Source organism: Streptomyces sp. NPDC005648 (assembly GCF_040605395.1).
Classification (GTDB): domain Bacteria; phylum Actinomycetota; class Actinomycetes; order Streptomycetales; family Streptomycetaceae; genus Streptomyces.
In genome coordinates this window covers 56110-97861 of sequence record NZ_JBEXCS010000025.1, presented here as the reverse complement: position 1 = coordinate 97861, position 41752 = coordinate 56110, and the positions used below count along the sequence as shown (strand labels likewise).

The 41752-nt window shown below is 71.6% G+C and carries 36 protein-coding genes (1 of these 36 cut by a window edge); 16 read left to right on the top strand and 20 right to left on the bottom strand.

Translation table 11 applies throughout. From position 1 onward, the window contains the following. The first annotated feature begins 223 nt into the window (after positions 1–223). Positions 224–706 carry a VOC family protein gene (locus tag ABZT17_RS17285; protein ID WP_356349487.1) on the top strand — a complete coding sequence of 161 codons (483 nt, stop codon included), beginning with the start codon at positions 224–226 and terminating at the stop codon, positions 704–706. Between the two features lie 27 nt (positions 707–733). Here the strand turns inward: ABZT17_RS17285 and ABZT17_RS17280 are convergent, their stop codons facing one another. The 7 genes from ABZT17_RS17280 to ABZT17_RS17250 form a co-directional block, all read right to left on the bottom strand. Beyond that, positions 734–1642 carry an SGNH/GDSL hydrolase family protein gene (locus ABZT17_RS17280; RefSeq protein ID WP_356349485.1) on the bottom strand — a complete coding sequence of 303 codons (909 nt, stop codon included), beginning with the start codon at positions 1640–1642 and terminating at the stop codon, positions 734–736. A 100-nt stretch (positions 1643–1742) separates the two neighbouring features. After that, on the bottom strand, positions 1743–3455 hold the full coding sequence (locus tag ABZT17_RS17275; RefSeq protein WP_356349482.1) for an ATP-binding protein: 1713 nt from the start codon (positions 3453–3455) through the stop codon (positions 1743–1745). A gap of 85 nt (positions 3456–3540) precedes the next feature. Continuing rightward, entirely contained in the window at positions 3541–4215 is a 675-nt protein-coding gene (locus ABZT17_RS17270) for a response regulator transcription factor (RefSeq protein WP_356349480.1), read from the bottom strand. Positions 4216–4408: 193 nt separating this feature from the next. Then, the gene (locus ABZT17_RS17265) at positions 4409–5257 is read right to left on the bottom strand and encodes a geranyl diphosphate 2-C-methyltransferase (RefSeq protein ID WP_356349478.1); all 849 of its coding nucleotides are present in this window, start codon (positions 5255–5257) and stop codon (positions 4409–4411) included. A 47-nt stretch (positions 5258–5304) separates the two neighbouring features. After that, a complete protein-coding gene (locus ABZT17_RS17260; RefSeq protein ID WP_356349474.1) occupies positions 5305–6354 on the bottom strand; it encodes a family 2 encapsulin nanocompartment cargo protein terpene cyclase in 1050 nt (349 codons plus the stop codon). Positions 6355–6367: 13 nt separating this feature from the next. Further along, positions 6368–7810, bottom strand: coding sequence for a family 2B encapsulin nanocompartment shell protein (locus ABZT17_RS17255; protein ID WP_356349472.1), 1443 nt, complete (start codon positions 7808–7810; stop codon positions 6368–6370). A 298-nt stretch (positions 7811–8108) separates the two neighbouring features. Beyond that, on the bottom strand, positions 8109–9116 hold the full coding sequence (locus tag ABZT17_RS17250) for a zinc-binding alcohol dehydrogenase family protein (RefSeq protein ID WP_356349501.1): 1008 nt from the start codon (positions 9114–9116) through the stop codon (positions 8109–8111). A gap of 150 nt (positions 9117–9266) precedes the next feature. On the opposite strand from ABZT17_RS17250, the gene ABZT17_RS17245 reads away from it, so the two are divergent. Together ABZT17_RS17245 and ABZT17_RS17240 are read left to right on the top strand one after the other, a co-directional pair. Further along, the gene (locus ABZT17_RS17245; RefSeq protein WP_356349469.1) at positions 9267–10064 is read left to right on the top strand and encodes a VOC family protein; all 798 of its coding nucleotides are present in this window, start codon (positions 9267–9269) and stop codon (positions 10062–10064) included. Positions 10065–10104: 40 nt separating this feature from the next. Next, entirely contained in the window at positions 10105–10803 is a 699-nt protein-coding gene (locus ABZT17_RS17240) for a ribonuclease H (protein ID WP_356349467.1), read from the top strand. 10 nt (positions 10804–10813) lie between these two features. Here ABZT17_RS17240 and ABZT17_RS17235 read toward each other — a convergent pair whose 3' ends face one another. Beyond that, entirely contained in the window at positions 10814–11266 is a 453-nt protein-coding gene (locus tag ABZT17_RS17235; protein ID WP_356349464.1) for an SRPBCC family protein, read from the bottom strand. Between the two features lie 157 nt (positions 11267–11423). Here ABZT17_RS17235 and ABZT17_RS17230 point away from each other — a divergent pair, with 157 nt between their 5' ends. The 3 genes from ABZT17_RS17230 (at position 11424) to ABZT17_RS17220 (ending at position 14818) form a co-directional block, all read left to right on the top strand. Beyond that, a complete protein-coding gene (locus ABZT17_RS17230; RefSeq protein WP_356349462.1) occupies positions 11424–12641 on the top strand; it encodes an FAD-dependent monooxygenase in 1218 nt (405 codons plus the stop codon). Between the two features lie 99 nt (positions 12642–12740). Further along, complete coding sequence (locus ABZT17_RS17225) at positions 12741–14222, top strand: MFS transporter (protein WP_356349459.1); 1482 nt, start codon at positions 12741–12743, stop codon at positions 14220–14222. Next, positions 14219–14818 carry a TetR family transcriptional regulator gene (locus ABZT17_RS17220; protein ID WP_356349456.1) on the top strand — a complete coding sequence of 200 codons (600 nt, stop codon included), beginning with the start codon at positions 14219–14221 and terminating at the stop codon, positions 14816–14818. The genes ABZT17_RS17225 and ABZT17_RS17220 overlap by 4 nt, the downstream gene beginning before the upstream one ends. Before the next feature lie 30 nt (positions 14819–14848). Here ABZT17_RS17220 and ABZT17_RS17215 read toward each other — a convergent pair whose 3' ends face one another. After that, complete coding sequence (locus tag ABZT17_RS17215; protein WP_356349453.1) at positions 14849–16582, bottom strand: cholesterol oxidase substrate-binding domain-containing protein; 1734 nt, start codon at positions 16580–16582, stop codon at positions 14849–14851. Between the two features lie 137 nt (positions 16583–16719). Here ABZT17_RS17215 and ABZT17_RS17210 point away from each other — a divergent pair, with 137 nt between their 5' ends. Then, positions 16720–17703, top strand: coding sequence for an aldo/keto reductase (locus ABZT17_RS17210; RefSeq protein ID WP_356349451.1), 984 nt, complete (start codon positions 16720–16722; stop codon positions 17701–17703). Positions 17704–17729: 26 nt separating this feature from the next. Here ABZT17_RS17210 and ABZT17_RS17205 read toward each other — a convergent pair whose 3' ends face one another. Continuing rightward, a complete protein-coding gene (locus ABZT17_RS17205) occupies positions 17730–18080 on the bottom strand; it encodes a hypothetical protein (RefSeq protein WP_356349448.1) in 351 nt (116 codons plus the stop codon). A 160-nt stretch (positions 18081–18240) separates the two neighbouring features. Here ABZT17_RS17205 and ABZT17_RS17200 point away from each other — a divergent pair, with 160 nt between their 5' ends. Then, complete coding sequence (locus ABZT17_RS17200; protein WP_356349446.1) at positions 18241–18741, top strand: DUF6328 family protein; 501 nt, start codon at positions 18241–18243, stop codon at positions 18739–18741. Here ABZT17_RS17200 and ABZT17_RS17195 read toward each other — a convergent pair. The 3 genes from ABZT17_RS17195 to ABZT17_RS17185 all read right to left on the bottom strand — a co-directional run bounded on the left by ABZT17_RS17195 (position 18701) and on the right by ABZT17_RS17185 (position 21599). Next, positions 18701–19372, bottom strand: a complete 672-nt coding sequence (locus tag ABZT17_RS17195) for a DUF2238 domain-containing protein (RefSeq protein ID WP_356349443.1) — start codon at positions 19370–19372, stop codon at positions 18701–18703. The genes ABZT17_RS17200 and ABZT17_RS17195 overlap by 41 nt on opposite strands. A 91-nt stretch (positions 19373–19463) precedes the next feature. Next, entirely contained in the window at positions 19464–20519 is a 1056-nt protein-coding gene (locus tag ABZT17_RS17190) for a hypothetical protein (protein ID WP_356349441.1), read from the bottom strand. Positions 20520–20627: 108 nt separating this feature from the next. Continuing rightward, positions 20628–21599, bottom strand: coding sequence for an LLM class F420-dependent oxidoreductase (locus ABZT17_RS17185; RefSeq protein WP_356349439.1), 972 nt, complete (start codon positions 21597–21599; stop codon positions 20628–20630). Between the two features lie 87 nt (positions 21600–21686). Here ABZT17_RS17185 and ABZT17_RS17180 point away from each other — a divergent pair, with 87 nt between their 5' ends. Beyond that, positions 21687–23132: a serine hydrolase gene (locus tag ABZT17_RS17180; RefSeq protein ID WP_356349437.1), complete on the top strand. Its 1446-nt coding sequence runs from the start codon at positions 21687–21689 to the stop codon at positions 23130–23132. On the opposite strand, the gene ABZT17_RS17175 is transcribed toward ABZT17_RS17180, so the two are convergent. From ABZT17_RS17175 to ABZT17_RS17160, 4 genes are all read right to left on the bottom strand, one after another. Then, entirely contained in the window at positions 23124–24773 is a 1650-nt protein-coding gene (locus tag ABZT17_RS17175) for a protein kinase (protein WP_356349499.1), read from the bottom strand. The genes ABZT17_RS17180 and ABZT17_RS17175 overlap by 9 nt on opposite strands. A 169-nt stretch (positions 24774–24942) precedes the next feature. After that, positions 24943–25929 carry a threonine/serine dehydratase gene (locus tag ABZT17_RS17170; protein WP_356349434.1) on the bottom strand — a complete coding sequence of 329 codons (987 nt, stop codon included), beginning with the start codon at positions 25927–25929 and terminating at the stop codon, positions 24943–24945. Positions 25930–26066: 137 nt separating this feature from the next. Then, positions 26067–26744, bottom strand: a complete 678-nt coding sequence (locus ABZT17_RS17165) for an AIM24 family protein (protein WP_356349431.1) — start codon at positions 26742–26744, stop codon at positions 26067–26069. Between the two features lie 101 nt (positions 26745–26845). After that, positions 26846–28216 (bottom strand): CAP domain-containing protein, encoded by a 1371-nt coding sequence (locus tag ABZT17_RS17160; protein ID WP_356349429.1) that lies wholly within the window; start codon positions 28214–28216, stop codon positions 26846–26848. Between the two features lie 197 nt (positions 28217–28413). On the opposite strand from ABZT17_RS17160, the gene ABZT17_RS17155 reads away from it, so the two are divergent. Continuing rightward, positions 28414–29340, top strand: coding sequence for a squalene/phytoene synthase family protein (locus tag ABZT17_RS17155; protein WP_356349427.1), 927 nt, complete (start codon positions 28414–28416; stop codon positions 29338–29340). On the opposite strand, the gene ABZT17_RS17150 is transcribed toward ABZT17_RS17155, so the two are convergent. Next, positions 29321–29989 carry a polysaccharide lyase family 7 protein gene (locus tag ABZT17_RS17150; RefSeq protein WP_356349425.1) on the bottom strand — a complete coding sequence of 223 codons (669 nt, stop codon included), beginning with the start codon at positions 29987–29989 and terminating at the stop codon, positions 29321–29323. The genes ABZT17_RS17155 and ABZT17_RS17150 overlap by 20 nt on opposite strands. Positions 29990–30212: 223 nt before the next feature. Here ABZT17_RS17150 and ABZT17_RS17145 point away from each other — a divergent pair, with 223 nt between their 5' ends. The 3 genes from ABZT17_RS17145 to ABZT17_RS17135 all read left to right on the top strand — a co-directional run bounded on the left by ABZT17_RS17145 (position 30213) and on the right by ABZT17_RS17135 (position 35264). Beyond that, the gene (locus ABZT17_RS17145) at positions 30213–32102 is read left to right on the top strand and encodes a glycoside hydrolase family 97 catalytic domain-containing protein (protein ID WP_356349423.1); all 1890 of its coding nucleotides are present in this window, start codon (positions 30213–30215) and stop codon (positions 32100–32102) included. 226 nt (positions 32103–32328) lie between these two features. Further along, positions 32329–32505, top strand: coding sequence for a hypothetical protein (locus ABZT17_RS17140; protein ID WP_356349421.1), 177 nt, complete (start codon positions 32329–32331; stop codon positions 32503–32505). Between the two features lie 35 nt (positions 32506–32540). Beyond that, positions 32541–35264, top strand: coding sequence for a carbohydrate-binding protein (locus tag ABZT17_RS17135; RefSeq protein WP_356349419.1), 2724 nt, complete (start codon positions 32541–32543; stop codon positions 35262–35264). Positions 35265–35288: 24 nt separating this feature from the next. On the opposite strand, the gene ABZT17_RS17130 is transcribed toward ABZT17_RS17135, so the two are convergent. Then, positions 35289–36455 carry a serine hydrolase domain-containing protein gene (locus ABZT17_RS17130; protein ID WP_356349417.1) on the bottom strand — a complete coding sequence of 389 codons (1167 nt, stop codon included), beginning with the start codon at positions 36453–36455 and terminating at the stop codon, positions 35289–35291. 292 nt (positions 36456–36747) lie between these two features. On the opposite strand from ABZT17_RS17130, the gene ABZT17_RS17125 reads away from it, so the two are divergent. After that, positions 36748–38556 carry a M4 family metallopeptidase gene (locus tag ABZT17_RS17125; protein ID WP_356349415.1) on the top strand — a complete coding sequence of 603 codons (1809 nt, stop codon included), beginning with the start codon at positions 36748–36750 and terminating at the stop codon, positions 38554–38556. Positions 38557–38571: 15 nt separating this feature from the next. Here the strand turns inward: ABZT17_RS17125 and ABZT17_RS17120 are convergent, their stop codons facing one another. Then, positions 38572–39303, bottom strand: a complete 732-nt coding sequence (locus ABZT17_RS17120; RefSeq protein ID WP_356349413.1) for a hypothetical protein — start codon at positions 39301–39303, stop codon at positions 38572–38574. 95 nt (positions 39304–39398) lie between these two features. Here ABZT17_RS17120 and ABZT17_RS17115 point away from each other — a divergent pair, with 95 nt between their 5' ends. Beyond that, positions 39399–40574: an ROK family transcriptional regulator gene (locus ABZT17_RS17115; protein WP_356349411.1), complete on the top strand. Its 1176-nt coding sequence runs from the start codon at positions 39399–39401 to the stop codon at positions 40572–40574. A 38-nt stretch (positions 40575–40612) separates the two neighbouring features. Continuing rightward, positions 40613–41752 carry the 5' portion of a carbohydrate-binding protein gene (locus ABZT17_RS17110; protein WP_356349408.1) on the top strand. Its footprint extends 663 nt past the window's final position, so the window shows 1140 of its 1803 coding nt (coding positions 1–1140); the start codon lies at positions 40613–40615; the stop codon falls past the right edge of the window.

Below are 41752 nucleotides of genomic sequence, written 5' to 3'. Positions count from 1 at the left end.
GGCGTGTTGCGAAAGTCCCGCCTGCCGCTCGACGCCTGGCACGCACTCTCGCCGCCGACGCCGCCCGGCCCGCCCTCCGGGCGGACGACGGGACTTTCGCAACACGCCCTGGTGCGGGGGGTGCGACACGGCCGGATGGATTAATTCGCCGCCCTGCCGATGAGTTTCGCGGCGAGGATCGGTCAACAGGGGTGAAAGGTCCCGCGACGCCCAGGAGGTACCCATGACCACCGACGGATTCACCACGTGTCTCTGGTTCGACGGCCAGGCCGAGGAGGCCGCCCACCACTACGTGTCGATCTTCAAGAACTCCAGCATCGGCCGCGTCGGCCGCAATGTCGAGGGCGGGGCGGGCCCTGCCGGGTCCGTGCTGGCCGTGGAGTTCACGGCCAACGGCCAGAAGTTCGTCGCGCTGAACGGCGGCCCCCAGTTCAAGTTCAACGAGTCGATCTCCTTCCAGATCTTCTGCGCGGACCAGGAGGAGATCGACTACTACTGGACCAAGCTCACCGAGAACGGCGGCGAGCCCGGCCCCTGCGGCTGGCTGAAGGACAAGTACGGCGTGTCCTGGCAGGTCGTCCCCGAGCACCTCATCGACATGATCAGCGACCCCGACCAGGAGAAGGCGTCCCGGACGACCAAGGCCTTCATGGCGATGGGCAAGTTCGACATCGCCGCCCTGGAGAGGGCGTACGCCGGGGAGTGACGGCAGGGGCCGCCGGCGGGCCGCCGCTCACCGGACGTCGCCGGCGATCGCGCGCGTGATCGCCTGGGCGATGCGCAGGATGCCGGGCGAGCGCACCGGGCACGGCCTCGGCGTGGAGGTGGTGGGCACCAGACAGAAGTGCAGGTAGTCCGTGTCGATGTGGAGGGCGGTGCGGTCCTGGCCCGGCTGGGTGCAGTAGTCGGGGTGCTCGTGCTCGTAGGCGGTGCACGGCAGGTACTGGGACCAGGAGTAGCGGGCGCCGGCCGGGCTGACCGCGGCGCCCGCGTCGGCGACCATGTCGCCGGAGGCCGCCGCCTGCCGCTCGTACATCTGGTTCACCCGCCGCACCCGGTCCGGCGTGAGCGGGTCCGGGCCCTGCAGCACCCATACGATCCTGGGCCGCTTGGTCCCGCCCGCCGCCGCGATCTGGTCGGTGAGACGGCGCAGGTCGGCCTCGTAGCGGGTGAAGTACCTCTGCCGGGACCGGTCGTAGCTGATGCCGTCCATGCACCAGGTGAAGGCCCACGCGTTGCCCCAGAACTGCAGCACCACATAGTCGGGGTGGCGCGAACGGACCAGTGCGGCGGCCTTGTCGGCGTCCGGCACGAGCGACTTCGCGCCCGTGCCCTCCAGGTAGTCGCAGAGGGTGGTGCCCGAGTAGGGGGCGGCAGTGTACGTCGCGCCGAGGTCCTGGCGGAGCTGCTTGCCGAGGACGTTCTGGGCCTCCATCGCCAGCGAGTCACCGAGATACAGCACGCGCGGCCGCACGGCCGGCACACCGGCGGACGCCGGCGCCTGCTGGTGGGTCGTCGAGGCGGACGCCCCCGGTACGGAGGGGGAGGGCGGCGGCCCCTCGGGCGCGGACGCCGGATCGCCACACGCGCCCAGCACCAGCGCGGCGGCCAGCAGCACCCCCACGATCCACGGCTTCCGCATGCAGCAACTCCCGCCCCGGCAACCGAAAACGGCTCCCCAGGCAAGCACAGCCGAGCCCAAGGCGGAAGGCCCGGCGCACAGTTCGGGCCCCGCCCCCGCCCTACCCTCGCGGCGCGCCGGGATCCACCTGGACGACGTCCTCTCGCCACTCGCCCTGGCCCTGCGATCGCTCCAGGAGGGCCAGCAGATCGGTGAGTGGGAGTGGTTTGGTGAGGTGGGTGTCGAAACCGGCCGCGCGGGACAGGGCGCGGTCGGTGCCCTGGCTGAAACCGGAGACCGCGATCAGCCGGAGCCGGTCACCGTGGGGGCGCGCGCGGAGCGCGCGGGCGACCGTGTAGCCGTCGATGTCCGGCAGCCCCAGGTCGCACAGGACGACGTCGAAGGAGCCCGCCTCGGCGGCGGCGATCGCGTCCGCGCCCGTGTGCACGTCCCTGACCCGGTGGCCCTGGCGTTCGAGCAGGGTGCGATAGGTCGCGGCCAGGTCCGCGTTGTCCTCGACGATCAGGATCGACAGACGGCTCGGCGTCCGGCGCACGGGTGCGGGCCGCGGCCGCGAGGGGTTCGTGGAGTGCGTCGTCGGCAGCAGCACCGTGAACGTCGCACCCTTGCCGGGGCCCTCGCTGTACGCGCTGATCCGGCCGCCGTGCAGCTCCACCACGGTCCGGGCCACCGCGAGCCCCAGACCGAGGCCCTCCGGCGTGTCGGGACCGGCCGGCGCCGCCCGCATGAACACCCCGAACAGCTCCTCGGCCTGGGCCGGCTCGAAGCCGATGCCGTCGTCCCGCACGGTCAGCCGCGCCCGGCCGTCCGCCGCGCCGAGCCCCACCTCGGTGTGCCCGCCGGGCCGTGTGTACTTGAGCGCGTTTGACAGCAGGTTCGTCAGCACCTGCGCCAGCCGCAGCCGGTCACCGGCCACGACCACCGGCTCGGACGGCAGTACGACTCCCAGCGTGCGGCCGTCGTGCCCGAACAGCCCGTGGATGTCGGCGCACGCCCCGTCCACGACCGAGCGCAGGTCCACCGGCTCGCAGACCAGCTCCAGGCGCCCGGTCACGGCCCGGGTGCCGTCGAGGAGGTCGTTGCTCATCCGTGTCAGCGTGCCCAGCTGCCGCTCCAGCACCGCGAGCGCCGGATGGCCCTCCGGCATGTCCAGGGCCAGCAACTCGGTGGCCGCGCTCGCGGCCGCGAGGGGGTTGCGCAGCTCGTGCGAGAGCGTGGCGATGAACCGGTCCTTGGCACGCTGCTCCTCCCGCAACCTGCGCCCCGCGGCGTCCAGTTCGGCGTTGGCCCGGCTCAGCTGCTCGTTCACCTCGCGGATCTCCCGCGCGCGCACGAACAGGTCGATCTCCATCCCCTCGGCCCGCGTCGCGGCCTCGGCCACGGCCCGCCGCTGCTCCCGCCCGAGCCGGCGCAGCCGCACGAACTCCGTGACGTCCTCGACCCGGTGGATGATGTGGGTGACCCGCCCCTCGTCGTCCAGCACCGGTGTGTTGACCGGACTCCAGTACCGCTCGGCGAAGGTGCCCTCCTCGCTGGTGGGGATGTCGTAGCGCTGCAGTGCCATCGTGTCCGTACGGCCGCTCGCCACCACCGTCTCCAGCGAGCGGCGCAGGTTGGCGACGCCGTCGGCGGACGGGTCGGCCGGGTTGTCGGGGAACACCGAGAACACGGGCCGTCCGACGATGTCCCGTTCGGTGCGGGTGGCGCTGAGGTAGGCGCGGTTGACCTCGACGATGGTGAAGTCGGGGGCGAGCACCAGCAGCGGGGAGAGGCTCGCGTCGAACAGGCGCCGGAAGTCCGGGGTGTCGGTCATCGGTCGGACCTCCGGGGCCGGGACGGGACTCCGGGTCGGGGCAGGAGTCGGGGGGTGGGACAGGGGCCGGGGCTCGCGGCAGGAGTCAGGGGTCGAGGCGATATCCGTAGCCGCGGACCGTGGTGATGCGCGGGGTCGGCGCGGGCATGGCCGCGAGCTTGCCGCGCAGCCGGTACACATGCTCGACCACGGTCGCGGGCTGCTGCCAGGACGAGCCCCAGATCCGCTCCAGCAGCTGCTCCGTGGAGAAGACCCGGCCGGGAGCGGCGGCCAGCATCTCCAGCAGGGCGTACTCCTTGGGCCGCAGCGGCAGCGCGGTGCCGTCGACGGAGGCCTGGCGGGCGGCGGAGTCGATGCGCAGAGCGCCCACCTGGTGCAGGGTCGGGGCCTGAGGCGGCTGTGAGCGGCGCAGCACCGCGTGGATGCGGGCCACCAGCTCCCGTTGCGAGAACGGCTTGACCAGGTAGTCGTCCGCGCCGATCTCCAGGCCCGCCACCCGGTCGGTCTCCGCGCCGCGGCCCGAGACGACGATGACCGGGAGCCTGCTCGTGGAGCGCAGCGCCCGCAGCAGCTCCAGGCCGCTGCCGTCCGGCAGCCCGAGGTCGAGTACGGCGAGGTCGATGCCGCCGTCGTGGAGGACGGTCTTCCCGGCACGTGCGTCCATGGCCCAGGTGACGACGAAACCGGCCCGTTCCAGATAGGAACGGCACATCAGTGCGAAATCGGGTTCGTCCTCGATCAGAGCGAGGTGCGGACGCATTCCGCATCACCCGGCTCATCTGCCGTCCGCTCGTTGTGCGGCTCATGAGCGGTCGTTGATGCCCCGACCATGTGGCGAAGGTAGAACAGTGAAGGCCCACGGTTCAAGGGGGGAGCCGCCCGGGGGAGTTCCGGCACGGGCTCGCGCGATGCGGGGATGTCACACTCATCGCACGAGCCCGCGCCGGAACGGGTCAGATCCGGTCGGCGGCGATCAGCAGATACTGGAAACTGCCGTTCTTGTACGCGGTCAGGAACGTGTCCTCGATGCCCGTGACCAGGTGCTCGGCCTCCCGGCGCAGCTCCCAGTACGGGAGTGCGTCGGCGGTGAGGTCCCGCACGTGGACGGGGACCAGCCGGTGGCGAGCCATCGCCCGGAAGTACTCCGAGCGCGGGTGGATGTCGCAGATGTAGTGGGCGTTGATCAGGGAGACCTCGCGCGAGGCCCGCCCATAGGTGTCGTCGTAGCAGCCGGTGACGACCACATACCGCCCGCCGCGGCGCAGCAGCCGGGCGTGCTCGGCGAACAGCAGCTCCAACTCGACGTACATGGTCGACTCGTTGTTCCACGACGCGGCGTAGGCGCCGGTCGGGAAACCGGTGTCGAGCATGTTGCGGTGGTGGTAGCGCACCCGGTCGTCGATGCCGCGTTTGCGTGCCTGCTCGCCCGCGAACTCCGCCTGCTTGGCGGAGATCGTCACACCGTCCGCGTGGCAGCCGTAGCGCAGATGGGCCACCACACTGCCGCCGCCGCGTCCGCAGCCGGCGTCGAAGACACGGTCGTCGGGGGAGAGGGGGCCGAGGTGGGCGGCGAGGAGTTCCGCCTGGGCGTGTTCGAGGCGGTGCAGTTCGGCGGTGATCCGCTCACGGCGCAGCACCGGGTCCGGTTCGTCGAGCACGGAGCGGTCGGCCGGTCCGACGCCGTAGTGGTGGTGGTAGAGGTCGTCGAGCTTTCCGAGTTCGAGGTTGACCGGGTTCTCCTCGGCGTTCCAGTAGTCCGCGACGCGGCTCTGGTAGGTCGACTGGGTGGGCACGATGGCCAACTGTCACTCCTCGTGGGACTGATGACGGGACGTCAGGACGGCGGGAGTTACCAGTAGTGGGGCAGGTGATAGCGGTGGGTGTTGGTGGCGTGCCACTCGTGGTTGCCGGCCACCCAGTCGGACAGGCCCCGGGCGTAGCGCTCGACCAGCGGTGAGGTGGCGGCCAGCAGCGCGGACTCGTCCTCGAACGCGGCCATGATCTCGTTGTGGATCTCCACGGCCTTGAGATAGGCGGCCTTGAGACCGCAGCGCTCGTTGGCCGCGATCACCACCGGCAGATTGAGGTGCGTGGGGTCGCTCGCCAGCTCCTTGGTGAAGGAGTACAGGTCGTTGACGAGAGTGGTGGCATTGCACGCGAGCGCGGTGATCCGCTGGATCTCGGGGCGGGCGTACACCGCCTCGGGCAGTTCGTAGCCGTCCACGGCGTCGACGATCGACAGACAGGGCCGGAAGCTGTTGAACTGCCGCATCACCAGGTACTCCCACACCCGGGGCATATGACGGAGCTCGGACCAGGCGGCCTCGGCGAGATATCCGAGGTGCAGCCGGGCGATGTCGTGGACGAACCGGTCCGTCTGGCTGGGTGTGGCGAGGACGGCGTAGTCCTTGAGCGCGAAGTGGTACGAGCGCAACGGGCCGTCGGCGTGCACGCCGCGCAGCCACTGCTCCCGCAGCCCGGGCGGGCCGTGGAAGGGGTCGAGCGCCGACTGGGCGAGGATCAGCCGGCCGCCCAGTCCCCGGCGTGCGCCGCCCCGCCCCTCGTCCTCCTCGCAGTAGCAGCTGTCCACGAGGTTCTCCGCCAGCAGCAGTTTGCCGGCGACGGTGAGGCGCTCCAGGTCCGCCGCCCCGGGATGCTGGAGTACGACGGCCCGGCCGAACTGGAAGCCGCCGAAGTCCCCCGACCAGCTCGTGGGGAACAGATCGAGGCCGCGGGCCCAGGCCTCCACTCTGCGGTCGACCTCCGCCGCCTTCCGCGGGTCGGCGGGGGTGACCTGCCGGTGGTGGAGCCCGGGGATCGCGCCGCCGCGGCGGGCCCGCAGAGCGCCGGCCAGGTCCGGCGGGCCCGGCAGCGACGGCGAGGACGAGGCGGGGGTCATCGTGTGCTCCACCTCAGTCGGCCGTCCGGCCGATCTGGACGTTCTCCAGGATGCCCGCCGCGTCCGGCACCAGGATGGCCATCGAGTAGTAGGCGGTCACCAGATAGCTGATGATCGCGGCCCGGTCGATGCCCATGAACCGTACGTTCAGGCCCGGTTGGTACTCCTCGGGGATACCGGTCTGGTACAGGCCGATCACGCCCTGGTCGCCTTCCCCGGTGCGCAGCGCGATGATGCTGCTGGTGTGCCGGTCGCTGACCGGGATCTTGTTGCACGGGAAGATCGGGACGCCCCGCCAGGCGGGGATCTCGTGCCCCTCGACGCTCGCCGTGCCCGGCACCAGGCCCCGCCGGTTGCACTGCCGGAAGAAGGCCGCGATCGCCTTCGGATGGGCGAGGAAGACCTTGGTCCTGCGGCGCATGGACAGCAGCTCGTCCATGTCGTCCGGAGTGGGCGGGCCGGTGAAGGTGCTGATGCGCTGGCCGTAGTCGACGTTGTGCAGCAGCCCGAACTCGCGGTTGTTGACCAGCTCCCACTCCTGCCGTTCGCGGATCTCCTCGACGGTCAGGCGCAGTTGCTGCTCGGTCTGGTTCATCGGGTCGTTGTAGAGGTCGGCCACGCGGGTGTGCACCCGCAGCACGGTCTGGGTGAGTGACAACTCGTACTCGCGCGGCGCGAGATCGTAGTTGACGAAGCCGCCGGTGATCGTCGGCTCGCCGACATGGCCGGCCTGCATGGGCACGTCGGCCTCGCCCTTGCGGTTCACCGGCAGTTTCTGTCGCTCGGCGAACGCCTCCAGATGCGCGGCCAGGGAGGGCGCCCGGTCGATGAACTCCCTGACGACGTCCCAGGGCAGGACCAGCAGCACACCGGAGGTCTCCGCCCGCACCGAGCTCAGCCACAGCGGATCGGACTGGCCGATGGCCTCGTCGCCCATCTGGTCGCCGTCGAACACGACCCCGACGATCTCCTCCTCGCCGTACTTGCCCTCCGTGTACCGGGTGAAGCGGCCATGGACCACCAGGTAGGTCTCGGTCACCGGCTGCCCGGCCTCGAACAGCACCTGCCCGGCGCGCACTTCCCGGACCCGGAACCGGGTCGCGACCTGCTTGAGCACCTCGGTGTCGGAGTAGCCGCGCAGCACCGGCAGTTCGGTGAGCGTCTCCGGGATGACCCTGATGTCGTCGGCGCCGTTCTGCTCGAACTGCACCCGCCCGCGCCCGATCCGCAGCTGCAGACGCCGGTTGACCCGGTAAGTGCCGCCCTTGACGTCCACCCAGGGCAGCGAGCGCAGCAGCCAGCGCGAGCTGATCGCCTGCATCTGCGGTTCGGACTTGGTCGTCGTGGTGAGCTGGCGTGCTGCCCGGGTGCTGAGACTGGTCAGTTGCTCGTCGGCGGAGGATTCGGGGACGGGTTCGTCGGTGGCGGGGCCGGGGGCGCTTTCGGGGGCGGACACATTCCCTCCCTGAGGGTGGACAGGGGTGAGCGGAGTGGTCGGTGAGGAAGGCGGGCCGTGGCGGCTGACAGGTGCGCACCGCATGTACAAGGCAACAGCCCTTGATCGGGCGCCGGTACGGCGTGAGGGGGGCGGTTTCCGGTGGCCGCGGTGCACATCCCGCGACCTGGCCCGGCCGGCGGGGGCCGTCACGCCCGCACGCTCGGCGCACAGGGCGTACGGCCGCCTCGGATGGGGTGCGGCGCACGCCCGTCGGTCCGTGACCGCCGCAGGGCGTGGGACCCCCTCGGACCGGTCCTCAGGAGAGGTCGTTCACCAGCACCGCGGCCCCGTCGAAGCGCCCCGCCTTCAGATCCCGCAGCGCCCGGTCGGCCTCCGACAGGGGATAGGTGTGGGTGGTGGCGCGCACCCTGTGCCGGGCGGCGAGGGCGAGGAACTCCCGCCCGTCCGCACGGGTGTTGCAGGTGACGCTGCGCACCTGCTTCTCGTAGAACAACTCGGTCTCGTAGTGCAGCGGCGGTGTGTCGCTGAGGTGGATGCCGGCGATCGCGAGGACGCCCCCGCGGTCGAGGGCGCGCAGCGCGACCGGCACGAGGTCGCCGACGGGTGCGAAGAGGATCGCGCTGTCCAGCGGTTCGGGCGGCGTCGCGCAGGCGTCCCGCGCCGAGGTGGCGCCCAGGTCCAGCGCCAGCCGTCGGGCCGCCGCCCCGCGCGTGAGGACATGCACCCTGGCGCCCTCGGCCAGCGCCACCTGCGCACACAGATGGGCGCTGCCGCCGAACCCGTACAGGCCGAGCCGTCCGCCCGGCGGCAGCGCGGCCCGCCGCAGTGCCCGGTGGCCGATGATCCCGGCGCAGAGCAGAGGAGCCGCGGCCACGTCGTCGAGGGCGTCCGGCAGCCGGTAGGTGAAGGCGGCGGGTACGGTCGTGTACTGCGCGTAACCGCCGTCGGCGTCCCAGCCGGTGTACCGCGAGGCCGGGCAGAGGTTCTCGGCGCCGCGCGCGCAGTACGCGCAGGTGCCGTCGGTCCGCCGCAGCCAGGCCACCCCGACCCGGTCACCGACCGCGAACCCGTCAACCTCCGCCCCGGTCCCGGCCACCACGCCCACCACCTCGTGCCCGGGCGTCACTCCCGCCCGGCGCACCGGCAGATCACCCTCCGTGACATGCAGATCGGTGCGGCACACCCCGCACGCCCGCACCCGCACCAGCAACTCGTCGTCACCGGGCTCCGGGACCGGCTTCTCCAGCAACCTGAGACCGCCCTGCTCGACCGGCCCGGGTGCCACCACCGACCACGCGCGCATCGTCCTGTCCGTCATTCCGCACCCCGTCCGCAGCGCCGAAACCCCGCCAGGACCAGTCTGGAACGGGCCCGCCCGTTCGGCGCGCGCTTCGGCGGACGGATGACTAGCGTGAGGAAACGGACCAAGCGCCGATTCGGGAGGGCCGTAGTCATGGCCGTACCACCTGAAGGAACCCCCTGTTGGGCCGATGCGATGTTCGGCGATGTCGAGGGGGCCAAGAGCTTCTACGGCGACGTGCTCGGCTGGACCTTCGGCGAGGCGTCGTCGGAGTACGGCAACTACACACAGGCGTACGCCGACGGCAAGGCGGTCGCCGCCGTCGTACCGCCGATGCCCGGCCAGGAGGGCCAGTCGCAGTGGTGCCTCTACTTCGCCTCGCCGGACGCCGCCGCGACCGCCGCGAAGATCCGGGAGCACGGGGGAGAGGTGCTGATGGAGCCGATGCGGGTCGGCGAGTTCGGCACCATGTGCCTGGGCCGTGAGCCCAGCGGCGCCGTCTTCGGGGTGTGGCAGGCCGGAACCCACGAGGGCTTCGAGGCGACCGCAGTACCGGGCGCCTACGGATGGGCCGAGATCTTCACCCGCGACCCCGAGACGACCGACGCGTTCCTGCGCGCCGTCTTCCCGTACACGGCGCAGCAGGTCGTCGACGACGCGGTCGACTTCCGGCTGTTCGACCTCGGCGACACCACGGTCCTCGGCCGGATGCGGATGGGCGACGAGTTCCCACCCGAGATCCCGTCCTACGTCAACCTGTACTTCGTGGTCGACGACTGCGACGACGCGGTCTCCAAGGCGACCAAACTCGGCGCCACCCTGCGCTTCGGCCCGATGGACAGCCCCTACGGCCGTTTCGCGGCGCTCAGCGATCCGCAGGGCGCGAGCTTCTCGGTGATCGACATCACCACGACCGAGGGCGAGCTCCCCAAGACCCGGGACGTGTCCTAGACCGTCCTAGGCCCGTCGGGAGGCCCCGTCCGTCCGTGGCATGATCGAGCCCATGCGTGAACGTGTGGTGGCCGCCTGCGACGGGGCCTCGAAGGGAAATCCGGGACCGGCGGCCTGGGCGTGGGTGGTCTCCGACGACTCCCTCACCCCGGCGCGCTGGGAGGCCGGACCGCTCGGCCGGGCCACCAACAACGTCGCCGAACTCACCGCGCTGGAGCGCCTGCTGGCGGCGACCGACCCCGGCGTTCCGCTCGAGGTCCGGATGGACTCGCAGTACGCGATGAAGGCCGTCACCACCTGGCTGCCCGGCTGGAAGCGCAACGGCTGGAAGACCTCCGGCGGCAAGCCGGTCGCCAACCAGGAACTGGTCGTGCGCATCGACGAGTTGCTCGACGGCCGCTCGGTCGAGTTCCGGTACGTCCCCGCCCACCAGGTCGACGGCGACCCGCTCAACGACTTCGCCGACCGTGCCGCCAGCCAGGCGGCCGTCGTCCAGGAGCCCGCGGGCAGCGAACTGGGCTCACCGGTGCCGCCGCCCTCCCCGGACACCCCCAAGGCGTCCGCGCCGCGCCAGAAGCCCGGCGCGGCGCGGAAGAACGGCGGCTCGTCCGCACGCACCATCAAGGCCAAGTTCCCCGGCCGCTGTGTGTGCGGCCGCTCCTACGCCGCCGGCGAGTCCATCGCCAAGAACGCGCAGGGCTGGGGGCACCCGGAGTGCCGTACGGCGGAGGCCGGTTGACGGCCGGCGGTCAGGTGACCACGCCTCGCCACTCGCCGGTCTCCCGGCCGCGCTTCTCGATGAACCTCTTGAAGCGCTCCAGGTCGCCCTTGGTCTGCCGCTTCACGAAGCCCAGCTTGTCGCCGACCTGCTCGGTGATGCCGTCCGGGTGGTAGTCCAGCTGCAGCATGACCTTGGTGTGGTCGTCGTCGAGGCGGTGGAAGGTCACCACCCCGGCCTGCCGGGCCTGTCCGGAGACCGTCGTCCAGGCGACCCGCTCGTCCGGGACCTGTTCGGTGATCTCCGCGTCGAACTCCCGGTGCACCCCGTTCACGCTGGTCACCCAGTGGGTGAGCGTGTCCGTGCGCTGTTCGATCCGGTCCACCCCGCTCATGAACTCGGGGAACGTCTCGAACTGAGTCCACTGGTTGTACGCGGTGTGCACCGGGACGCCGACCTCGATGGATTCCTCGACCTGCGACACGGGTGAACCCCTCCTTCGCTCTCGTCGGTTGCGTCCGGCGCGGGTACCCGTGACCTGCGGGGCGAATCGCCGTTTCCAGGCTGTCGGCCGGAGCCGCTCTCGATCCACCGGCTGCTACTCTGCGTTGCCAAATGACCGCTTTGGGTAATTCCTGGGGGTGTGCGTGAAGGTCGCCTGCGTCGGCGGCGGGCCCGCCGGCCTGTATCTCTCGATCCTGCTGAAACGGCAGGACCCGTCCCACGACATCACCGTCCACGAGCGCAATCCGGAGGGCTCGACCTACGGGTGGGGCGTCACCTACTGGCGTGGACTGCTCGACAAGCTCCATGAGCACGACCCCGAGTCGGCGCGGGCCCTGGAGCAGGCTTCCGTCCGCTGGAACGAGGGCGTCGCCCATGTGCGCGACCTCAGCACCCGCCGGCCCGGCGACGACGGCTTCGGCATCGGCCGCCACCGCTTCCTGGAGATCCTCGCCGCGAGGGCCCGCTCCCTCGGCGTACGGCTGGAGTTCGAGCACGAGATCACCGACGGGAACCTGCCCGCCGCCGACCTCGTCGTGGCGGGCGACGGGGTCCACAGCGCCCTGCGCACCCGCCACGCCGGGCACTTCGGCGCCGAGCTCAAGGACGGCCGCAACCGCTACATCTGGCTCGGCACCACCAAGGTCTTCGACGCCTTCACCTTCGCCTTCGTGGAGAGCGAGCACGGCTGGATCTGGTGCTACGGCTATCCCTTCAGCCCCGAGCGCAGCACCTGCGTCATCGAGTGCGACCCCGGGACCTGGACCGGCCTGGGCCTCGACACCGCCGCCGAGGCCGACGGACTCGCCCTGCTGGAGAAGCTGTTCGCCGGCATCCTCGACGGCCACCCCCTCATCGGCCGGTCCTCCGCCGACGGCAACGCCCCGTGGCTGAACTTCCGCACCCTGACCAACCGCACCTGGTCCCGCGACAACCTCGTCCTCGTCGGCGACGCCGCCCACACCACGCACTACTCGATCGGCGCCGGCACCACCCTCGCCCTGGAGGACGCGATCTGTCTGGCCGGCGCCCTGCGCGAGCAGCCGGACCTCACGCAGGCCCTCGCCCGCTACGAGCAGCGGCGCAAGGCGGAGCTCCTCTCCATCCAGAGCGCGGCCCGCTACAGCGCGCAGTGGTACGAGAACCTGCCCCGGTACATCCACCTTCCGCCGGAGCAGATGTTCGCCCTGCTCGGCCAGCGGCACTCGCCGCTGCTGCCGTACGTCCCGCCGCAGCTCTACTACCGGATCGACCGGGCGGCCGGCCAGCTCGAAGCCCTGCGGCGCTTCAAGCGCTGGCTCGGCCCGAAGGTCGCGCGGACCGTCCACGCCCGCGCGCTGTCCTCCGGGAAGTAGGCCGGGGCACCAGGCGACCGCTTGGGTGAATGGCAATTCACCGACTATGGTGAATTTCCATTCACCCGTTTGTTTCCCGTGCCACCCGCTGGAGCGTCGATGGAGCAGCCCGCACTGATGGCCGAGCCTTCCGGGCGGCGGACCCTGCGGGCCCGGCTCACGGTCCCGGTGCTGGCGTTCGGCGGCACGCTGATGGCCGTCATGCAGACCGTCGTCGTGCCCCTCCTGCCCGACCTGCCCCGGCTGACCGGCGCCTCCGCGGGCACCGTCTCCTGGATGGTCACCGCCACGCTGCTGGCCGGCGCCGTCCTCACCCCGGTGCTGGGCCGGGCCGGCGACATGTACGGCAAGAAGCGTGTACTGATGCTGGCGCTCGCTCTGATGACGGCCGGTTCCGTCATCTGCGCCCTGTCCTCGGACATCGGTGTGCTGATCGCCGCCCGCGCCCTGTCCGGCGCGGCCTCCGCCGTCGTACCGCTGTCCATCAGCATCCTGCGGGACGAGCTGCCGCCCGAGCGCCGGGGCGGCGCGGTCGCCCTGATGAGCTCGACCGTCGGGATCGGCGCCGCGCTGGGCCTGCCGGCCGCCGCGCTGGTCATCCAGTACGCGAACTGGCATGTGATGTTCTGGGTGACCGCCGTCCTGGGCGCCCTGGGCGTGTCGATGGTCTGGTGGACCGTGCGCGAGTCCCCCGTGCGGGAGCCGGGCCGCTTCGACGTACTGGGCGCGCTGGGGCTCGCCGCCGGGCTGATCTGTCTGCTGCTGGGGGTGTCCCAGGGCGGGCAGTGGGGGTGGGGGAGCCCGCGGATCCTGGCGCTGTTCGCCGGTGCCGTGGTGGTGCTGGCCCTGTGGTGGTGGCAGCAGCTGAGAGCCGAACGGCCGCTGGTGGACCTGCGGTTGGTGTCCCGCCCCAAGGTCGGCCTCTCCCATGTGGCGGCGCTCTTCACGGGGTTCGCGTTCTACGCCAACTCGCTGGTCACCGCCCAGCTGGTGCAGGCGCCCAAGGCCACCGGCTACGGCCTCGGCCTGTCCATCGTCGGCACCGGTCTGGTGCTGCTGCCCGGCGGCTTCATCATGCTGCTGTTCTCACCGGTCTCGGCCCGTATCTCCGCGTCCCGCGGGCCGCGTATCACGCTGGCGCTCGGCGCCCTGATCATCGCCTGCGGGTACGCGGTGCGCATCGCCGACAGCCGCGACCTGTGGATGATCATGGTGGGTGCGGCGGTCGTCGGCACCGGCACGACGCTGGCGTACTCGGCGCTGCCCACCCTCATCCTGCACGCCGTGCCGGCCTCCCAGACCGCTTCCGCCAACGGCGTCAACGTCCTGATGCGCACCATCGGCCAGGCCACCTCCAGCGCCGCCGTGGCCGCCGTGCTCGTCCACCACACCAGCCTGGTCGGGGCGGTGCCGGTGCCCACGCTGCACGGCTACCTGATGGCGTTCACCATGGCGGGCGCCGTCGCCCTCGCCGCGAGCGCGACGGCCCTGACCATACCCGGCGAGGCAGGCCGGCGCGGAACACGCCGGGCGCGGAGCCGTACCCGGGGCGCCCGTGACGAGGCACTGGAGGGAGCATGAGTGCCGTGAGCACTCCCCCCACCACAGGTGCGCCCGCCCGCCGGGACGCCGAGGCCACCAGGACGGCCATCCTCAAGGCCGCCCGCCATCTGCTGGCCCGCCACGCCCACGGCGACATCACCCTCAAGGCCGTCGCCGAACGCGCCGGTGTCAGCGCGCCCCTGATCCTCAAGTACTTCGGCAACAAGGACGCCCTCTTCGCCCGGGTCATGTCCTTCGAGACCGACGCGGACGCCCTGCTCGACGCCCCGCTGGACCAGCTCGGCCCGCACATGGTCCGGCATGTCCTGGTCAGCCAGTCCCAGCTGGGCGCCGACCCGCTGCTGCGGGTCGTCTTCGCGCCCCTGCACGCCGAACAGGGCGACATCCTGCGCGCCAACTTCCGCGCCCAGGTCACCGAACGCCTCACCGAACGCCTCACCGGCCCCGACGCCGGCCTGCGCGCCGAACTCGCCGTGGCAGCCCTGCTCGGCCTCGGCGTGGTCTACGGCCTGGCGCGCGGCCCCCACATCCGGTCCGCCGCGATCGACGACATCGTCAGGCGCTACGCCCCCCTGGTCCAGGAGCACCTCACGCCCGGCCCCCCGCGACCGTAGCGAGGGCACCGCCCGGCGCCGGGGACCGCTCTAGCGGAACAGCCGGTCCAGGAAGGCGTTGCCGAAGACGTGGTGCGGGTCCAGCCGGTCCAGGACCCCGGCCGCCTGTCCCCACACCGACTCGCCGAACGACGCGGGGATCGCCGTACCGAGCACCTCCTCGTCGCTCCAGACGGCGTCCTCGGTGTACGCCCAGCCCTTGGACCACTCGACCCGGGTCAGCGCCCGCCCGTCGGCGAAGGTGCGCAGCAGGAACTGCTCCAACTCCCGCAGGAACGCCTCCGCATGAGGCGTGCCGGGCAGGGTCAGGACGTCGAGCCACACCGCCGTGTCCCACTCCGGGTGCGCCTCGCTCTCGCGCAGCGCGGAGAGCAACGGGGCGCGGGCGCCGTCCAGTCCGACGTCCGCCGGGTCGTCCAGGCCGGTCACCCGGATCTCGACCGAGCCGTTGACCGGGAAGCGGCCGAGGGCGGCGTACGCCGTGAGCCGTTCGCGGTAGAAGGACGTGAACTCGGCGACGACGCGCTGTACTTGGGCCCGGCTGGTGAGGACCGCGTACCCGTTGGCCGTCACCCTGAGCGTCGTCGGCCTGATGTACAGCAGCGTGTTCTTCGACGGCCCCCAGATGTCCGCCGAGAGCGTCGCCAGGAGCCCGGCCGCGGCCACGTCGAACTGCGCGTTGCCCAGCACCGGCGCCAGATACCAGGCCGCCCCCGAGGTCATCCGCCCCACCAGATCCGCCACCAGGGTCGGGACGTTGTCGGAGAAGGGATAGTTGTACGGCGACGTCACCTGCCGTGAGGTGAGCGGCTTCGTCGGCGCCACGCTCCACACCTTGAACCACGGGAACTCGGTGAACGCGAACCAGATCGCCTCGATGCGCCCCGCCTCGTCCAGGAAGCTCGCGAGCGTGCGGCCGTCCAGGCCGGGCGCGGCGAAGAGTTCGGCGGCCGGGATGTCCGTACGGCTCAAGCACCGCAGGTTGGCGTCGGCCCCGACCCGCAGCACGACCTCGGTCACCAGTGAGCGGCCGAGATGGGCGAGCAGCGCGGCGCAGTCCGCCTCGTCGCGGTCGTACGTCCGCAGCACGTACGACCCGGCCCGCTCGTCCCACACGACCGCCGTCAGCGACAGCACCAGATTGCTGAGCGAGCCGTAGGTGTGCCCCGGCGTCCGCCGCTCGCCCTTCGCCGGTACGGCGGTGCCGTGCGCGTCGATGGCGAGCGCGCCGCCGAGCGTGAGATCGCCGGGGGCGGGGGCGGCCGTGACACCGAGGCCGTGCGCCTCCAGGTAGGTGAGAAGGGCCTCCAGGGTGACGCCGGTGCCGGCGCGTACGGCGGAGGGGGAGTCGAGGGACAGGCCGGTGAGATGCGGGGCGGTGTCGACGAGGAGGACCTGCGCGCCCGAAGCCGTGCCCTCGGTGACCGTCAGCGGCGACCAGCCGTGCGAGGAACCCCGGGCGCGGACCGTCCAGCCGTGCCGCCGGGCCCAGTTGACGACATCGGCCACCTGGCCGGGACTCGTCGGGGCGCAGGCCCACAGACCGTCCGCGGTGATCTCGCCGACCCAGTTGCGGTACGCCGACCGGTACAGGTCGACGCCGGCGGGGAAGTCCGGCAACTCCTCGGCCGCGACCGCCGGATCGGCGGCGATCAGGACGGGGACGGCGGCCAGGGCGGCGGCCGAGAGCAGGAAGCCGCGCCTGCTCCAGGACGGGTCGTCGGCCGTCTCGGCGGATTGGTTGCTCACTGGACGATCAGTCACGGGGCCACGCTAGGCGCGCCTTGACAGGAGTCCACCGTCTGCCCAGTCACATCACCCGTGCGGGTGAACATTTCACGGGTCGCGCACCGGAGCGGCCCGTTCCGTGCTCGGGGTGTGACGGATGACAGACTGACCCCATGGACGAGCGCACTTTCGGTAGGTCTGATCAGCACGCATCCGTGATCGGTCTCGGCACCTGGCAGCTGGGCGCCGACTGGGGAGACGTCGACGACAAGGAAGCCCTGGCGGTACTGGAGGCGGCGGCCGAGGCGGGGGTGACCTTCTTCGACACCGCCGACGTGTACGGCGACGGACGCAGTGAGCAGACCATCGCCGCGTTCCTCGCGGGCCGCCCGGACCTGCATGTGCTGATCGCCACCAAGATGGGCCGCCGGGTGGAGCAGATCCCGGAGAACTACGTCCTCGACAACTTCCGTGCCTGGAACGACCGTTCACGGCGCAACCTGGGCGTGGACCGCATCGACCTGGTCCAGCTGCACTGCCCGCCCACGCCCGTCTACTCCTCGGACGAGGTCTTCGACGCGCTCGACACCCTCGTCGAGGAGGAGCGCATCGCCCACTACGGCGTCAGCGTGGAGACCTGCCAGGAGGCGCTGACCGCGATCGCCCGGCCGGGTGTGGCGAGCGTGCAGATCATCCTCAACCCGTTCCGGATGAAGCCGCTGCGCGAGGTGCTCCCGGCCGCCCGGGAGGCCGGCGTCGGCATCATCGCCCGTGTCCCGCTCGCCTCCGGCCTGCTGTCGGGCAAGTACACCAAGGACACCGTCTTCCCGGAGAACGACCACCGCACCTACAACCGGCACGGCGAGGCCTTCGACCAGGGCGAGACCTTCTCCGGCGTCGACTACGCGACCGGTGTCGAGGCCGCCGTGGAGTTCGCCGCCCTCGCCCCCGAGGGGTACACCCCGGCCCAGCTCGCCCTGCGCTGGATCGTCCAGCAGCCCGGTGTCACCACCGTCATCCCCGGCGCCCGCTCGCCCGAGCAGGCGCGTGCCAACGCGGCCGCCGCCAAGCTGCCGGACCTTTCCGAGGCGACCCTCACGGCGATCGGCGACCTCTACGACCGCCGGATCAAGGACCAGGTCGAGGGCCGCTGGTAGTCACCCCGGGCTCGGCCACCGGTCGCTCAGGGCTCCAGGAGCAGCTGCCGTTCCTGCTCCTGGTCGCCGGAGACCGCGCCCTGGTCCTGGGCGGTGAAGGCGTGGGTCAGCGCGTCGTGCGCCTTCGCCACCGCCTCCGGGGCGCCCTGCACGGTCACCGTCACCGCCCCGGACAGACGGCCCCCGGCCGTGGGAGCCGCGGACGGCGGGGTGGCCGCGGGATCGTGCGCGAACCTCGCCGTGTGGACCGTGACCCGGTCGTCGGCGGGCAGCTCCTCCTCCGGGCTGCCGAAGGAGGGCTCCAGGACCCGCACCACGGCGCGGGCGTCGGCGGCGGTGGCGCCGCTGAGGGTGAGCGTGAGTTCGGTGCCGGACATGGTCGTCGGACTCCTCGGATGGTCGTCGTGGGCCGTCCGCTCCGTGTAACCGCCCGCTGATCGCCCAAACAGCGGCCGTTTTCCGTCGGCCCGGTCAATTCCGCGTGAATCGGGAACCCGGGAGGGTGAAGACGTCCGGTGCGACCGTGCGGGAGGAACGTTGACGGTCTCGAAGAGCGGTGCGGAGCTGAACGAGTGGGGCCGGCACGAGACCAAGGAGGAGCGGGCCGACCGCAAGTGGGGTGAGCTGATCCAGGAGGTCAGGGTCGCCCAGACCGGGGTGCAGATCCTGTTCGGCTTCCTGCTCACCGTGGTGTTCCAGCAGAAGTACGCCTCCCTGGAACACACCGACAAGACCATCTACATCGTCACGGTGATCCTGGGCGCCGCCGCGACCGGGGCGCTGATCGGGCCCGTCTCCCTGCACCGCCTGGTGTCCGGGCAGCGGGTCAAGCCGGAGGCCGTGGAAGTGGCCTCCCGGATGACCTACGTCGGCCTGGCGCTCCTCCTCGCCACCATGACCTCCTCGCTCCTGCTGATCCTCCGGGTGGCCACCCACAACGAGGCCGTGCCCTGGATCGTCACCGGAGTCGTCGCGTGGTACGTGCTGTGCTGGTACGTCATCCCGCTGTGGACGCGCCACCGGCACTCGCCGGACTGACCCCGAGCGCGTCCAGCTGCCGGTCGTGCGCCCGGGACAGCACCAGCATCGACACGGTGGCGCCGATCAGCGCGCAGAACATGTCCCACTGCGTGTCCCACACATCGCCCTGCGTGGCGAGAAAGGCGTCCGCGGAGTGTCCGCCGACCACCGCGGCCAGCCACTCCAGCATCTCGAACACGGCGCTGAAGGCGAGACACGCGCACACGGTCAGCGGGGCAAGCCAGCGGCTGCCGCGCAGCGGCGAGGTACGGCTGAGCAGCTCCCGCACCAGCACCGCCGGGACGAAGCCCTGCATCAGGTGGCCGAAGCGGTCGTACGGGTTGCGGTCCAGGCCGAAGGTGTCCCGCACCCAGTCGCCGAGGGGCACCTGCGCGTACGTGTAGTGGCCGCCCACCGCGAGGACCATGGCGTGGGCCGCCAGCAGGCAGCACAACAGGTTGGTCAGCGGGAAGCGCCGCCAGGCGAGGACCACGAGCGGCAGGCCGGCCAGCACCCACACGGTCTCCAGGAACCAGGTCCCGCCGTCCCGGGCGCCCCAGGCCGACACGGCCATGCCCAGCACCACCAGGGCGGCGAGCACGGCGGGCAGCTGCCGTCGCGGGACGGCGGAGTGCACAACAGCGGTCATGGGGGCTCCTCCAGGTCAGGAACCCCCATGCTGGCCGAGCGGGTGGGCGGCGACATGAGTACGGCTACTCAGCCCCGCCCGGTCCGCACGCTCAGTCCCCGGCGCCGCGCAGCGCGGTCAGACACGAGGCGATGGCCTGCTGGAGCTCCTCCAGACGCTGCACCATGTCGTCCTCGACGAACTCCTGGACGTCGTCGAAGGTCAGCTCCTCGAAGGCCTTCGTGGCCTTCTGCAGACTGCTGTAGAACTTGGTCCGCCGCTCCTGGACGCGCAGTTCCGGATCCGACTCGACGGTCTCGGCGACGAGGGACTTGAGGGTGTCGTAGGCCTCGGAGGCCCACTCGCCGGTGTCCTCGTCCTCGTCGAGCTCCTCGATCAGCGAAAGATGCCGCTCGGCCTCCTGGCGCAGGTCGACCGGCGCGTCGATGGTCTGCCCGGCGGGGGTCCTGACCTGGCCGGACTCGGCGATCTGCCGCACATAGCCGATCCGGTCGGCGGCGCGGCTCTCGGTGGCCACGGCCTTCTTGAGGTCGTCGGTGCGCACCACGTCCCGCGCCAACTCGGCCTGCAGTTCCGGGTCTTCGCGCACCCGGTCGAGCAGCGCCTGGCGGGCCGCCCGGGCGGTGGAGGGGTCGGCGAGGATCGCGGCGCGCAGGGCGGTGGGGTTCTCGGCGACTTCGAGGGCCTTGGTCGGGCGGATGCCCTCGGCCTCGGCGGCCTCGGCGATGGCGGTACCGCGCTCGGAGGTGGCGCTGTTGCGGGAGACGTAGTAGCTCAGCCACACGTCGGCGTCCGGCAGCTCCACCTCCTGACCGGGCCGCAGCGCCTCGAAGTGCGGGACCATGCCGTCGTCCGCGGCGCGGTCCCAGGCCTTGTAGTAGCGCATCACGCGCTCCGGGGAGCACCCGGCCAGCTCCGCGAACTCCTTCGCGGACACCTTCGGCGTCTCCTCGGCGCCCTGGCCGCCGGGCCGGACGCTGCGCGCCACCATCAGGCCGAAGGCCCATCCGCCGGTGCGCGCGTAGACCCCGAACTCCCGGGCGTCCCGCGCCACCAGGTCGGACAGGGGCGCGGGGGACGGCTCGGAGGTCTCCTCAGAGGCTTCAGGGGTCTCAGACGTCTCGGACGGGTCGATCGCCAGTGTCACCGATGACTCTCCTGTGCAAAGCTGGTCGGGCTGCGGACGTGCAGACCGGCAGCCTATAGGCACCCGTTGGTCATGGTTTGCCAGGGCTCGGCGCAGACGCGCGGACCGTCAGCCGAACGCGTCGTGCAGCGCGGGCAGCAGGGTCTTCTCCGCCCAGTCCAGATACGCCGGCTGGGAGTCGCCGCCGATCTGCACCAGCGCGATCTCCCCGAACCCGGCCTCGGCGTACGGCCGTACCGCCTCCACGAAGTCGTCGGGGTCGTCGCCGCACGGAATCGACGCGGCGACGTCGTCCGGGGTGACGTACTGCGTCGCCGACTCGAAGGAATCCGGGTGCGGCAGCTCGGAGTTGACCTTCCAGCCGCCGCCGAACCAGCGGAACTGGGAGTGCGCCCGCCTGACGGCGGTGTCCCGGTCGGGGTCGTGGCAGACCGGCAGCTGGCCCACCCGGGGCTTGCCCTCGCCGCCGTGCTCGTCGAACGCCGTCAGCAGCCCCTCCTCGGGCTCGGTGGCGATGACCAGATCGGCCAGCCGCCCCGCGAGGGCGCAGGAGCGCTCGCCGGAGACGGCGATTCCGATGGGCGGCGGCTGGTCCGGCAGATCCCACAGCCGGGCGGACTCCACGTCGAAGTGCGTTCCGCGATGGTTGACATGACCGCCCTCGAAGAGCGCCCGGATGATGTCGACCGCCTCCTCCAGCATCTCGTGGCGTACGTCGACCGACGGCCAGCCACCGCCCACCACATGCTCGTTGAGGTTCTCCCCGGATCCGAGACCCAGCCGGAAGCGGCCCTCGGACAGCAGTTGCATCGTGGCCGCCTTCTGCGCGACGACCGCCGGGTGGTAGCGGACGGTCGGACAGGTCACATACGTCATCAGCGGTATGCGCGAGGTCGCCTGGGCCGCCGCGCCCAGCACGCTCCAGGCGTACGGCGAGTGGCCCTGCGAGCGCAGCCACGGAAAGTAGTGGTCGGAGGTCACCGAGAAGTCGTAACCGGCCTCCTCGGCCCGCACCAGATGGTCGACCAGCTCACGGGGACCGGCCTGCTCGGTCATCATCGTGTATCCGATTTGCACCATGACCGCCGGGTCCCCTGCCTCGGCTCCGGAAAACGGCCTGGAAAGACGGCCTGGATCCGCGGTGGATCACCGGGGCAGGATGCGGTCATGAGTGCTCGCCCGCTGCCCACCGCCACCCCCGCCGCCCAGGGCGTCGACTCCGCAGGCGTCCACGCCTTCCTGGACGCCCTCGAAGCCGCCCCCGACATCGAGCCGCACAGTCTGATGATCCTCAGGCACGACCGGCTGGTGGCGTCGGGCTGGTGGGCGCCGTACACCCCGGAACGGCCCCATCTGCTGTACTCGCTCAGCAAGAGCTTCACGGCGACGGCCGCCGGGCTCGCCGCGGCCGAGGGGCTGCTGCGGTTCGACGATCCGGTGATCTCCTACTTCCCGGAGTTCGACGCGGACATCACCGACCCGCGCAGCCGCGCCATGCTCGTGCGGCACGTGGCGTCCATGTCCAGCGGGCACGAGGCCGAGACGCTGGACCGGGCGCTCGCCACCGACCGCGCGGAGCTGGTGCGCGGCTTCCTGCTGGTGCCGCCCGACCGCGATCCGGGAACCGTCTTCGCCTACAACCAGCCCACGACCTACACACTCGCGGCGATCGTGCAGCGCGTCACGGGACAGCCGCTGACCGACTACCTCCGTCCGCGCCTGTTCGATCCGCTCGGCATCGGTGAGGCGGCCTGGCTGCACGACCGGGCCGGCCGGGAACTCGGATTCAGCGGTCTGCACGCCCGCACCGACGCGATCGCGCGGCTCGGGCAGCTGTATCTGCGGGACGGGGTGTGGGAGGGGAAGCGGCTGCTGCCCGAGGGGTGGGTGGCCGAGGCGACGCGCCCGCACATCGGCAACGCGGGCGGTGATCCGGTGGGGTCGGACTGGCAGCAGGGCTACGGCCTCCAGTTCTGGATGGCCCGGCACGGCTACCGCGGCGACGGCGCCTTCGGGCAGTTCTGCCTGGTGCTGCCCGAGCACGACGCGGTCATCGCGACCACGGCGGCGACCGAGCGGATGCAGCAGGTGCTCGACCTGGTCTGGGAACACCTGCTGCCCGCCTTCGGACCCGAACCGCTGCACGGCGGGGACGAGCGGGACGCCGTACTGCGGCAGCGTCTCGCCCGGCTGTCGCTGCCCCCGGCCGCCGGCGAGCCCGCCCCGCCCGAGCGGGCGCGGGAGTGGAACGCCATCGCCTTCAGCCCCTACGGCGGTGGGTGCGCCGAGCTGCCGGAGCTGACCTCGGTCGCCGTGGACGCCGGGCCCGACGGCTGGGCGCTCACCCTCACCGAGGGCGGTCACCCGCTTCGGCTGCGGTTCGGGAAGGCCGGCTGGACCGTCACCGACGAGCCGTTGCCCACCGCGGTGAGCGGGGGGTGGGCCGACGCGGACACCCTCGCCGTGGACGTGGTGTTCCTGGAGACCCCGCACCGACTGACCGTTTCCTGCTCCCTGCCGGAGCGGACCTTCACGGCACGCTGGCACACCACTCCGCTGCACAGGGCGCCCCTTCGCGCGATGCGCGCACCGCGCTCGTCGCCGTCAGCCTGACAGCACCCGGAAGGTCCCCAGGAAGGTGTCCAGCGCCTGACGGTTGGCGGAGTCCTCCCAGTCGGCGGCCGGGGTCGTCCAGCGCAGCGAGAAGCCCCGGCCGCCGCCGAGCAGGAAACCCCGCCCGAAGGTGCGTGTCTTCTCGCCGTCGGCGACGGTGAACCACTCCATGTCGGCGGCCTTGTGCCCCTGGTAGGTCGTCGCCCTGATGTCGCCGATCCGCTGGAAACCGCCCTCCCGCTCCAGCTCCGGCTGGACGTCGTCACGCCAGACCGCGACGGGGTCCGGGCCCAGGATCGTGCTGTACGTGATCGCGAGGGTGCGCGGATCGCCGTCGGCGCCGAACGTCACACGGGTCGACAGATCGCCGACGCGTCTGGTCTCCAGCCGCTTCCAGCCCTTGGGCAGGGCGACCGAGAACCCCTCGGGCGCGGTGTAGCGCCGGAAGCCCTGCGGCAGTGCCGAGGCCGAGGCGGACGGCGCGGCCGAGGGCTTTGACGACGTTGTCGGGGAAGGAGGAGCCGAGCGGGACGCGGTGGGGGTGGGCGACGGGGACGGCGCGGTGTTCTTGCCGTCGGTGCGGTCCTCGGGCGCGGAGGGCGACACGGGTGCGGATGCGGTCTGCTGGGGCGCGGCGTCCGTCGAGGAGGCGCCGGTGCCGGGGAGTTCCTGGGTGACGGCCAGCGCGGCGACCGCGATGGTGACGACGCTCAGCGCGGTGCCGAGGGCCAACGTGCGTCTGCTCCAGCCCGGCACGGCGTGCGCGGCGGCGGTGTAGACGCCGCGCAACCGCGGCCGGGGCACGCTCTGGGTGACGGTGTCGGGGTCCTCGGTCAGCACCCGGGTGAGGGACTCACGGACCACCTGGCGGCTCAGCCGCTCCCGGGAGTCCTTGCGCAGCAGCCCCAGCACGGTCCGGGTGAGCGGCCCGGCGTGCACCGGTGTGCGCAGCGGCAGCCGGTCCACGCCCTTCAGCGTGGTCTCGGGCCGGTCCCGGTCCCGGAAGGGCGGCCGTCCCTCGACCATCGTGTAGAGCATCGCGCCGAGTGCCCACAGGTCGGCCGCCGGTCCGATGCGCTCGTCGCGGGCCTGTTCGGGGGAGGCGTACGAGGGGGCGGTGAGTCTCGGCGCCAGGGTCGCGCCGGCCAGTCCGAAACCGGTGACCACGAGCGAGCCCCGGTCCGTGACGAACACCTGGCCGGGGCTGAGCTCCCCGTGGGTGATGCCCTCGCCGTGCGCCACGTCCAGCACGTCCAGCAGGTCCAGGCCGATCCGGGCGGCCCGGATGTAGTTGAACGTGCCCTGCTGGGCGAGGAGTTCCCCCAGGGGCGTACCGTCGATCCACTCGGTGACGACCCACAGGATGCCGTTCTCCTCCACGGCGTCGATGACCGTGGCGACCGAGCCGGGACACAGCAGCCCCATGGTCTCGGACATACGGATGACGCGCGCGGTCGCCCGGGGCGCCACCTCCCCCTCGGGGTCCTCGGGCAGCGGGATCTCGGTGAGCAGATAGGGCCGCCCGGCGCCGTCGACCGCCTTGCCGTACCAGCAGACGCGGTTCGTCTCGCGGTGGACGACATCGACGAGCCGGTACCTCCCGGCCACCAGCTCGTGTGTGAAGACATGCGCCTTGACCATGGTCATCCCTCGTTGAACCCCTGGCTCTCACCTTTCACAGAGAGGTACGGGAGGTGTGACGGGATGTGTTCAAAGAATCTGCAACTCATGGGCCGATGAAGCTATTTGTTCATGTCGAGTTGGCCCGGTTCGCAGAAGTCGCCTTTGCGTGACCGGAATCCAGGAGGGTTCATTCCGGCCCGCGGCGAAAGTCACCCCGGCCCAGCCCGAAGTGTTCCCTCCAGCCGACGACTTCGCCCGTCGTCGCGTTTCCCCCGCACACCACCAGCCCGAGCCGGGCACCCGCACCGACCCGCTCCAGCACCCGGCGCGCCGCGGGCAGCAGACAGCCGGCCGCGGGCTCGGCCCACACCTTGGCGTGGTCGGCGAGATCGAGGGTGCCCCGCACCGCCTCCCGGTCCGACACCACGAGCACCTCTTCGACGGACGCCGACACATGGTCGTAGGTCAGCTGCGACACGGACGGCGCGCTGAGCGTGGACACGATCGACGACAGGGCCACCGGCACCGGGCCGCCCGCCGCCAGCGCCTCCGACATGGCCGTGGCGCCCTCGGTCTCCACGCCCCAGATCCGCAGCCCCGGCCGCCTGTCCCGCAGCGCCGCCGCCACGCCGGCGATCAGCCCGCCGCCTCCCACGCTGACCAGGACGTCGGTGAGCTCTCCGGCGTCGGCGGCGAACTCCAGCCCCACCGTGCCCTGTCCGGCGATCACCACCGGATCGTCGAAGGGGTGCACCAGTGTCAGCCCCTCCTCCCGCAGGCGCGCCGCGAGCGCGAACGCACCGGCCATGTCGTCGGTCACCCGTAGAAACGCCCCGGCGCCCTCGGCGATCTCGACCGCGCGCGCGGGCGCCGAGCGGGGCATGACCACCGTCGCCTTCACCTCGAGTGCGGCGGCCATGACCGCGAGGGCGATCCCGTGGTTTCCGCCGCTCACCGCCACCACACCCGCGGCCCGCTCCGGCCCGCTCAGCGAGAGCAGCTTGGCCGTGGCCCCGCGGGCCTTGAACGACCCGGTGCGCTGCAGCAGTTCGAGCTTGACGGTGACCGGGGCGCCGAGCAGCGCGGTCAGACCGGGACTGGGCACCGTCGGGGTGCGTACGACATGGCCGGCGATACGCCCGGCCGCGGCTTCGATCTCCTGCATCCCGATCACGGCGGTCACCCTTCCGGCGCGGGGCGACGGTCCGCACCCCCAGCACCCTCGCCCGGGACCCGGCCAAGGTCAACTCGGCCGTGTGGCGGCCGACGGCCGGCCGGGTCCCCGGGCTCACCTCTCCAGGTCCCGGGGCCTCAGTGCTGCTGCGCCTTCTGCGGGGTCGCCTCGCTCGGCCGTACGACCACATGGCCCTCGCCCTGCAGCATCAGCTGCACGGCCTCTCCCGAGCCGCCGCGCAGCATCGAGCCGATGGACTGCGAGCGGTGCAGCGAGGTCTGCAGACCGGCCGTCCAGCCGACGACCGCGTCCGTGTCGACGTACACCGGATACTGCTGCGAGACCGGTATGACCAGCGGATTGCCCTCGCAGACCAGCCCCAGCCGGCCCTGTCCGGTGAAGACGCTGTTGAACAGGCCGCCGCCGGCGATGCCCGCGCCCTTCACGGTGGCGATGCGGTACGACAGCGAGGCGTCGAAACACAGGACGTTGCGGCCGTTGACGGTGAACTCGTCGCCGGGGTCGACGTCGACGACGAAGCAGTTCTGCGCCTCGTGCGCGAACCAGGCCTCGCCCTGTCCGCGGACCGTCATGAGGGGCAGCCCCTCACCGGTGACCGCCCGTTTGAGCATGCCACCGACGCCCTGGCCCTTGCGCTCGAACTGGAGGTTGCCGCGGAAGGCGATCATCGCGCCCTGGCGGGCGAGCATCTCGCCGTTGACGGCGTACTTGATGCACTTGGCGTTCTCGACGGTCATCCCCGGCGCGGCGGCGGGCTGGACCATGTGCTCACTGGAAAAGAGGGAACCCTTCATGCGGGCATCCTGGCCCGGAGGAATCCGTTCCGCCAAGATCACGGCCGGTGCGGATGTCGGTGCGGATGTCGGGGCGTGACTTCGGGACCGAGGCCGCCGGTTCAGCCGCCGAACAGCTGGGTCCAGTACGTGCCCGCCGGGCCGCCGCCCGCGAAGCCGACACCGATGTGGGTGAAGTCGGGCTTCAGGATGTTGGCGCGATGGCCGGGACTGTTCATCCAGCCGTCCACGACCTCGGCGGGGGAGCGCTGACCGCAGGCTATGTTCTCGCCGACGGAGCGGTGTCGCGCGCCCGCCGCGGCCGCCCGGTCCCAGGGCTGGGTGCCCTCCGGGGAGGTGTGGGAGTAGAAGGCGCGGACCGCCATGTCCGTGCTGTACGCCTGGGCCGCGGTGGACAACCGCGGGTCGGTGGCGAGAGGGCGCAGACCTGCCCGGGCCCGCTCCCGGTTGGTGAGGCCGACGACCTCGGCGGCCGTACGGGCCAGGTCGGCGGGGGTGAGGGGCCGCGCCCACAGGACCGTCCAGTAGGTGTCGCCTCCACCGACGGCATGGGCCGGGCCGACGTGGGTGAAGGCCGGGTCGTGCAGGGTCTGTCGGGCCTGCTCGGTGCGCAGGCAGTAGTCGACGAACTCGCCGCTCGTGCGCGGGCCGGACACCAGGTGCTCGCCGACCGTGAGGTAGGTGTATCCGGTGGCCGAGATCCGCTGGTGCACGAAGACGCCGTCCCTGCCCTCCGCACCGAGGCGTCCCGCGGCGGCCATGGCGGAGGCATGGGCGTGGGCCGCTCCGGCGAGACGGGCGTCGAGGGAGACGGGCGGGGAACCGGCCCTCTCGCGGGCCGAGTTGACCAGGGCGAGGAAGCGGTCCTGGTCGGAGGAGGGGACACCGCGCCGGTCGGAGGAGAGGGACGCGGGAGGAGCGGCCGTGCCCCGAGCCGCGGGTGTCCGCGCTGCCGGAGCCGTGGCTGCCGGAGCCGTCGCCGGCCCCGTCCCTTCGTCGGTGACGTCCACCCCGAAGTCCCGTGCGACACCGGCCAGTCCGTCCGCGTACCCCTGCCCCAGGGCCCGCAGCTTCCAGCCGGTGCCCCTTCGGTAGATCTCCGCGAGGAGCAGCACCGTCTCCTGCCGTGGGGGCGGTGGGGCGAACCGGGCCAGCAGACGGCCGTCGGGAGCGGTGACCTGGAGCGCGGGGGCGGGGAGGCGGCCCAGGGGGGTGGCGGGGTCGGCCGGGCTGACGACGACCGTGACCCGGCTCGCTCCGGGGCGCAGCCTGGGCGGATCGACGGTGAGGGTGTCGCCGCTGAGCCGGGCGCCCGGAGCGGACGGCTGGTTGTAGAAGACGAAGTCGGCGTCGCCGCGGACCCTGCCGCCGTCGTCCGTGATGAGCGCGGAGACGTCGAAGGGTCCGGGGACACGGATGGTCACGGCGCCGCCCGGGAGGGGCGTGTTCCCGCCGGGGACCAACTCGCTCATCGTGCCGCCCTGGTCCAGTGGTCGATGTCCCCCGTGGGGCTGTTGTCCGGAAAACGTCCGCCGCCACGCGACGGTTCCCGAAGCCGTCGCGTGTCACCGGCGATCGAAAGCCATTACATGTCACCGGCGTTCGAAAGCTAGGGTCGGCGCTGACGTCGGGCCGGTGGCGGCCCGGGACGAAGGGAGACGGGTCGGTCGTGGCGGGTTGGGAACGCAGACTCAGGGCCGCCGGAGTGCACGACGGGGCTCTGCACGCCGACTACGCGATCGCCGCCCGGGTCTTCGCCAGAAGGATCGTCGCGCACTACGCCGTGGTGAGACTGCTGGTGGCCCCGGCGCTGCAACCCCATCTGGTCGCCGCCTACGCGTTCCTCGCCCGCACCGACGACCTGGCCGACCAGGGCCCCCTCCACGAGCGCCTGCCGCGCTGGCACGCCTGGTCGGAACAGGTCACCGAGGGCCTGGAGACCGGACGGGCGAAGGACCCGGTCCTACGGGCCTTCCTGCACACGGTGTCGGTCCGCGAACTGCCCCACCACTGGGTGCACACCTACCTCAAGGGCACGGAGGACGAGCTGCGTTTCACCGGCCATGACACCGAGGCCGACTTCCAGCGCTACATCGACCGGCTCGCCCTGCCCGCTCTCATGGTGCTGGAGGACCTCCAGCACCGGGGCGGCGGCGACGAGCTCTTCCGCTCCCGCTGCCGGCTGTTCGCCGAGGGCCTCCAACGCCTCGACTTCGTCACCGACTTGACGGAGGACCTCGCCGAAGGGCGCCTCTACCTTCCGCTGGAGGACCTCGACCGCTTCGGCGTCACCCGCGCCGAACTCGAGCGGGGCGAGCGGACCGAGGCGATCGGTGCGCTGGTCGCGGCGACATGCGCGAACGCCGGCCGGACCCTCGCCGACGCGCGGTCGCTGGTGGACTCCAGCGCTCCCGGCTTCCAGTCGCTCCAGCGGGCCCTGCTCGACCTGGCCGTGCACCAGCTCGCCCGGGCCGAGCGGGCCGGTGCCTCGGTCACCCGCCGTCCCGTGGGCTACGGCGTCCGCGGACCGCTCGGCATCCTGCTCGGTGAGCGGCGCCGGCGCACCGCGTCCGGGCTCACCGCGTCCAGTAGGTGAGGTTGCGGAAGCGGGCCTCGGCACGCCCCGAGCCATGGTCGTAGACGCCGTTCTTGAAGTAGCGCGTGGCCGGCCCCCGGTCGGCGGCCGTCAGGACGAGCGAGTCGTCGAAGTACACCTTCACCGTCCCGGTCCCGCTGCTCGCCTGGTGGGCGATCTTCACGTTGAACCAGGTGTCGTACACGCCCGTCCTGAGCACCGTGCCGTCGTAGCGGCGCACGGTGCCGCCGCCGGTGTCGTACACATTGAGCATGATGTCCGTGGCGGGGGTGCCCGAGGGGTGGACGCTGCGCAGGATCTGCGCGAAGGAGGCGCCGTCCGTGCCGGACGGGAGGTACACGTCGGCGTCCCACATGTGGGCGCCCGTGGTGTAGTCGACCTTCCAGCGCATCTCGGTGCGCGGATCGGTCGAACTGCCCTCCTCGAACGGCTCGTCGGTGGCGTACACCCACATCCGGTGCACACCGCCGCTGTAGCTGTGCCGGTCGCTCAGGTCGAGGTTCCAGGGCTTCTGCCAGCTGTAGTCGAAGGGCGTCTGCGTCCAGCCGTCGGTGGGGTTCGCGGCGGCACGCGCGGTGGACGGCAGCGCGAGCGCGGCGCCCCCGGCGAGCAGGCCGGCACCGGCCCGTAGGACCGATCTTCTGTTCATCGAGTCGGATCTCCTGTTCATGGGGTGACCTTTCCGGTGGGGAGTCGGGCCGCGTGGGGCGCGGGACGCAGGCAACTCCAATACATCGGAGGAGTCAAGAGTTTTGGGTGTGGCTGTTGCTGGCAGAGTCGTTGACAGGGGCGCTATGGCTTTCTAGCTTCGTTGATACACCCGATGTATTGAGGGTCTGTCAGGTTCCGGCACATCACCAGGGAGGGTTCCTATGGCGGTTCCGATCAGGACCGCGGTCGCCACGCTCTGCGCCGGCCTGGCGGCCACGCTCTGTACGACCGCTCCCGCGCACGCCGAGCGGCACGACCAGACCTGGACCGTGTCCGAGGCGCCCCGGGCACCCCGGGCGCGGATCTCCCTGGACGAGACCACCGGCGCGCTGAGCCTGTCGGTGACCCGTGGCGGCCGTACCGTCATCGACCCCTCGCCCGTGGGCATCGTCACCGAACAGGCCGATCTCTCCCGCGGTCTGCACCTGGTGCGGCGCAAGGACCGCCGGGTCGAGGAGCGTTACCGGACCAGGTCCGGCAAGCGGCTGGAGCGACGGGTCCGGATGAACGAGACACGCCTGTCCTTCGCCACCTCGGCCGGCGCCCGCCTCGACCTCGTCGTCCGCGCCTCCGCCGACGGCGTCGCCTATCGCTACGTCCTGCCCGCCGGCCATGGCGATGTGCTCGGAGAGGCGTCCGCGTTCAACCTGCCGGCGGACGCGGACGCCTGGCTCGGCACCTACCGCGTCGACAACGAGGGCCAGTTCAACCAGTACACGGCCGCGACCGCGCCCACCGGCGAGTACTCCGCCCAGGCCCTCTTCGCCACCGAAGGCGGCTACACCCTGCTCGCCGAGTCCGATCTGACCGGTGCGTACTCGGGTGCCCGCCTCGCCCACGACCAGGGCACCGGCACCTACCGCGTCAAGCTCGCCGACGACCGCGTCCACACCGACGGCACGCTCGCCACCCCCTGGCGCGCCATGATCACCGGCGATCTCGCCACCGTCACCCGCTCCACCTTCACCGACGACCTCGCCCCCGCCTCCCAGGTCGCCGACGCGTCCTGGATCCGCCCCGGCACGGTCCTGTGGACCTGGCTCGCGGGCGGCAAGGAGGCAGGCCAGAGCCTCGCCGCGCAGAAGGCCTATGTCGACTACGCCGCCGAACGGCACTGGCCCTACGAGGCCGTCGACGCCGGCTGGTACTTCAAGTCCGACGCGTGGGACACCACGGATCCGGACTGGCAGACCGACAGCTGGCTGCCCCAACTCGTCGACTACGCACGGGCGAAGGGCGTCGGCATCGTCGTCTGGATCCACCAGCGCGATCTCGACACCCCCGAGGAGCGCGCCCAGTGGCTGCCGACGCTGGAGCGCTGGGGTGTCAGGGGAGTCAAGATCGACTTCATGAACTCCGAGGCGCAGCCCATGCTCCAGTGGTACGACGCCATCCTGAAGGACACGGCCGCCCATCACCTCATGGTCGACTTCCACGGCTCCACGATCCCCAAGGGCATCCAGCGCACCTGGCCGCAGGTCATGACGATGGAGGGCGTCGGCGGCGAGGAGAAGCGCACCAACACCGCGGCTCACCTCACCACCCTCCCCTTCACCCGCAATGTCATCGGCTCCATGGACTTCACCCCCGGCGCCTTCCAGCGTGTGGGCCTGCGCCCCGACTCCGACGCGGCCGAGGCGGGCCTCGCCGTCGTGTACGAGTCGGGCCTGCAGATGTTCGCCGGGACCCCCGCGTCGTACGACGCCCGGCCGCTCGCCCGCGCCTTCTTCGACCAGGTGCCCGCCGCCTGGGACGACACCCGGCTGCTGGCCGGCCGGCCGGGACAGGAAGCGGTCCTCGCCCGTCGCAGCGGCGACCGCTGGTTCCTGGGCGGGGTGTACGCGGGCGCCGCCCGTACGGCCGAGGTGCCCCTGTCGGTCGGCCCGGGCCGATGGCTGGTGGAGACGGTCCGGGACGGCGCCGACGGCCTGGTCCAGGACCGCCGAGTGCTGCGCGGCGGCGACAGTCTGAGCGTCGATGTCGTCGCGAACGGCGGCTTCGCGGGTATCGCCTGCCCCTGGCACCCGGGCATCACCACCTGCTACCGCTGAGACGTCACGCACGCGGGCCGAGGGCCGCCGGCAGCGGGTCTGCCGGCGGGCCCGCCGCCGCGTGCGACTCATCGGCGTCCTAAGCCGGACCGACCGGCGCCGCCGGCGGTCCGCTGCTCTCCCGCACCACCAGTTCCGTGGCCACCTCCACCCGTGTGGTCTCCGGCTCCTGTCCCGCCAGCAGCCGCAGCACCATCCGGGCGGCGAGCGCGGCAGGTGGTTCCCGATGAAGAGACGGCGTCCGGGCCGGAGTTGGCGCACCGCCTCGCCGGCCGGCACCACCGCGGCGCTGTCGGTGGCCGGCTGCGGCGGCACCGGGGGAGGCGACACCAACTCGGCGGGCAGGAGAGGTGAGTTGCTGGCCTCGGTGGACAACGCCCGCACACCGGCGGCCCAGCAGTAGGCCCGGCGGTGACCCCCGACCACTGGAGACGGCACATGAGACCGAGAGAGCTGTCCGTACTGGCCGCCGTGACCGCCCTGCTGGCTCTGCCGGTGCAGGCCCGGGCGGCGGACCCCGGCGGCCGCACCTACCAGGTGGCCACCTGGGGCAGCGACCACGCCCACGGCACCCCGCTGGACCCGCTCCGCACGATCGGCGCCTGCCTCGCCCGCGTCCGCCCCGGCGACACCTGCCTGATCCACCGCGGCACCTACCGGGAACAGGTCACCCCGCCCTCCGGCACCAAGGACGCCCCGATCACCCTCGCCGCCTACGGTGACGGTCCGGTGACCGTCGACGGCACCGAGAAGGTGACCGGCTGGAAGGACGCCGGGGACGGTCTGGTCGCCGCCGACACCGACCTGCCGCCCGACCCCGACCTCAACGCGGTGTTCCTGGACAACGGACGGGCGGCGGAAGGCCGTTGGCCCAACTCCGGCCCGGACCCGCTCAACACCACCTGGGCCGAGGCCGACACCACCTCCACCGACCAGCACATCGACGACACCGACCTGCCGGACGCCGACTGGACCGGAGCGACCGTGCACCTGTGGGCGGGCTCCAACCCGTGGGCCCAGCAGACCGGCACGGTCATCGCGACCTCGCCGGGCGAACTGGACTTCAAGGGCGGCAACCACCGCTGCCCGCCGCTGTGCATGGGCGACCAGAACTACCGCAACTACTACCTCGTGGGCTCGAAGGCCGCCCTGGACCAGCCGGGGGAGTGGTACTACGACAAGGCGGCCCACCGGCTCTACCTGGTGCCCCCGAAGGGCGGTATCGCCGGGCACACGGTCACCGCGAAGCACCGTCTGTGGGGCATCGACCTGAGCGACAGCTCGTACGTCACCGTGCGCGGCCTCGACCTGTGGGGCACTTCGCTGCGAACGGGCAAGTCCAGCACGGGAGTCGTGGTCGACGGCCTGCACGCCAGGTATGTCTCCGAGTTCTCGACCCTGCCCATGCCGCCGGACAGCGACCTCGCGATCCCGCCCTACGAGGGGCATATCGTCGCTTCCCGCATCCTCGACTCCGGCGTGCAGATCCTCGGTACCGGCAACACCCTGAGGAACAGCGAGATCTCACAGTCCGCGGGCGACGGCGTCCTGGTCCGCGGCACCGGCAACACCATCACCGACAACTACATCCACGACGTCGGCTGGATGGGCAGCTACACGCCGGGAATCGAGATCAACGGCGACGACCACACGGTCACGCACAACACGATCCGCCGCACCGGACGCGCCTCCATCGACACGGCCTGGCAGCTCAACGGCACCGAGTTCCATGGCAATCGCATCGCCTACAACGACCTGTCGGAGGCGATGCGCACCTCCCGCGACGGCTCGCCCTTCTACGTCTGCTGCAGCCTGGACGGCTCCGGCACCTCCATCGACCACAACACCTCGCACGACGCCGACGGCCAGGTCGGCTTCTACGTCGACAACTACTCCGGCCACTTCCTGCTGCACCACGACGTCGCCTGGAACACCGGCAGCCGGGGCACCTTCTTCAACGGTCACACCGGCCCCAGCATCGCCAACCAGGACCACAACTCCAGCTACGGCGTGGGCATCAACGGCAACTCGACGCTGCTGAGCGGGGCGACCGACGCCTCCGGCTCGTACCTCAGCAACATCGTCGGACCGATGCCGGTCAGCGCGACCCGGACGGGAGACCCGCTTCCCGTCGTCCGCTCCAACCTGATCACCGCCACCCCCGGCTACACGGACGCCGTCAACGGCGAACTCTGGCCCACCGGCGGCTCACCCGCCATCGACGCAGGCGAGTCCATCGCCGGGATCACCACCGCCGTGCGGGGCACGGCACCCGACATCGGTGCCTACGAGTACGGCGAGCCGATCTGGTCCACCGGCTGTGACCTGCCCGGCTGCGGTGGCCGCGTCCGGCACGGCGCCTGGACCGCGACCGCGAGCGACGGCACCGACGCCTCCGCCACCGTCGACGGGGACATCGACACCCGCTGGACGGCGGCCGCCGCGCAGACCCCCGGCCAGTCGCTGACCGTCGACCTGGGGGAGACGAAGACCTTCGACCGGCTCTCCCTCGACGCCGGACGCGACACCGGCGGACAGCCCTACGGCTTCTCGGTCTCGGTCAGCCGCGACAGCACCCACTGGAGCGGTGCCCTCGCCCGGGTCTCCGGCCGCTCCTTCACCCAGGACGCCGTCTTCCCGGCACAGACGGCCCGGTACCTCCGCATCACCCTCACCGCGAGCGGCCCCTCCGCCTGGGTGGTCAACGACCTGCGTCTGTACGGCGAGGGACCGGACGCCTCCGGCACCCTCCAGGCGGAACAGGCCACGTCCGCGCGCGGAGTCTCGCGGGGCACGGCGGCGACCGGAGTGCTGGGCGCCGGCGACTGGATCGCGTACCGGCGGGCGAGCGTGAGCGGCGACCGGCTCACCGTACGCCTCGCCTCCACCTGCGCCGGCGGCTGCGCACTCCAGCTCCGGCTCGACCGTCCGACGGGACCGGTGGCCGGGACGCTTCCCGTGCGCGCCACCGGCTCCGAGGACACATGGTCCGAGGCCACCTGGCAGGAGCAGTCCGTCACCCTGTCCCGCCGGCCGGCCGGCGTCCACACCCTCTACCTCGTCGCGAAGGGAGGCACCCGGGTCGCGAGCCTGGACTGGCTGACGATCAGGCCCGACCAGGCACGGACCAGCGGGCACGGACCAGCGGTCACGCACCACTAGTGGTGCACCACTGGTCGCGCACCGCTAGTCGCGGACCACCCCGGGTGCGAGGTCCTCGTGTCGCTCCACGACCGCGGCGCCGCGCAGCGGCTTCGCCGACTTCCCGCAGAACGCGGACTCCAGTGTGCCGAGCATGGTGGTGAGCACCGCGCCGTTGTTGGAGGTGTTGGCGACGGCCGCGAGACTGCGGCGGCCGTCCTTGGTCGCGAAGGCGTACGTGTAGTAGCCCTGTACGGCGCCGGTGTGGCCGTAGACCGAGATCCCGCACGACAGGTCGCGGCGCCGCAGCCCCAGGCCGTACGCCTGGGTGCTGTTCACCGGGATCATGTGTTCCATCTGCCGCAGCTGCGCGGCCGAGGTGAGCCGGCCGCGCAGCAGCGCCGACAGGAACGTGTCGAGGTCCCGAGTGCTGGAGATGACCGCGCCCGCGCTCTGCGCCCAGGAGACGGTCTGCTCGGTCGCGTCGACCAGGGCGGCCCCCGCCCTGTCCGGGGTGAGATAGCCGTTGGCGTGGCGGCCCGGGATCTGCTTGCCGGGGTGCACATAGAACGTGTCGCGCAGCTTCAGCGGCTTGATGACGCGGTTCTCGTACTCGGTGCGTACGGAGTGACCGGTCAGCTTCTCGATGAGCATGCCGGCGACGACGAAGTTGGTGTTCGAGTACGCGTACGCGGCGCCCGGGCTGTTGGTGCGGGCGTGCCGCAGCGAGCGGTCCACGAGCTGACGGTAGGTGAAGACCTTGGAGCGGACGGCCTCGAAACCGGAGACGGAGCTCGCGAACATGTCGTTGGTGTAGTCGTACAGACCGCTGCGGTGGCCGAGCACCTGCCGCACCGTGATCCGGCGGTCGGGCAGCAGGCCGGGCAGGTAGTGGTCGACGGAGGCGTCCAGGGCGAGCTTCTTCTCGTCCACCAACTGGAGCAGCACCACCGCCGAGAAGACCTTGGTGACACTGCCGATGCGGAACCGGTCGGCGTTGCTGATGGCCCGTCCGGTACGGCGGTCCGCGACGCCGGCGGACGCCGTCCTGACCGTGCCGTGGTCGTCGATACGGGCGATCGCGCCGGGCGCGCCCTGTCTCAGCGCGCTGCGCAGCACGCTGTCGACGCCCGTGAGGTCGGGCTGGGGGAGCGCCGCGGCCGGCGCGGCGTGGGCGGGCACCGCGAGGAGGCAGAGCACGGCCGCCCCCAAGGCCGTTCCCCTGGATGCGAGATGGGTCACATTCACGCGAGGCAACCTTCTTCCGTCTCGTCACATCTCCACGACTGGCACACAGTTGGCGATTCCTTGATCACCCTGTGGGGCTGGTTTGCAAAGTATTGCCATATATCGCAGTGAAAGCGATCATTTGGGCTTTACATGCGCATGACTCATCCGAAAGGGTGGCCCACCGGGGCCCGACCAGCCCCCATGGCGCCCAACCGCGCCGTGCCTCAAGGCGGTTGGTGATCCCGGCCGTCTCACGGGGAAGGAACCCTCACCAGTGCGTAGACCGCACATACGCAGCGTCGCGATAGCCGTGGCCGTCGTGACGGCCGCCACGGGCCTCGCGGACACCGCCTTCGCGGGCCAGGACACGGGGACGCACGCGGCGACCGCCGACCGGACCTCGGGCGCGGCCATCGTCTCGGTCGCCCGCTCCGCCGCCTTCGCCCACGCGTCCGCCACCGGCGTCTCCGGTGGCGACGAGCTCCACGCCCAGGACGTGATGATCGACCCCGAGGGCGCCCGGCACGTCCGGTTCACCCGGACGCACCAGGGCATGGCCGTGCTCGGCGGCGACCTGGTCGTCCACCTCACCGACCGGCTGTCGTACGCCGGTGTCACCCGGGCCGCCGACCACACCGTCAAGCCCGCCTCGACCGCCACCGCCAAGCTCTCGGCCGCCGAGGCCGAGCAGAAGGCCGCCGCCGTCGCCAAGGGGGACGCCGGCAGCGCCGAGCTCGTGGTCGACGCCCGTGACGGCGCCTCCGCGCTCGCCTACCAGGTGACCGTGACCGACAGCGCGCAGGGCTCCGGCGCCGGCTCCCGCACGGTCGTCGTCGACGCCGTCACCGGCAAGGTGCGCAGCAACACGCCGGACAGCGACGAGTTCCTCTCGCCGAAGGTGCTCGACACCCTGCGCGAGCGGGGCGGGACGGCCGACCCCGCCACCGGCGGGACGTCCCGGACGGCCGGTCTCCTGGCGGCCTCCGGCTCCGCCTCCGTGTCTGCCGCGACCCGCTACCCGAAGACGGCCGACGGCACCGGCAAGTCCCTCTTCGTCGGCAAGGTCCCCCTGAAGACCAACCAGACGGCCCGCACCACCTTCCAGCTGAAGGACCCGACCCGCTACGGCACCGAGACCCGGGACGCCAAGGGCAGCTACACGGAGAGCTTCAGCCGCGGCACCACGATCACCACCAAGAAGGACGTCTTCGGCAACGGCGCCACCACGAGCCGCAACAGCGCCGCCGCGGACGCCCAGTACGGCATCACCAAGACCCTGGACTTCTACAAGAAGACCTTCGGCCGCAAGGGCATAGCCAACAACAGCAAGCCCGCCAAGGCGATGGTGCACTGGGGCAAGCAGATCGCCAACGCGTTCTGGGACCCGACCTGCGGCTGCATGCTGTACGGCGACGGTGACGGCGACATGTTCAAGAAGCCGCTGGTCGCCCTGGACGTCACCGGCCACGAGCTGACCCACGGCGTGGTCGACGCCACCGCCAAGCTGGAGCCCACCCGTGTCGACGCGGACGGCAACCAGTACGGCGAGCCCGGCGCGCTGAACGAGTCCCTCGCCGACGTCTTCGGCTCCAACGTCGAGTTCTTCACCAACAACGCGTCGGACAAGCCGGACTACCTCATCGGCGAGAAGATGGGCCTGGCCCAGAAGTTCCTGCGCCGCCTCGACCACCCCTCGCTCGACAAGCTCGAGGGCACGGTCGACTACTGGGCGCCGGAGGTGTACGACGCCGAGGTGCACGCCGGCTCCGGTGTCTCCTCGCACGCGTACTACCTGCTCGCCGAGGGCAGCGGCCAGAAGACGATCGGCGGCGTCACGTACGACTCGCCGACCTTCGACGGCTCCACGGTCAAGGGCATCGGCCGCGCCAAGGCCACGGCGATCTTCTACCGTGCCCTGACCCGCTACATGGTCTCCACGACCGACTTCCACGACGCACGTGTCGCGACGCTGAAGGCGGCCGGCGACCTGTACGGCGCGACCAGCGTCGAGTACCAGACGGTGGACCAGGCCTGGGCCGCCGTCGACGTCACCGAGGCCAACACCCCGGCCGACCGCCACTGACGGCCCACCGCCGCGTCACACCCACTGCCTCTCCACCTCGTCGGACACACGGAACCCGGCGTCGCAGGAGGGGCAGTGGGCTTCGCCGAAGACATGGGTCAGCGCGAGAGCGACCTCGTCCCGGCCGACGGCGACGGCCTCCCCGTGCAGGCGCGCACCGATCCCGGTGAGCCGCTCCGGGGGCGTCGGTATCACCTTCCCCCGGGCCTCCGGGGCGGTGGCACGGGGTCCGACATAGTCACCGGCCGAGGTGAAAGTACCGTACGAGCCGAACGCCACATACAGGCCCTGCCCGCACTCGGGGCACTCGAGCTCGTACTCCTCGTCGGCGACGCCCTCCAGTGCCCGGGCCCACACCCCGGCCTCCTCGAAGGCCAGAACCGCCATCTGCAGATAGACGAAGTCGCCTGCCTCCGGCGTGGTGAGCAGGGCGCGCGCCACCTCCAGCAATGCGTCGATCTCCCGGGCGTGTCGCGCGCGGCGCACGTCGTCCGCGTCCGTCGTGATCAGCCCCGCCATCAGCACCGCCTGGAGCGGCTCGCCCGGCGCCCGGCCCAGCGCGATGTCGGCGAGCACCGGCATCGCCGCCCAGCTCGCCTCGTACACCGACCCCTGATGGCACAGCGCGGACCACAGCGCCGACCAGACCTGTTCGTCCTCCGGACCGCCGAGCCGCGCGAACAACCCCGGGATGTCCCCGGCGCTCCCGTAGGCGTGGGACAGCTCGGCCCAATCGATCGTCGTCATACGGCGATTGTGCCGCCCGCCACTGACAGTCCCCGCACAGACGAATCCTGCTTCTTTTATTGACGGCGGAAAAGAAGGCCTCTAGGTTTCCGGCCATGCGCCCGACCCCTCGTGTCGAGACGTTCCCGGCGAACACGCCGGCCGCCTCGCAGATCTTCACCACGGTCCTCTCCCAAGGGCCCCTGACCCGGCTGGAGGTGGCCCGCCGGGCGGGGCTGTCCCCGGCCGCCGTCACCAAGGCCGTCAAGCCGCTGATCGAGGCGGGATACCTGGTGGAGGACGCGGCCGACGAGACCCGCCCGGCACTCGGCCGGCCCGCCAACCCCGTACGGGTCCACGGCGGACGGGCACTGTTCCTCGGGATCAAGGTGACCGGCGACGAGATCATCGCCGTACTGGCCGATCTGCGCTGCCGCGTCAGGGCGGAACGGCGACTGCGGCTCACCGGTCGCGACCCGGGGGCCGTCCTCGCGGCCGTCTCGGAACTCGTCGGCCAACTCCTCGCCGAGGCCACCGCGTTGGGAGTCGGTGTGCACGGCCTGGGCATCGCCCTCTCCGGAGACGTGGACCGCGCCGAGGGAGTGGTCCGCTACTCGCCCTTTCTCGACTGGCACGACGTCCCGCTCGCCGGACTCGCCGCCATGACCACGGGGCTGCCGGTCACCGTCGACAACGACGTCCGCGCCCTCACCGTGGCCGAGCAGTGGTTCGGCGCCGGGGTGGGCCTGTCCGACTTCGCCGTGGTGACCGTCGGCGCCGGCATCGGCTGCGGCCTCGTCGTGCACGGCCGGGTCGTCGCCGGAGCCCATGGAGTGGCCGGCGAGATCGGCCATGTCACCGTGGACCCGGCCGGGCCGCCCTGCCACTGCGGCAACCGCGGCTGTGTGGAGGCGATCGCGGGGGAAGCGGCCATCGTCCGCCAGATCCGCGAGGCCACGGGCGCCGACGTCGGCGACGCCACCGAGGCCGTCGACCTCGCCCGCCGCGGAGTGCCCGGTGCCCGCGAGGTCTACGCCCGCGCCGGCGAGGCCATCGGCCGTGGTATCGCCACCGTCGCCAACCTCCTCGGTCCCGAACGCGTGATCATCTCCGGTGAGGGGCTCGCCGCCCACGACCTCTTCGCCGAGCAGATCCGCGACACCTTCACCGCCGCCGCCTTCGGCTCCGCCGCCCAGTGCGACGTACGGACACGCCCGCTGCCCTTCGAGGAGTGGGCCCGCGGGGCCGCCGCCACCGCGATCCAGTCCTTCATCTCCCCAGCTCACCCCTGACCGAGCCGCTGATCCCACTCTCCCTGGAGGTAAGACCCATGCGGTCGCCCTCGTACGTCGTCATGCCCGCACGCCGCGTCCTGAGAGCCGCCGCGGTCCTGGCCCTCGCCGCAGGCGCCGTCACCGTGGCCCCCGCTTCCCACGCCGACTCCTCCGACACCCCGCCACTCGCCGCCAAGCCCTATATGGGCTGGTCGAGTTGGAGCATGCAGTCGTCCAAGTACCCCGGCCTCAACCCGGACGGCGACTACAGCTACCTCACCGAGGCGAACATCACCAAGCAGACCGACGCGCTGGCCGCCAGGCTGAAGAAGTTCGGCTACGAGTACGTCGACATCGACGCCGGCTGGTGGCGCGACAACGCCTGGAAGCCCGAGTACGACCCGTACGGACGCCAGCAGGCCGACCCGAAGCGCTTCCCCAGCGGTATGAAGGCCGTCGCCGACCGCATCCACTCCAAGGGTCTGAAGGCCGGCATCTATCTCCCCGCCGGCCTGGAGAAGGAGGCCTACGGCGACGGGAAGACCCCCATCTGGAACGCCGACGGCTGCACCACCGCCGACATCGTCTACGGCGACCTGCGCACCACCAACGGCTGGGACAGCTCCTACAAGCTCGACTTCTCCCGCCCCTGCACCCAGAAGTACATCGATTCCCAGGCCCGGTCGATCGCCGGCTGGGGCTACGACTTCCTCAAGCTCGACGGAGTCGGGCCCGGCTCCGGCAAGAGCGGCGACCAGTACGACAACGTTGCCGACGTGGCCGCCTGGAACAGGGCGATCGCCGCGACGGGCCGTCCGATCCACCTGGAACTCTCCTGGTCCCTGGACATCGGACACGCCGCCGACTGGAAGAAGTACTCCAACGGCTGGCGCATCGACACCGACGTCGAGTGCTACTGCAACACCCTCGTCAGCTGGGAGAACTCCGTCGACGACCGCTGGGACGACACCCCCGGCTGGACGAGGTACGCCGGTCCCGGCGGCTGGAACGACCTCGACTCCCTCGACGTCGGCAACGGCGAGATGGACGGCCTCACCAAGGCCGAGCGGCAGAGCTACGCCACCCTGTGGGCCATCGCCAAGTCCCCGCTCTTCACCGGCGACGACCTCACCCGACTCGACTCCTACGGCCTCTCCCTCCTGACCAACAGGGAAGTCATCGCCCTCGACCAGGGC

What these genes read in the sequence shown, in the direction of transcription:
- ABZT17_RS17205 (WP_356349448.1), bottom strand. Translation starts at nt 18,080, where the DNA reads ATGTCCGGCACCGAACTCACGCTCACCCTCAGCGGCGCCACCGCCGCC.
- ABZT17_RS17140 (WP_356349421.1), top strand. Translation starts at nt 32,329, where the DNA reads ATGAAGAGACGGCGTCCGGGCCGGAGTTGGCGCACCGCCTCGCCGGCC.
- ABZT17_RS17270 (WP_356349480.1), bottom strand. Translation starts at nt 4,215, where the DNA reads ATGCGTCCGCACCTCGCTCTGATCGAGGACGAACCCGATTTCGCACTG.
- ABZT17_RS17195 (WP_356349443.1), bottom strand. Translation starts at nt 19,372, where the DNA reads ATGACCGCTGTTGTGCACTCCGCCGTCCCGCGACGGCAGCTGCCCGCC.
- ABZT17_RS17145 (WP_356349423.1), top strand. Translation starts at nt 30,213, where the DNA reads ATGGCGGTTCCGATCAGGACCGCGGTCGCCACGCTCTGCGCCGGCCTG.
- ABZT17_RS17185 (WP_356349439.1), bottom strand. Translation starts at nt 21,599, where the DNA reads ATGGTGCAAATCGGATACACGATGATGACCGAGCAGGCCGGTCCCCGT.
- ABZT17_RS17280 (WP_356349485.1), bottom strand. Translation starts at nt 1,642, where the DNA reads ATGCGGAAGCCGTGGATCGTGGGGGTGCTGCTGGCCGCCGCGCTGGTG.
- ABZT17_RS17180 (WP_356349437.1), top strand. Translation starts at nt 21,687, where the DNA reads ATGAGTGCTCGCCCGCTGCCCACCGCCACCCCCGCCGCCCAGGGCGTC.
- ABZT17_RS17160 (WP_356349429.1), bottom strand. Translation starts at nt 28,216, where the DNA reads ATGAGCGAGTTGGTCCCCGGCGGGAACACGCCCCTCCCGGGCGGCGCC.
- ABZT17_RS17120 (WP_356349413.1), bottom strand. Translation starts at nt 39,303, where the DNA reads ATGACGACGATCGATTGGGCCGAGCTGTCCCACGCCTACGGGAGCGCC.
- ABZT17_RS17225 (WP_356349459.1), top strand. Translation starts at nt 12,741, where the DNA reads ATGGAGCAGCCCGCACTGATGGCCGAGCCTTCCGGGCGGCGGACCCTG.
- ABZT17_RS17135 (WP_356349419.1), top strand. Translation starts at nt 32,541, where the DNA reads ATGAGACCGAGAGAGCTGTCCGTACTGGCCGCCGTGACCGCCCTGCTG.
- ABZT17_RS17240 (WP_356349467.1), top strand. Translation starts at nt 10,105, where the DNA reads ATGATCGAGCCCATGCGTGAACGTGTGGTGGCCGCCTGCGACGGGGCC.
- ABZT17_RS17175 (WP_356349499.1), bottom strand. Translation starts at nt 24,773, where the DNA reads ATGGTCAAGGCGCATGTCTTCACACACGAGCTGGTGGCCGGGAGGTAC.
- ABZT17_RS17275 (WP_356349482.1), bottom strand. Translation starts at nt 3,455, where the DNA reads ATGACCGACACCCCGGACTTCCGGCGCCTGTTCGACGCGAGCCTCTCC.
- ABZT17_RS17245 (WP_356349469.1), top strand. Translation starts at nt 9,267, where the DNA reads ATGGCCGTACCACCTGAAGGAACCCCCTGTTGGGCCGATGCGATGTTC.
- ABZT17_RS17285 (WP_356349487.1), top strand. Translation starts at nt 224, where the DNA reads ATGACCACCGACGGATTCACCACGTGTCTCTGGTTCGACGGCCAGGCC.
- ABZT17_RS17150 (WP_356349425.1), bottom strand. Translation starts at nt 29,989, where the DNA reads ATGAACAGAAGATCGGTCCTACGGGCCGGTGCCGGCCTGCTCGCCGGG.
- ABZT17_RS17220 (WP_356349456.1), top strand. Translation starts at nt 14,219, where the DNA reads ATGAGTGCCGTGAGCACTCCCCCCACCACAGGTGCGCCCGCCCGCCGG.
- ABZT17_RS17250 (WP_356349501.1), bottom strand. Translation starts at nt 9,116, where the DNA reads ATGCGCGCGTGGTCGGTGGTGGCACCCGGGCCGGTCGAGCAGGGCGGT.
- ABZT17_RS17165 (WP_356349431.1), bottom strand. Translation starts at nt 26,744, where the DNA reads ATGAAGGGTTCCCTCTTTTCCAGTGAGCACATGGTCCAGCCCGCCGCC.
- ABZT17_RS17210 (WP_356349451.1), top strand. Translation starts at nt 16,720, where the DNA reads ATGGACGAGCGCACTTTCGGTAGGTCTGATCAGCACGCATCCGTGATC.
- ABZT17_RS17260 (WP_356349474.1), bottom strand. Translation starts at nt 6,354, where the DNA reads ATGACCCCCGCCTCGTCCTCGCCGTCGCTGCCGGGCCCGCCGGACCTG.
- ABZT17_RS17115 (WP_356349411.1), top strand. Translation starts at nt 39,399, where the DNA reads ATGCGCCCGACCCCTCGTGTCGAGACGTTCCCGGCGAACACGCCGGCC.